The sequence below is a fragment of the Robertmurraya siralis genome, assembly GCF_005502275.1.
Classification (GTDB): Bacteria; Bacillota; Bacilli; order Bacillales; family Cytobacillaceae; genus Robertmurraya; species Robertmurraya siralis.
In genome coordinates this window covers 1-57,671 of the sequence record NZ_SWLZ01000007.1, presented here as the reverse complement: position 1 = coordinate 57,671, position 57,671 = coordinate 1, and the positions used below count along the sequence as shown (strand labels likewise).

Below are 57,671 nucleotides of genomic sequence, written 5' to 3'. Positions count from 1 at the left end.
TAAAGGGATATTATAATGCACGAAGGTAGGGACACAAGTATCCCAAATATGATTATGCCCACCATCTACATTTAGTCCTGCTGTTGGTCCTAATGTGCTATCCGAAGCTGGGGAACCGGCATCACCCAATGCAGCTGCTGTCCCAACTAGAGCAATCGTGGCCATTGGACTAAACCCTAATTCCATCGCAAGCGGAACAAAAATAGTAGCAATGATCGGGATCGTTGAAAAGGATGAACCGATCCCCATCGTTACAAGTAATCCAACGACTAGCATTAAAAGTGCCGCTAGTGCCTGGCTCCCACCAATTAATTGGGCGGCTTGATGCACTAAAGCAGCAACATGACCCGTTTCCTTCAGCACGTCGGCAAACCCAAATGCTGAAAGCATTACAAAGCCGATAAATGCCATCATTTTCATTCCTTCTGTTAAAAGGTGATCTGCTTCTTTCCACTTCATGGCACCACTTATATATAAAATGAGAATCCCTGCTAATGCACCAAAGATCATTGAATCGAGGAATAACTGCACGACTAATGCTCCCACGATGGAAATGAGCGCAAACACAATACCGCTTTTTGAATAAGAACCTTCTGCAGTTACTTCCACCTCCTTTGTTTCATAAACTCTTTCCTTACGATATGAAACAAATATAGCGAAAAGCAAGCCAGCAACAAGCCCTGTTGTCGGTATTAGCATAGCAACAGGAATATCACTTAAATTGACCGCCATACCACTATCGGCCATATTCACGGCAATGATATCCTGAAATATTTTTCCGAAACCAATTGGAAGTAAAATATATGGAGCAGTTAAACCAAAAGTTAAAACCGAAGCAATTAATCTTCTATCTATTTTTAATTCATTCATTATTTTTAAGAGAGACGGTATAAGGATTGGAATAAAAGCGATATGAATTGGAACTAGGTTTTGTGATAAACATGCCAGCACTAAAATCAAAATAACAATCAACACTTTAGAATATTTTTTTCCAGAGTCTCCGCCTTTTTTGATGATTCCTAGCACCCGATCCACCAATAAGTTTGGAAGTCCAGTGCTCGATAGGGCCACCGCAAAACCGCCTAATAACGCATAGCTAAGTGCTACCTCTGCACTTCCCCCAAGCCCACCGGAGAACACTTCTATCGTTTCATTTAAAGTCAGCCCTCCCGCTAGCCCTCCAACGAGTGCGCCAATAGTGAGCGCTAAAACGACGTTGACCCTTACTAAACTTAAAATTAACATAATGGAAACTGCCAACACTACCGCATTCATTACATGTTCTCCCCTCGATGCTTTAGTACGATAAATTGGTAGAGAATTAAAATACATGTAATAAAATAGCATAGTAGATTATAGGTGTCAAATTTTTTTACAATACTTTTTTGCAAAAAAGTGTCAAGCCTTTTCGCACACTTCAGTTCGAATTGCTCCTGCGTAGGTGAAATCAATATATGTCCATCGATTTTGACTTAGCGGAGAAATGGGAATTTTGACTGCTTAAAGCTAGGCATTAGTGAAAACTTCCTAAACGACAAAAAGACCGTAGACAATCACACGACTTTTTCGAGTTTGTCTACAGCCTGAATACGAGAGAAAATTTCCTGCCGAAATTTGTTTAATTTTTTTCAAATCTTTCAACAAGAAGTGCCAGCGTACGTACCATCACACCTGTAGCGCCTGCTGGTCCTACATCAGACGGATTTCTTGTTGTCGCCGTTCCAGCAATATCTAGATGGACCCAAGGTGTTCCTTCTGCAAATTCACCAACAAAAGCACCGCCCATGATTGCATGTCCTTCACGTCCGGGTGAATTATTCAAATCGGCAATTTTACTATCGCGAACTCTCTCAATATCTTTTGCAAATAACGGTAAGCGCCAGATCGGTTCACCTGCTTCGTATGACGCTTCAAGCACTTGTTCAAACCAAGCTTCATCATTTGTCAATGCACCTGTTGTGTTCACTCCCAGAGCGACAATAACGCCACCTGTTAATGTGGCCACATCGACTAAATATTCGGCTCCATGATGCTTCGCGTAAGTGATAGCGTCAGCAAGAACAAGTCGGCCTTCAGCATCTGTGTTTAATACCTCAATCGTTTTCCCGCTCATTGAGGTAATCACATCATCCGGCTTAAAAGCTTTGCCGCTGATCATATTGTCAGTGGATGGAATGACAGCAACGACGTTTTGTTCTGGACGCAATTCTCCGATAATTTCCATCGCACCTAAAACAGCGGCCGCTCCACCCATATCTGATTTCATTCCGACAATACCATCCTTCGGTTTAATGGAGTAGCCGCCAGTATCAAATGTTATCCCTTTTCCTACAAGGCCGATCACATCTGACCACTCATCCTTGCCTTGATACTTTAAAACAATCATTTTAGGCGGTTCATCAGAGCCTTGATTAACGGCTAAAAGGGCTCCCATTCCAAGCTTTAGCATATCCTCTTTTTCTAATATCTCTACTTCGAAATGATATTTTTCACCAAGCTCTTTAGCGTAATTGGCCATATCGGTTGCCGTCAATAAATTACCCGGTGTATTTACTAATGTGCGAGCTGAATTGGTGCCTTTCCCGTACACATAACCAACGGTTGCAGCCGCCTGAATTTCATCAGCATCGTCCTCACTCAAGATGATGACCTTCTCTATTTCTTTCTTTGGTTCATTCGACTTTTGTTTATATCCTTCGAATTCATAAATTGCTAACGGCAATGCTTCACTTAAAACATGGACAGCATCTACAGATTCGATCGCTTCTGTAACAAATGTATCGAGATAAATCGCCGCCTCAGCCAATTTCGAAGCTTGGATTTCCTTAAATGCTTTTCCGAACGACTCTCGCAGCAATTCCAATGTTAGCTCTTTCTCTTTACCTAGCCCGACGAAGATTAATCTTTTTGCACCAATTTTTCCAAATGTATGTATCTTTGAAATGCTTTTCTTTTTCGCTGATATGTCGCCACTCTTCACTAGCTCTGTTAATTGTCCTGCGAATAACTCATCTAACTTAGACAACGAGCCTGAAAATTTTTCAGGTTTATCTATAACTCCAATAACTATACACTCAAACGAATCTTGAAATTGTAATTCATTTTTTACCTCAAACATGTGGTCACCTCCAAGAATATGTATTCATTATAATCGATATCACTTTTTCTTTCGACTTATTGGTATTCATCTTCCTCCAGGTACAACAGAAGCTCAGGCAACGCAGGTAAGGAATCCACATTAGAAAATGAAACTCGATCGATATGTTGTGGTATAATAATGAGACACTCCTCTATAAACTGATATACTTTTTCAAGGTCAAGGCCCCAATATTTTGGACGGTAACGCTGTAAATATTCATGAGCAGCCATCATCATTAAACGAGCACCTTTGACGTTTCCATACTCATAATGATAAATGGCGACACTCATTTGTAATAACCCTTTTAAGAATAAATTTGATTTCTCTGTCATCCACATTTCTTCGAGTAAATCATGACAGGTATAGTAATCACCTTCGTTAAAGTGTACAAAAAACTGATAATACTCAAGTGGATACTCTTTCAACATACATACTCCTCTCATTTTATAGCTTACAAAAAAATTGTATGGAGCAGACTTATAATAGTAAACAATAGACCTTATTATGATCAACAAAGGTGGTTACAGCATGGAGCTATTTGTCAATTTCTCATTTTGGGCTGCATTAGCAGCAATCCTATTCGCACAATTTGTCAAAGTGCCAATTCATTTTGCTGTCACAAAAAAATTAGACTGGTCTTTGCTGACAAGCACTGGTGGTATGCCTAGCTCCCACTCTGCAGCCGTTACTGCATTATCTACTGGAGTGGCACTTGAAGCGGGAATGCAATCTTCCGTATTTGCTGTTTCAGCCATTTTTGCCATTATCACAATGTTCGATGCAACAGGTGTACGCAGACAAGCTGGAGAACAAGCAATCGTGCTAAACCAGCTTGTTGCTGATTTCAACAGATTTATTGAGGAAGCCAAGGATTGGCCCCATAAGCCCGATCAAGAGAAACGTAAAGAACTGAAGGAATTACTTGGGCATAAACCAATTGAAGTCTTTTTTGGAGGATTGACAGGGATCATCCTTACATTAATTTTACACTACTTAATCCATCTTTGATGACGAAATAACTCAAAAAAGAACCCCCAGGAATCACCACCATTTAAAGTGGTGATTCCTGGGGGTTCAATACATTTCGATTCTTTTTCGGCCTCGTGCGCTGCCCTCATTTATTGACTTTTTGATTGGTTAAATTGTTGACGGAATACTTGCATCGACTCATTTTCATTTAGTGCTCTTAATTCTTCCTCTGTCAGCTTTCCATTTCCTTTTTCGATCACGTAAACTTCAACTTTCTTTTTCCCCCACTCGCGGTAAACATCTTCTACCGTTTCGTAGTACAAATCAACCTTGTTTCCCTTTATGGCACCACCTTTATCTGCCACGACCCCATAGCCGTATCCGGGAATAAAAAGAATTGTACCAATTGGAAACACATTTAAATCAGCAGCGACTGTTGAATATAAATCACGAGTTACTTTTACACCAGAATACGTAATTCCAAACTGGGGATGATCGGGTCCTTTTCCTGTCGATTCATATCCGGCAGTGTATCCAGTAGCTACTACTTCTTTACTTGGATATTGAGTCCAATCGATTGCTTCCTCTAACGTGGGCACTGTCCCTGATACCTTTTCACTCGATGAAATCTTTAAATCCAGATTGGTTACTCTTTTAAGAAATTTAAAAGCAACCTCCATTGGCTTTAATTTATGTTCTGTATGAGAGCTTGTTTCTTCATAATGCTCGTCTTCACCATTGAAATATGTTGGTAAAGCTCTAGCTTCAACTCCAGAAATTCCCTGATATGTTGTCATTATTGCTGCACAAAATAATATTGTCATCAAACTTCTTCTTGTCCATTTTTTAAAATGTAACATTCTATTTTTTCACTCCTCCCAAATCTATTCATTTCCCAAGTTGGAATGAATTATTCATGAGAAAGAGTGGTTCTTGTTAAAATATTAGAATATTCAATCTAAATATCCACTTATTTTCCAATAACTCAGCAACAACGTAATCTTAGGCTAAATTGCTGTTACATTTCATTTCTTCCTTTATTCCCGAGTGAATGAGAGGTGTATTCGGACTGAAAGGGCTAAGCGTAATTGGCTCCTAATTGGAATGAGAAACCTATTCGGTCTGAACGGGCTAAGCAAGATAGGTCCTTAAAAAAACAACACAAAAAAAGACCTCCCTTTAAAAAGAGAAGGTCCTTTTCTCGACTTTTCAGTAAAGCATCAAGTTATTATCTTCCATAAGAGCTGTCAGCATTATTTACCGAACCTTTTATACATTTCAATCATTTCTTTAACTAATTCAGAAATGGTTTCAGTACTCATTAATTGGTCTTCAGCATGCATAAAAAGCATAGAAAACTCAACCTTGTTTCCTGCAGCTTCTCTTTGAATTAAGGAAGTGTGAATTTTATGTCCTTCAACTAAATATTTTTTTGATTCCACTAATTTTTCTTCAGCTAGAACAAAATCCCCTTCCTTCGCTGCATAAAGAGCTTCCATGGCAATACTTTTTGCTGAACCGACATTACTAATAATCTGGAAAGCAATCATTTCTAACGTTTCATCGACCATTTTCTTGACACACCCTTCAAGTTGCAATGTAAAAGCGATAGATTAATCTAATATCTTAAAGTCAGGTACAAACCATAGGGTCATGTTCACTCGACGGATTTTCAAAATTTTAGCTTGTAAACGAATATCAATAGCTCCTTATTTTTTTGAAAACGGATAAATTTCTCCATAAAAAATCGTCTCATTTATTTTTTATTAAATTCAGTGCTTCCTCTAGAACCTTTTCACCGTTCATCATCCCATAATATTGCATATTAATTGAATCAACCGGGATATTTTTATCCTGAAGCTTTTTTTCAAATTGAGCTTTCATATAACGGACTTGTGGTCCTAATAATAAAACATCCACGTTTTTCTTAGCTAAATTCTCATCAACTTCGGAAGCTGAAACAGCAAAGATATCTGCTTCAATATTTTGAGACTCTGCCGCCTTTTGCATTTTTGTTACTAACAGACTTGTACTCATCCCCGCTGAACAAACCAACATAATCGTTTTCATCGTTTCTCTCCTCCTATCGGTCTTAGCTTAAATTCCCGCCATTCTCCCTTTAACTAGAAGCATTGATAATCTTGTTGCACAAACGTTTTTTGGCTTTCTCGTGTGAAGACTTTGTTTCAGACATCGATTAATTATTCAATGGGCCAAAAAACAACAGCCTAACTAAAAAAGCTATAAAAATAACCTCTTCACGCCCCAGTGCTCTCTTTTACATGGGTAGCTTCTATTTGGTTGAGCATTTCTTTAAATCTTCTTTTTTTTAACGGAGACCAGATGAGGCCGATAAGGACATCATTTAATTTCTGTAGATAGCCGAAAGACTCCATTTTTTCGATATAGTGTAATTCACAACTACCATTTTCTAAAGGTCGAAGCTTATAGGTGACTAAAAAATCTTGTTTATTACTGGTTGTACGATACTGATAAAATTCATTTTTTATGATTTCTTCGATCCGAATGGTAGCCTTTGCATGTTTTGAAAATGTCTTTTCGTATTCGAATCCTTGTAATTGTTTTTCCGATAATTTTTTTCCCGTTTGAGAATGGATATCTGATAAAACCGATTTTAAAATCGTCTCGTAAAGAAACTCAACTGGTACATTCATTTTTTTTACTAATTCCATCAGATTCACCTAATCTTTTTGAGTATTATTTCTCTTCTTTCCCTGTACAGCCATAATTGCACCGACTATTACTAAAACGAGTGCAGTAGTCAAATTAAGAATTTCGTACTCCCCCGTTTTAGCATTTGCGCTAAATAAAAATAGGAGGCAACCAACACTGAGAAGAAATAGCCCTCTTTTCACCACGTCAATCATCCTTTTTATAAAATCGTAGTTTTCATAGCAAAACTCCTCCGGCATTTTCCTCTGCAACCTTACATTTTTTCATTTGTGAATACTGACATTGCTTTGTTCCATTATAATATAAAATGAACATTTTTTTATGAAAGAGGAGAAGAACGGAAATAAAGCACTGAGCCCCACGGTTGCTTTTTAATAACCGACTTCGCTACACTTGCTGCCTTTTCCAAATCTTCTATGTTTGTGGAGAAATATAAGTTGATCCCCTTTTTTTCATTAAAGGTAAATTGAATTCCATCCTCATTATAATTGTTTAGTAGTTCGATAATTTTATCTTGATGTACACCTGCACTAATCTCAATCATTTTTTTTATTCCTTTCCTTATGATGAAAAGAGGGATGAGCCACTTCACTATGGAAGCAGCCCCTCATAATTTTTTCACTTTTATACAGATTTGTTATCATGCTCTAAATCTGCAATAATTTTATCATCCTGTCCTGCATCAGGAGCCATCTTATTTGCTGCAATGACAAACGGGATCCAAATGAGAAATGATACGAGCATCGCAACCAATGTAACAATTGGAGCGCGCCAGTCCGCCCCTGTTGCCAAGAAGGACAGTAAGAATGGCGGAGTAACCCATACCACTTGTTGAGATACCGGATTAACCAGTCCCCACAATGTTGCAAAGTACCCAATCGAAACCGACACAACTGGTGTAAGTAAGAATGGAATGAACATTAACGGATTCAATACAATTGGCAATCCAAACATGATTGGCTCATTAATGTTGAAAATTCCTGGTCCGACAGATAAATTGGCAACGGTCCGATAATCCTTCCGTTTCGAGAAAAGAAGAAGTGCGATAATTAAAACAATCGTTCCTCCTGAACCGCCATACCATGCATAGGCGTCAAAGGAGCCGCGAACCCACATATATCCTTCCTCGAGTACCAAATCAACTCCACCTTGTTGGAATAAGTTGACGTTTTCCAATTGAGCTACACCGAAAACACCCTCTAGAATTGGCGCAAGCACGTTCGGTCCATGGATCCCGAAGAACCAGAACAATTGCACGAAAAGGGCAACGAGGACAACGGCCCCGAATCCTTGAGACAGACCAAGTAGTGGCAGCGCAACTGTTTTTTGCAGCCATTGTAAAAACGTCATATCCGGTACGAACTTGGAGAATACAAAATAGAAAATAGCAACAACATATAAAGCTACAGTTGCCGGAATGATCGAGGCAAAGGCTTTCGAAATGGCTGGTGGAACAGAATCTGGCAACTTAATGGTAATATCCTTTAACATCAATTTCACATAGATCATTGTAGCGATAAAGCCAATAATCATCGCCGTAAAGAAAAAATTGGCATCCAAATTATTCAATGGGAGCCAGCCCCAGCCTGCCGCGGTAATCCCTTCAGTAGTCGCGGACCAGCCTGCTGCATTTATTGCCTCCACAGTGGCCGCGTCTAAATTCAATCCGGTAATTCCACCGGAGAAGGAAAAGGTAATCCCAGCAATGGAAGCGGCTGTGGAAACAATTCCTCCGGATAACTCGTTGACCCCATATGCTTTGGCAATGTTGTAACCCCATGAGAACACAAAGATCAAACCGGCAATCGCAAGTGTTCCATTCCAGACATAACCGTTAACCGCAATAATTTCTCTAATGACAGGTATACTGTTCCCATCATATCCTTCGAAAGCTAGCGGAGGCAAATCTCTTAAAAGAGCGTTAAGCATAACTGCGACAGAACCAGCCATCGTTGCCGGAAGTGTTCCAATAAAAGCATCCCTCAAAGCAATAAGATGCTTCTGACCCCCTATTTTGCCGGCAAGTGGTAGAAAATATTTTTCTAACCATGCTATCAAAAATTGCATTAAAATACCTCCCTATAAGGAATTTTTAAAAATCGGGTTCACTCCATATACGGTGTAAAAGCAGAGATGTTCATTTACGTCTTGCTTATTTTATGATTCATCGCATCTCCCCCTTCAAGCTGCCAAAAGGCCCTTAATCAGTTCAAATGTACGAAACTCAATAATTAAACCGCTTACAAAAGTTTCATAAAGGAGATCCTTCATTTAGGAAGGATTTAATTAGAAATCTATAAAACTTGGATTTACATAATTTTATTTTCTATTGAAATTGTGGTAAAAAAGCTTTGTGGGCATCCAATAGTTCATCAAGGAGCACTTTTGCCATTTTTTCGTCTGAAACTAACGGATTCATCACTAATGCAATATACGCTTCATGATAATCGCCTGACAAAGCAGCTCGAATCACCTGTTCTTCAAAAGCTTTCATATAATGAATGATCCCTTTAATCGCAGGAGGTAAAACTCCGATCGCAAGAGGTTTCGGTCCTTCTCTAGTAATGACACTATTTACTTCAATTACTGCATCAGGGGGTAGATCTGGTATGGCACCCTGATTGAACGTATTCACAGTCTGAATGTCACCTCGATTGTTGTAAATGGATTCCATTAAGCTACATGCCACATCACTGTAAAAAGCACCGCCTCTTTTTTCAAGCTCCTTCGGCTTGTCACGTAAATGGGGATCACTATATAAATTCAACAGCGATTCTTCTAGCCTTTGAACTGTTTCTGCTCTTGTTCCATGTTCTTTAAATGCGTTGATATCCTTTTCTAAAACCTCTTTTGTTTGAAAATAATATTGATGATAGGGATTTGGAAGCATCTTTAATGATTCGATAAATGTTTTAGTCCAACCAAGATTGACAATATTCGCTGGAGAATAACCAAAATCATCATGACAAATTATCTTCAGTATCTCTTCTGTCCGATCAATTCCCTCTACAAGAACTTTTTTTCCAAACACAAAATGATTCATGCCAACAAATTCGATTTGAACTTCTTGTGGTGAGGAGTTCAAAATTTCCGCTGTTGAATGCCGCATATTATACGGAATATTACAAACTCCAATAACTTTCTTATGAGGGGAATGCTTTAATAAAGCTTCTGTTACAATGCCGGCCGGGTTTGTAAAATTAATGATCCACGCTTCTGGACAGATGGTATGGACATTTTGCGCAAGCTCCATTAAGACCGGAATTGTACGAAATGCTTTAAATATGCCTCCTGCTCCATTTGTTTCTTGTCCGATAAAGCCATGACTTAAAGGAATCCGTTCATCCTTCGCTCTCGCTTCCAATCCGCCTACACGGATTTGAGTTGAGACAAAATCAGCATTTTCAAGCGCCTCTTTTTGATTTAATGTCCATGACAATTGAATAGGTTTAGCCGACTTCTCAATCATTCTCAATGCCAAATTCCCGACAACCTCAAGCTTTTTCTTTCCCATTTCTATATCAACTAGAACAATTTCGCTAACAGGGAATGTTTCATGACGACGGATAATCCCTTCTATTATTTCCGGTGTATAGCTCGAACCTCCACCAACAACAACTAACTTTAGAGACATAACGACGAGCTCCTTATCTGTATTTGACTTTAATTTAATGTTGAGTGAATTTTTAAAAATAGGATCTTTTACAAAAATATATCATACAATTTAGAATTTGTATATAACCTTTTTATTTAAATAAAAATTTGTTATATCTTATCATATATTGTCGGTACATATAAAATTGAGAATACTGCGCTTTCATGTATTAATAAGCGAAGCTCACCATCATACAATTAATATAAGTTCAAAATTTGTATTAACAATTGCGAATGATTGTATTATCTTGTAAACTCAAACCATAGAATACTTGAAGGGGTTTACCATATGGATAAAAATCAGTCATTACACGCCTACATAAAAGATGAACTGCTTGATCGAATCAAGTCGGAAAAATACAAGAAGGGAGAACAAATCCCTACGGAACTTGAATTATGCGAAGAATTTAATGTCAGTAGAACCACTGTACGAACTGCCCTTAATCAACTGACATTAGAAGGCTATCTAGAACGACATCAAGGAAAAGGTACCTATGTTGCTGATCAAAAAGTTAGTCAAACATTGTCACATACCTTTAAAAAATACAAAGATCAAGTCGCTGTACAAGGAAAGAAAGCTGAAATCACACTCGTTACTATCAATGTAATACCGGCAAATGAGTTACTTTTGAACAAGCTGGAGGTAGAACTAAATGATCCGATTCAACGAATTGAAAGAGTGAGGAAGGTCGATGGAGAACCAACACAATTTGAAATTGCCTATATTCCATGGACGGTAGCACCGGGCATCACGAAAGAGCATGCTGAAACTTCATTATATGGAGCTTTTAAAGATGTATTCGGCGTTCATATTGCAAAAACGACAGAACAAATGGAAATCACACTTGCCGATGAACGTACTTGTGCTCATTTAAAATGCCAGCCTGATTCTCCGTGTTTTTACATTGAAACCATTGCAGAGAATGAAAAAGGCGAAAAAGTTGAATATTCACGATCCTATTTTCGAGGAGATAAAACAAACTTTGTGATTGAGCGTTTCTACCCTCAAAATTAAATGATTATATTTTGAACCTTGTTCTATGTTGGAATTAATTTTTGGTTCATTTCCTCGCTGACCTTTCAGTTATACGTAAAGGGCGTGTGAAACCAAAGCCAGATACGAAATGAGCCAAAAATCGTTTGTTCAAATTCTGTTCCACAAAAATGGGGGGATCCAAATGAAAGTATTATTTAATGCAGACGATTTTGGTTTAACAAAAGGAATCAATGACGGAATCATCAAAAGCCATATAGATGGTCTTGTCGATTCTACGACTTTAATGATGAATGGATTGGCAGTAGAGCATGCCGTTCTTGCTGCGAAAAAAACTCCTTCTTTGAAGGTAGGAATCCACCTTGTACTCACTTGGGGAAAGCCATTAAGTACAGAGGTTCCTGACTTAATAAACAAGGATGGTTTTTTCAAATATCGTAATACGTATGCACAATCTGAGGCACCGAATGTAGATCAAGTTGAGCTTGAATGGAAAACGCAGATTGAAGCATTTTTAAACACAGGACTTGAGCTTCATCACATCGATAGTCACCATCATATCCACAGCTGGGAGCCACTTAAGGATGTTGTCGTTAAACTGGCAAATGAGTTCCAGGTACCAGTTAGAAAAGTTGACACTTTATCTGTCCATAAGGATATCCTTTTAACAAATGAACTGTACTTAGATTTTTATGGTCCTGGAGTCTCTAAAGATATTTTTGAACGACTCAAAGAAAGTAAGAGTGATTCAATTGAAGTCATGTGTCATCCAGGGTATGTCGATAACGACTTACATACGGTTAGTTCGTATTGTAATATACGAGAAAAAGAGCTGGAGGTTCTTTGCAGCCTACAGCGGCCGGAGTGGGCAAAAAAGGAATAGAAAGCCTCTCATAATGCAATTGCTTGTTTCATAACTCTTGTATAAATTCCATTTCAACAAAGTAAAAAAGCACTCCCAATAACTTTCAAAATATGGTTGTGGGCAGTGCTTTCTTATGAAATTTAATATCTCAATGAGATCTTAACTATCTCATCTCCGAATCTTACTTCAATTTTCTGTTTAGAATTGTTCAAATCTTTATAGCTTATGTTGTGAACAAGTATATTTTCTTTAATTAGTTCCTCAAAACGTTGAATTTTTTCTTTAACATCATCCATTGTTGAAATTTCGATTGATATATATTTTTCGACAGGTAAATCTAATTTTTTTCGAGTATCCTGAATGGCTCTAATTAATTCTCTAACTTGCCCTTCTTCTACTAGTTGAGGTGTAAGTGTAACATCTAATATCACTTTTAATTGCTCATCTCCAGCCATTTCAAAACCAGAAGCAACTTGATATTCGACATTTATATGTTCCTTCTCAACTGTTACCGTTTGTCCTTTTAACTTTATTTGTAATTTACCATTATCTAATAATGACTTTTTGTCGGTATCGGGGATATGTTCAACATATTCCTTTACTACATTAACCAGTTTGCCAAATGCAGTACCTGCAGTTTTAAAATTTAATTTAAATATAGTTGATTCAAATTTTGATAAATCCTCTGTATAAACAATATCCTTAACATTTAGCTCATCCTTAATGATGCCTGAATATGAGGTTAAAAACCGTCTCCCTTCCTTACGCCATACAATTATTTGTTGCAAAGGTTGCTTAATCTTTAAATTTTTTGCATTACGAATACTACGACCAAGTTCGACGATTTTCAAGATCATTTTCATGTCTGCTTCTAAATCTAGATTAATCATTGAATCATTAGCCTTTGGATAGTCCTGCAAGTGAACACTATATTGATTCAATTTCAAATAGATATCCTCAGCCACATATGGTACAAAAGGCGCTAACAAGCGAGATATAGTTGTAAGTGTTTCAAATAGAGTTGAATAAGCTGCTCGTTTATCTTTTGAAAGCCCAGAAGCCCAAAAACGATTTCTTGAACGGCGCACATACCAATTGCTTAATTCATCTACTAAAGATGCAATTTCTCGTGTTGCTTGAGTAAATTGATATCGATCCATGTAGCCATTAACAAGTTTAACTGTACTGTGCAGACGAGAAAGTATCCATTTATCTAATATTGTTTTCTTACCCGTTTGTTGTCCATTATACACAAAGCCATCTATTTTAGCGTACATAGCATAAAATTTATAGGTATTATCCAACGTGTCAATTAATTTTGATTTTGCATCTTGCACAATCTTTTTTGAAAAACGTTTCGGATTCCAAGGTGAACTATCGACTAAAAATGCCCAGCGAAGTGCATCTGCACCAAATTCCTCTATTAGTTCAACTGGATCTAAAGCATTTCCTTTGCTCTTCGACATTTTTTGACCGTTTTCATCGAGTACATGGCCAAGCGACAAGACATTTTTATAAGGAGCTTTTCCTGTAAGTAGGGTAGAAACAGCGAGTAGGCTATAGAAAAATCCTCTCGTCTGGTCAATTCCTTCAATCACGATATCTGCAGGAAATTGTGATTCGAATGTTTCTTTATTTCTGAATGGATAGTGATACTGAGCAAATGGCATCGATCCACTATCAAACCAAACATCAATAACTTCAGAAGTTCGATGCATAACACCCTTACATTTCGGACAGGTACACTGTACCTCATCAATGTATGGTTTATGCAACTCGATATCATTAGATATTTGAGTCGTCGCTAATCTTTGTAATTCCTTGACACTACTAAGAGCTTCTTCATGTTTACAGGTAGAACATATCCAAACATTTAGTGGTGTACCCCAGTATCGGTTTCTACTTATATTCCAATCCATAAGATTTTCAAGAAAATTACCAAAGCGTCCATCTTTAATATGCTCAGGATACCAATTAACAGTTGCATTGTTCACAAGCATCTTATTCTTTAAAGAGGACATCTTAATAAACCAGCTATCCGTTGCGTAGTAAAGCAAAGGGGAGTCACATCTCCAGCAATACGGGTAGCTATGTTCATATTTCTCCTTGTGAAACAGTGTATCCTGTTCAGAAAGCAATTTAATAATGTCCACATCGCAATTTTTAACAAACCTTCCAGTAAGTTCTGTTACATCCGTAGTATATCGGCCTTCTAGATCGACTAGATTGATAAAGGATAAACCATTCTGCTGAACAGTTTTATAGTCATCTTCACCGTAAGCTGGGGCAATATGGACAATACCTGTTCCACTATCCTCTGTAACATAATCTGCTAATACGATATAATATCCCTTTTCAACAGTCACATAATCGAACGGTGGGGTATACTTAATTCCTTCAAGTTCACGACCCTTATGTTCACTTAAAATAGTTACCTGATCACCAAGAATTTTTCTCACTAAAGATTTTGCAACAATATACACCTCATTTTCTTTTTGAACTCGAACATACGTTATTGTTGGATTTACAGCAAGTGCAACATTGGCGGGTAAAGTCCAAGGTGTTGTTGTCCAACCTAAGAAATATTCATTGTCCGCATCAAAACGCTTAAATTTTACGGTAGCTGATAAATCTTTTACATCTTTGTAGCCCTGTGCCACTTCGTGGGAACTTAAAGTGGTTTGGCAGCTAGGGCAATATGGAGATACACGATGTCCTTTATACAATAAGCCATCTTTGTGAATCTTACTTAAAATATTCCAAACACTCTCGATATAATCATTACTTAAGGTCAAATATGGACTGTCCATATCTACCCAATAACCTAATCTTTCGGTAAATGAACGCCATTTCTTCTCGTAGGTAAATACACTCTCCTTACATTTATTAATAAAAGGCTCCACGCCATAACGTTCGATGTCTTTTTTCCCTGAAATACCTAGTTGTTTCTCAACGCCAAGCTCGACAGGAAGACCATGTGTATCCCATCCAGCCTTTCTCTCTACTTGAAAACCTTGCATCGTCTTGTAACGTGCTACAACATCTTTAATTGTTCGTCCAAAGGCATGGCCAACATGGGGAAGACCATTTGCAGTTGGTGGTCCTTCATAAAAAACAAAAGGGATCTTTCCTTCTCTTAATTGAACAGATTGTTTAAATGTGTTTTCTTTTGTCCAATAATTGCGTATATGTTCTTCACGCTCTACAACCGTTTCCTTAGTCTCATTAGCCTTCATAGATATCGCTCCTTTACAAAAATGAAATTAAAAACATACAAAAAACCCGTCCCAAGTAAGGGACGGGGTTAGCCGCGATACCACCCTAATTCTATTGATCCAATCAATAGCACTTAGCAACGTACAATCATACGTGTTCCTTTTAACGGTAGACCCCCGGCTAGACTTACTTTAAAATTCGGTCTAGCTTCTCAGAGAGGATATTCACGTATCGCTCGAACACTGACTTGCACCAAAATGTCAGCTCTCTTTGGATCTAGACGAAACGCTACTCTTTCTCATCAACGAATTTGTATGCTTTTATTGGAATGAATTGTAACAGGTATTGAATAAACTGTCAAATTAGTTCCAAAAATATTAGGAGCGATTATGCAATAAACATCCCTTTTTATTTTGAACTAATGGCCCCTTTGTTCAAGATAAAATGATCAAGCTTTACGATAAAAATTTCTAATTTATCGAAACAAAAAACCGTCATTTTGATCAATCACTTTTCAAAATCACGGTTTTTAATTGCAGTTGCATGTGGAGAGAATCATTTTTTTGTTTTAAGCTACAGTAACTGTTCTTCTCTCTAACGTCATTTACGAAAGATGCTCCCCATAAGAGGACAGATTTTTAAACCTGTCTACTTTAAGGGGAGCATGTTACTACTTAAATACTATTTCGAACTTATTGGCATTTCACTTGACACTCGAAAGACTTTAAAACATCTGATAGCCTTTTTTACGTAAAATCCGGATGACGATACCAGCTACAATGGCACCTGCTAGTCCACTACCCAAAATTAATAAATCAGATAAAGCAAGGTTAGCAAATCCAGTCATTAATTCACTGAAAGCTGTTTTACTATTAGTAAAATATTCGATAAATCGCACATCATCAACGATAAATATCGTAATGACGGGATAAACTACAGCCATAATCCAAGTCATTCGTAAAAGCATATTCAAAATAAAACCGATTCCAAAAAATAAAACAAAAAATAACAGCATGGAAATCGGCAAAGTAACAATCGTAATTTGCATTGAATACAAGCCTCCTTAATATCAACATAAGTGTACTGAATGTCCTTTTGCCCGTCAATGAAAAAGATGATTATGAGCAAAAAGTGCTTTAGCGGAAGTTCCAAAACGATACAACCATGCTCCAACAATTAAAAAGTGCTCAAACAAAAACAGCTGTAGACATGAACTCTTTTCATAGAGCTTGTCTGCAGCTGTCTCATTGCTTTTTTATGATTTTTTCATTTATTAAAGAATATTAAATTTTCCTTTTTTCAACACTAAAGAAGGTCCGCCAATCATGTAGAGAGAACGATTATCGATCACTTTTTTCATAAATGAAGCAGTGCCGCCAGTCATTTTCTTACCAAAGGCTACACCAATTGCATCATCTTCCCCTAATGAACAAACCGTTCCTTTAATGTCTGGTGTAAATGTCTCAAGTTCTTCCTTGCCACGAATGAGTGCGACAAGGTTCTTCGCACATGTCACACCTTGCTGCATCGCAATTTGCGCTGTCGGAGGATATGGGCGATTGATTTCTTCATTAATAACTAAAGATGAATCGCCAATGATAAAGACATCATCATGACCTGGTGCCCGTAAATCTGGCTGCACCTTTACACGGCCACGCATCGCTTCGAAGCCGGATTTTTCAATAAGTGAGTTTCCTCTAACTCCAGCAGCCCATACAACCGTTCCAGCTTTAATTTCTTCGACCTCATCTTCGCCTTTCCCAACAATAATTCCATTCTCAGTAGCTTCCTTAACAGCAGTACCGATCATGAAGGTAACACCTTTTTTCTCCAACTGTGCAACTGCATAATTTACAAGCTCTGGGTCAAAGCCTGGTAAAACAGTTGGAGCAGCCTCTACACAAATAATTTTTACTTTATGAGGATCGATATCGTATTCACGGCATAATTCCGGCACACGATTAGCTAGTTCTCCAAGAAACTCAATGCCTGTGAATCCAGCTCCGCCAACTACAATCGTTAAACGCTCGTCTTTTTTCTCTTTTTCATTATTATATGTCGCAAATTGGTATTCAATATGCTCTCGAATTTGACGTGCTGCGTTCACATTGACGATCGAAAATGCATGTTCCTTCAAACCTTTAATTCCAAAAGTTTCTGCCTCAGAACCAACCGCGATGACCAAATAATCGTACGGCAGCTCTCCTTCTTGTAAAATAACCTTTTTCTCAGCAGTATTTATTTGTTCAACTGTACCTTTAATAAATTCTACTTTATTGCGATCAATGACATCTTTAATATCATAACGAACTCGGTCATGGTGCAATGTTCCAGCAGATGCTTCATGCAACCAAGTCGTTTCATAATGATAATCATGCTTGTTCACAAGTTGAATATCGACTTCATTCACTCCAACCGCCTTTTGTAATTTCGTTGCGGTCATTAATCCGCCATATCCGGCGCCTAAAATAACGATTTTTTGCTTTTTCAAAGTGATCACTTCCACCTTTTTGTTAGAATTTTTTTCTCTCTTCTCTGCATACTCTTATATATCTTCACCACATTCGCTAATTATAATAGTATATATCAAGAAAAAAGATTGTGATATTCTTCACGAATGTAGACAAAAAAATGTTAAAAAATTGTCACAGAATGTTAACATATTATCTAAATTACATGATATTCTTTTTTATTTTGTTTTTCAAGTTAAATATGCTTAAAAAGAAGATATATTTATAGTCCTTATGTTATAAATCTTCGGAAAAATCATAAAAAAAACCTTCTCATCCGAGACTTTTTTCGTATACACCACGTTAATTTTCCCATGAAACTGCGAGAATGACAGAGACAGATGTAAGTTTCAATTTATTTATGGTAATATATAAGTTGGTAATCGTACTATTCAACCTGGGGGGATTTGGAATGAAAGAGGATCAAAAAATTTATGATATAACGATCATCGGTGGTGGACCCATTGGATTATTCACAGCTTTCTACGGGGGTATGAGACAAGCAACTGTTAAAATAATCGAAAGCCTACCTCAACTTGGTGGACAGCTTTCTGCTTTATATCCTGAAAAATACATATATGATGTTGCTGGTTTTCCAAAAGTTCGCGCACAAGAGTTAGTTGATAACTTAAAAGAACAAATGTCTAAATTTGATCAAACCATCATCCTAGAGCAGTCTGTTGAAAAAATCGAAAAACAAGATGACGATGTTTTTAAGCTTACAACAAACAAAGAAATTCATTATACGAAAACGGTTATTATCACAGCTGGTAATGGTGCTTTCCAACCTCGTCGACTCGAGCTTGAAAACGCTACCGAGTATGAAGGGAAAAATCTTCATTATTTTATTGATGATCTCAACCAATTTGCAGGAAAAAAAGTCGTTGTTTTCGGAGGCGGCGATTCTGCAGTCGACTGGGCTTTAATGTTAGAACCAATAGCAGAAAAAGTATCAATTGTACACAGACGTGATAAATTTCGAGCCCATGAGCATAGCGTTGAAAATCTACATAATTCGAAGGTTGATATTAAAACTCCTTATGTACCTGCCGAGTTAATCGGGGATGTAAGCGGCATTAAACAAGTAGTTCTTCAAGAAGCAAATGGAGACGAAAAAGTAACTTTAGATGTCGATGCAGTCATCTGTAATTACGGCTTTGTTTCTTCCTTAGGCCCAATTAAAGAATGGGGGCTTGAAATCGAAAAGAACTCAATTGTTGTCAATTCAAAAATGGAAACAAACATACCTGGAATATATGCCGCAGGGGACATCTGCACATATGACGGAAAAGTTAAGTTAATTGCAAGCGGCTTTGGCGAAGCACCTACTGCCATTAACAATGCAAAAACCTATATCGACCCTAAAGCAAAAACACAACCACTTCATAGTTCATCTATGTTTAAATAATTTAAAAAGAGCAAGGTCTTCCTTTGAGAGACTTTGCTTTTTTATTGAGTTTTCCCATTGTTTAATAAAACAACCATTCCATGCAAGTTTTAATACATGCCACTCACTTTTACTCAGCTTTGCAGCTAATCGTAAAAAATATTGTGAATCCAACAATTTTTAGTTCATTTCATGTGAAACCAAGGTAATATAATGAGAAAATGAGCCAAAAATCAAAACGGACATTTAACAAAGCCTTAAAATAAAAAAACCTTCTCATTAACGAAATCTTGATTGAGAAGGTCAATTGTGGACAGTCTTTATTCAATAAAGCTTAACAATTCTCCGGAGTACCTGTATTCGTAGCTGTTCTGAACGATGAGCCACATCCACAAGAAGCAATCGCGTTTGGATTGTCAATCGTGAAGCCTCCACCCATTAACGATTGCTTATAATCAATTTTCGTCCCTTTTAAAGCTGGAGCACTCTCTTTGTCAACTAAAATCTGAATTCCATGCTGTTCAAATTGAGTGTCCCCCTCTTCAACTTCATGGGCAAAACCCATGCCATACGACAAACCACTGCAACCGCCACCTTGGATAGCAACGCGGAGATAAGCTCCTTCTTCCTCATTTTCTTTCATCATATCCTTTATTTGCAAAGCAGCAGCTTCTGTAATAGTTACTACATCCATCAATTTCCCTCCTATTCTTTTGGATAAAAAAGTTAGCAAGTAATACTTTCATTCTTGCCCTTCTTACTACTTAGTATATACAGCATTTCACCGTTCCTCAACTAGCCTGCTTGCTTAATCACTGTTTTTTTATGGAAGCTGATGGCGAAATTGAGTAGAAAGTAGTATAGATTTCAGTGCATTCATCAATAAAAAATACGATATAATGTAGACATGTTAGAATTTTCACATGTAGAAAGGGTGAAGGGCTTTGACAGCAGAATTACTTCCATTATATGATAAAAATTACGAATGCCTTATGTGTAACAATAGTTTTACCTCAAAGAAAGCTCGCTCCCGTTTTGTTAGGATGGTAAAATACGACACTGACTTTCGGCCGATCTATTCAACTGATGGCGTCAATCCGTTGTATTACTATGTAAAGGTTTGCCCACATTGCGGATTTTCATTCTCCGATGACTTTCTTCCGTTTTTTGCACCTGGAAGCAAAGAAGTAATAACGGAAAAAGTGTGCAATGAATGGGTTTCGCAGGATTTTGGCGGTGAACGTAATGTACAACAAGCGATCCACACACTTAAGCTTGCATCATACTGTGGCACGTTAAAAAAAGAAAAGCATATTAATCTTGCTGGGTTATATATGAGACTTGCGTGGCTCTATCGTGAATTAGAAAATAATGAACAAGAATTGCGATTTACGAACTTGGCTTTAAACGAATATGTGGAATCCTACACAACAGATGATTATAAAGGAACACAGGTAACAGAAGTGCGCATGTTCTATTTAATAGGAGAATTATCAAGACGTACTAATAATATTGACCAAGCCACCAAGTATTTTTCAAAAGTGATTGAGAACCAGAAAAATACAACTGAAGCAACCACTGTCGAAATGGCGAAAGAACGCTGGCACGAAATACGCGAAATGCAAAAAGCAGACAATGTTTAAAAATTTACGATAAAAATAGAGCCTCAGGCATTCTCTGGGTTAGTTTTTCAACAAGTGTTCAATGAGGATCATACCATCCCTGCTAAAGCTCCCCTTCATTCATCTTTTGGAGAACATAGAGTGTAGTCCTCATTAAACGCTGTAAACATCATTAATTTCGCGATATCCCAGTTCTTCTCTTCAATTAACAAGGGCCTTGCTCCCTTATATATGATTATTTAGATCAGCATCTGTTCTTCTAAATATTGATAAATATTCTCCACCAGTTGTTCCGGTGTTTCCCCTGTGACGACTGTACCCTCAACTAACGCATAGTGGAAAGCTGCACATTTTCCACAATAATTTAGACAACCATATTCGATAATATCTAAATTAGAGTCCTTTTCCAGGAGCTCTCTTGCTTTTTGAGAACCACTCGCGAGATTGCTAATACAAAATTCAATCATTGGTCTAATCAATCATTTCACCTCAAAATTCCTGCCAACACATGGAATTCCTCTCATTTTGACTTTTTTGTGTCATACTAATTCGATCTATTAGATAACCTTATTACTATTTCTATCATTATTTTAGTAAAATATTCGAAATTTTGCCATGAATATGTTGTGATTTTGTCACAATTTCGTTATACTTTGAATGAACTTTATAGTGTTTACCAGAGTATAGACAAAGTCAATAAATAAAATCAGTCACCTTCAGGCTGATTGAAAACGTTTGTTTTTCGAGGAGCGAAGCCTTGAGAGGAGCGGAAATGAGCACCGGACAAGGCGAGCAACAAAGAAAGCGAGCGTTTGTCAACAGCCTGAGTGTTTCCTTATTATTAACATCGAAACTTCGATTTTAATAGACAAATAGGTTTGACATCAAATGGATCATTCAATTAGCACTTATTTTGGCTTCAACAAGAATTCAACAATAGAGTTGCATAAAGGGGATATTCAAAATGAAAAATCTAATGATTTTAGGTGGAGGTTACGGGGGTATGAGAATCCTTTCTCGTCTCTTGCCAAATGAACTGCCAGAAAACATATCCATCACCTTAATCGATCGCACACCGTATCACTGCCTTAAAACAGAGTATTATGCTCTTGCAGCAGGGACCATCTCAGATCAACACATTCGCGTTCCTTTCCCTGAACACCCAAGATTAAACATTCAATATGGAGAGGTTACTGAAATCAATCTTCAGGAAAATAAGGTTCTTCTAAAAGACGGCGAAGCGATTTCTTATGATGATTTAGTTATTGGGTTAGGCTGTGAGGATAAATATCACAATGTACCTGGAGCACAAGAGTACACCTACAGCATTCAAACAATTGAAAAATCTCGCCAAACATATCAGGCTCTTAACAATCTAGCACCAGGTTCAGTCGTTAGCATTGTCGGTGCAGGTTTAAGCGGAGTTGAATTAGCTAGTGAACTCAATGAAAGTCGGCCAGATTTAAAGATTAAACTTTTTGATCGAGGAAATCATATTCTTTCCGCATTTCCTGTTCGTTTAAGCACATACGTTGAAAATTGGTTTGATAACCATAATGTTGAAATCGTCAATAATTCCAACATCACAAGAGTTGAAGAAGGGATTCTGTATAATCATCACGAGCCGATTCAAAGTGACATTATCGTGTGGACTGCGGGCATTCAGCCAAACAAAATTGTCCAGAATATAAACGTCGAAAAAGATCGTCAAGGTCGCATTATCCTAACTCCTCATCATAATATTCCTGGAAATGAGCATGTCTATGTCGTTGGTGATTGCGCCAGCCTCCCACACGCACCAAGCGCACAGCTTGCAGAAGGTCAAGCAGAACAAATCGTCGACATTTTATTAAAACGTTGGAATAACCAAGAACTCCCTGACGAACTGCCAACTATCAAGCTAAAAGGTGTCCTTGGTTCTCTCGGTAAAAAACACGGATTTGGTTTGGTTGCTGATCGCCCTATTACAGGGAGAGTAGCACGACTATTAAAATCAGGAATTCTATGGATGTATAAATACCATAAAGGATAAGTCTTTAAAGGCACTGTTCTCGAAAAGAACAGTGCCTTTTATCTATGCTTAAGAACTTGCTTCTTCCCGATATCCATATTTCTCCATTGTTGCAAATATCGTTTTTAAACGTGGATTCCCTTCACCCACAACCTCATCTTCAATCAAAACAACTGGGTAAAACATGTCCTCGTTTACTACCCTTTGTGCGAATTCCTTTCTCACTTCATCCTCTGGTGGATTATAAATATCAACATATGAGATTTGAAATTCCTGATTAGGAAATTTTCTGCTTACGGCCGCTTCCAACCATTCAAACGTTTCCCTTGATGATGGCAGATTCACACAGCTTGGGCAAAGCTGTTCCGCTCCGTATACGACGATGTCAACATTTTTTTTAACCATGTCAGTTCCCCCCTTGTTACTTAAGAATATTCTACAATAAGGAGTTCTGTTAGTAAATTTCCACTACTCAACGGCTGATCCGTCATGTTCAAAGAAGACTGGCTACTATTGAGAATGTTGCCGCTCTAACAGAGAATACAATGAGAATGAGCTTTTTTTAGAAATGCTGAATATTGGATTTCATCCTTTTTCAATAGATTTTTTATGAAAGAGAGATTATAATAAGTATTAAGAAAGGAGCGATTAAGATGGCAGAGCAAATGTTTGAACAAGTTCAAGATGTATTAGATAAATTACGTCCATTCCTTCTTCGTGACGGTGGGGACTGTGAATTAGTAGATGTAGAAGATGGCATTGTGAAATTACGTTTATTAGGTGCGTGTGGTTCTTGCCCAAGTTCTACAATCACTTTAAAAGCTGGTATTGAACGTGCACTTTTAGAGGAAGTGCCTGGTGTATTAGAAGTTGAACAAGTATTCTAAAATCACATGCAAAAAAAGCGATCTCTAGTCCGAGATCGCTTTTTTACATTACACGCATTTTTGAACCTTTACTCTGCTGCCTTCCTGATCGATTTTCAGCCTGCGGTAGTTCATATTTGAATCCCACTTCTGAAAAACATCAAGAAGTTTCTCACTTTTGCCTTTTTCAGAAAAACAAATAACAGTCGGACCAGCTCCACTCAAAGCTACCCCAAATGCACCGGAAGCAAGCGCGATTTCCTCAATCTCACTCAAATGAGGAACAAGCTTTCTCCGATAAGGCTGGTGATACAGATCCCTTTGCATCATCTTTCCTGCTAACGCGAAGTCTTTTTTTAGAAGTGCCGCTACCAGAACGTTACCAATCGCTCCAGCCCGTACTGCCTCAGAATAGGACAGTTGTGCTGGAAGAACGTTACGTGAATCTTTCGTTAGAAGCTCTATTTTGGGAATGACAGCAATCATCTCTAGTTCAATCGCGTGTTCAACGATGGCGACAACTTCATCATCCATTTGACTTCCAATCACGAGGCCTCCGAAAAGAGAAGCTCCAACATTATCAGGGTGACCCTCAATTTCAGTTGCCAGTCTAAATTTTTCATCCTCGGTCAAACCTAACTTACCCATGGCATTAGCCAGCTCAATCCCTGCAATAATGGCTGCAGCACTTGAACCTAACCCCCGCGCTAATGGAATTTCACTAGCCATTCTCACCTTACAGCTGGGTAAACTTTTTTGAAAAAGCTCGGCTGTCTGTAGGGCGATTTGAATAATATAATTGCTTTCATCAGTTGGAAAAATGTTTAAATCCTCTGATTCCATTATGATTTCCCAACTCTCTGATCGTTCAACCTCTAATGACAAATATAAATTTAATGCCACTCCTAGCGAATCAAAGCCTGGCCCAAGATTAGCCGTGCTTCCAGGCACTCGGATCTGGACCATGTCATATTCATTCATGAATGGACCACTCCCCGAATGTGGCGTGCCACAGCCTCCTCATCATTTGGAAGTAGAACAGGCTTAATCGTGCTGTATTCAATCGCTGTATTTGGGTCCTTTAATCCATTCCCTGTCAAAATGGCCACGATCTTGCTTCCTTTAGCAATTTTGCCGTTTTCAATATGCTTATACACTCCTGCTAATGATGCACATGAGCCAGGTTCAACAAAAACACCTTCCGTACTGGCAATTTTCTTATATGCTGCAATAATTTCCTCGTCACTAACCTCATCGATCACTCCAGCTGATTCTTCCGCCGCAGCAGTGGCAAGGTGCCAGCTTGCTGGATTTCCAATGCGAATGGCGGTTGCAATCGTTTCAGGGTTTTCAAAGATTCGATTGTGAACGATCGCCGCAGCCCCTGCTGCTTCAAAACCATGCATTTTTGGCAATCCTGTCTTTTTAACTGCATGATATTCTTTAAAACCCTTCCAGTACGCGCTAATATTGCCTGCATTACCTACTGGGATTGCTAGAATATCAGGGGCTGTGCCACCAAGCTGATCACATATTTCAAACGCACCTGTTTTTTGTCCTTCTAAACGGTATGGATTGACTGAATTAACAAGGGTGACTGGTTCCTTTTCGCTAATATTGCGCACCATTTTCAATGCTTCATCAAAGTTGCCCTCAATAGAAATTATTTCTGCCCCATACATGACTGCTTGCGCAAGTTTCCCCATCGCAATCTTTCCCTCTGGAATGACAACGATGCATCTCATTCCTGCTCTTGCAGCATAAGCAGCCGCAGCTGCTGATGTATTCCCCGTGGAGGCACAAATCACCGTGTCACTTCCCTCTTCTTTTGCTTTTGCAACTGCCATCACCATTCCTCGATCCTTAAAAGAACCGGTTGGATTCGTTCCCTCCGTTTTTACATATAATTCGACTCCCCACTCGGCTGAAAGTCTATCAAGCTTGATAAGAGGTGTATTTCCTTCGTTCAAGGTCAATTTTGGTGTTTGTTCGTTAACTGGTAAAAACTCTTGATATTCTTCTATTAAACCTCTCCACCTCATGAATGGCCATTCCCTTCTACTCGATATGAACTCTTGATTTCGTGAACTGATGGTAACATTTCTAATTGAGCCAAGATGCCTTCAAAATCCTCAAGGGAGGTTGAATGCGTCACGATGACGATTTCTGACAAGCCTTTTTCCTTCACCGGCAGTTGCAAAATTTTCTCAAAGCTTACGCCGCGTTCTGAAAAGATTGCCGTAATATTCGCAAGCACCCCGACTTTATCAGTAACATGGAATCGTAAAAAATACTTTGATAGAATTTCATGCGGAGCTTTTAATTTCTTTTCATATTGCGGTGAGATAATACTTTTCCCATTCACACCCAGCACCATGTTCTTCAAGACGACAACTAAATCGGAAACAATCGATGTCGCCGTTGGAAGACTTCCGGCACCAGGTCCATAAAACATCGTTTCACCGACCGCTTCACCATAAACATAAACGGCATTATACTCATCATTCACAGATGATAAAGGATGGGTATCTGCCAGCAAAGTCGGTTGCACACTAACCTCAACCTTATCATCTTCTATTTGAGCAATCCCAATCAATTTCATTGTGTAACCAAGCTGTTTGGCATATTGAAGATCTCTTTCCGTAATCGTCGTAATCCCTTGAACTTTAACATCATCTAAATCAATTTTCATAGAAAAGCCAAGCGTTGCCAAAATGGCCATTTTTCTAGCGGCATCTAATCCTTCCACATCCGAGGTCGGATCTGCTTCAGCATAGCCTAATTGCTGAGCCTCTTTTAATACATCTTCATATGCACTGCCCTGCTTGCTCATTTTCGTCAAAATAAAGTTTGTTGTTCCGTTGACAATTCCCATCATCTTCGTAATATGGTCAGAGGATAATCCATCTACCAAACTTCGCAAAATAGGAATTCCACCCGCTACGCTTGCTTCATAGAAAAGATCACAACCGTTCTCCATAGCAATCGATAGCAGTTCCGAACCGTGAAGAGCCATTAAATCTTTATTTGCAGTCACAACATGTTTCTTGTTTTTAAGAGCTTGAATAAGAGAGTTTTTTGTTTCTTCGATGCCTCCCATCACTTCAATTACGACATCAATTTCGGGGCTGTTAATAATATCCTCAATATTTGTTGTCAAAAGTGTAGGCTCAATGGTTATTGCCCTTTCCTTTTTCAAATCCTTTACAAGGACTTTTTTAATTTGAATCGGCCGACCAATTTGATGCATTAGCTTTTCCTGATGATTTTCAATAATTTGCACCACACCAGAGCCGACTGTTCCAAGACCTAATAATCCAATCGCTATTGGTTCCATTTCGATCCCCTTCCCGCTGTGTTCATTCCAAGAAAACAATTGTATTTATATAGTAGACATTATAGAGGGAGTTGAGCTATTTTACAATATAATTTTTAATCAATTATTAAACAAGAAAAATAACGATGATAAAATCTTAAAACCTAGTATACTCCAAATTTTCTTGATTTACATAATTTTCTCAATCTTTTTAAGAAAAATTTAACACACACTCTCCTGTTTCAACCACATATCCATCATCAAGCAACGCTTCGGCTTCCGTGCGAATTAATTTTGTAGTTTACGAACGGATCTATCCAAAAAAAAGACTGCATGCAAACTCGATTTCATCGGGTGCATGCAGTCTGAACTCAAATCCATTGACGTACTACAGTTATTTATTTGTTCCACTCTTTATTAACAAGTGTTTTTGGCTCTTTACCTGAAAGAATTGCATCAATATTATCAAGGCAAAGTTGAATCATATTCAATCTTGTCTCTACCGTTGCACTGCCAATATGGGGAATTGCGACTACATTTGACAAAGTTAATAATGGATGCGTTTGATCAATTGGTTCTTTTGCAAATACATCCAATCCTGCTGCTGCAATGTCTCCGTCCATTAGCGCAGCATAGAGATCCTCTTCATTTACCACAGGTCCGCGCGATGCATTAATAAAAATAGCCGTTTTTTTCATGCGGCGAAAAACGTCACGGGTAAACAAATTTTTCGTTTCTTCTGTCAGTGGCGTTAAGCAGACGACAAAATCCGAACGTTCGATCAGTTGTTCAAACGAACAATATGTAGCACCTAACTCCATTTCAACATCATTTTTTCTTGAGCGATTATGGTATAAAATCTCCATTTCAAAACCAGTTGCTCTTTTCGCCACAGCTGAGCCAATGCCCCCCATTCCTACAATTCCTATCGTTTTATGATGAATATCATGTCCAGCAAGAAGAAGCGGACTCCAGCTTTTCCATTGACCGGCTTTAATAAACTCTGCCCCTTCAACGATTCTCCGTGCAGTTGCCATCAATAATGCAAACGTTAAATCAGCAGTTGCAGCCGTTAAAACATCAGGAGTATTACAAATTGCGATACCATGCTTAGTTGCCGCCTCGACATCCACATTATCATAGCCTACTGCCAAGTTTGTGACTACCTTTAAGCGGGTTCCTGCGCTCAGCAACTCTTCATCAATTTGATCTGACAACATTGTTAATAAAGCATCTGCTCTCCCAGCTTCTTCTAATAAGAGGGAGCGCGGAACTCCCACATCCTCTTTCTCCCACATTTTCACATCATATTTTGCCCGTAATTTTTCTACTGCTTCATCTGGTAATTTTCTTGTTATAAAAACATATGGTTTCATCTGCTGCTCCTTTTCCCTCTTGTTTATCTTCTAAAAGTTTTTTTCACCCTCTAGAAAAAAATCTCTAGCCTTATTATACTTTTTTAACCAGAACTACTCCAAGTATTCCTATAAAAAAGTTCTGATAAGAATTTACGAAAAGAGAACGAATTATTTCGCTAACCACTCCACTATTGGGATCTGGTAACGTCGAATGGGCGCTCCTGCAAGTGGATAAAAATCCCGTAGGAACTCTTCATAATCTTGTGATTGTGCTAAAATTTTCCTTAATCTTTCCTCTTGTACAAGCTTTACTTGCTCGGATGGAGTAATATAATATTCCTCGACACAATCCATATAATGAAGGGGGAATAAAAGTCTGGAAAAAAGCAGTCTCCAGGAAAATGAAGAAAGGGTTGATACGCTGGCATAATCTTGATAGAACTGACGTACATCGGGTTCATATGTTTTAATATTTTGGAAATACCGTTCCCTCGTCCATTCGGCTAAATCTCTAGCACAATGATCAAATACCCAATCAAAAGGATTTCTCAGCGCCCCATTTTCTCCCCATGTTCTTGGAGAAAAATGAAGATGACAAACAGTGCCGCTATCAACTGCAAGCGGCTCATCATCTTGCTCAGTATCACTTAAATATTGAATCGCATTTTCCGCAAGTCCCATATAATAGGGGAAAGATTCAATAAACATTCTCACAAATTCATTTTCAGGAGATTGAAACAACTGCTCATTCCAGACTCGTTCCATCTGATCCAATCTCTGCTCCCAAAAGGATTTCCACATTCCGATCCGGCTAATGCCCTTTACTTCAAATGGGACTGCCCTGCCGCGATAATGAAATTTAGCTAATTTTCTTCCGGCACGTCTCATTCTTTTATCCATTGCACCTGCTCGTAATATACAATAGCGCTGATTTTCTAAATCAACAAATGATTGGCCGTCATTCGTTTTAAGAAATTGACAAACTGAGGAATCACCATAATTCACAAGATGTAGGGCTAATTGTTCAAGTTCCACCAAGCTTGCTTCTTCCATATTTGTAACTGGTACAAGGAAATACAGATTTTGTTGATCCCTACAGGCATCATATGGACCCAGTTTGAATTGTTCTTGTATACTAATTCCATAATACTGTTGAATAATCCGTTGAAGCATCTTTTTCACCTACCGCCTCTTATGTCCTTATAAAATGTATATGACTACACTCTGGGAATATTGTTTTTTTGTTTGCTTTAACTTGATTTATGCAAAACAGATGATGAAATGCTATCATTAGTATATGTCGCTGTATTTCGTCCTTCATTACAGAAGGCCCGATGATAAATCCTAAAATAGTGCATATCCTAATTTAATAAGGATCACGTAAATAACTTGAAAAGCAACTGCACGCGCCTTCCACATCGAACATTCGAGTACTAAACCACATAATATTTTTAAAAAGGGTGAATCAAATGTCTGAAGAGAAAAATGTTGATATTGTTGAAAAAACGGCAAGAAGGTGGTTACTAGAAAGAGGAGTAAAAATTCAGGACATCGCGGATCTCGTTTTTTACCTCCAAGAAAAATATCACCCTAATTTGCAAATGGAGGATTGCATTGAAAATGTAGAAAGGGTACTCTCAAAAAGAGAGGTCCAAAATGCAATCATAACTGGAATCCAGCTAGATATGTTAGCAGATAAAGGTTTATTAGAAGAACCTCTTCAGTCCATACTTGCAACAGATGAAAGCCTTTATGGTGTCGATGAAATTTTGGCTTTTTCGATTGTGAATGTATACGGTTCAATTGGTTTTACTAATTACGGCTTCATTGACAAAATGAAACCTGGCATACTAGGTAAACTCAATGATAAATCTACAGGAAAATGCCATACTTTCCTCGATGATATCGTTGGAGCTATTGCAGCCGCTGCCTCAAGTCGTTTGGCCCATCGTGCTGCCAATACAGAATGAATGTACAGAAAAAGGCGGGGACTGCCCGCCTTTTTGGTTTTCGCTGATATATTTCGTTTTCTGCCGATATATTGGATTTTCCGCTGATATATTTCGATTTTCGCCGATAAATTTCGGTTTTCGCTGATATATTTCGGTTTTCGCTGATATATTTCGATTTTCGCCGATATATTTCGATTTTCGCCGATATATTGGATTTTCCGCCGATATATTTCAATTTTAGCTGATATATTTCGATTTTTCGCCGGGATATTTTAGTTATCCCGTTATTTCAAAATGAACTTCAAGATTGGATAACACTCTTCTTATTTAAAATCCCATTCTGCGAGAGAATCAACAATATAAGTAGGCTTTACTTTAATAGAAGGAAGATGTTCCTTTTTCGTTACCCCTGTATGAACTAATAATGTATCCATTTCAGCATTTATTCCAGCTAATATGTCGGTATCGTAGTTGTCTCCTACCATAATCGTCTCCTCATTAGTAGTACCAAGGACAGCAAGTGCCTGCTCCATTATGATCGATTCAGGCTTCCCAATGAAAATTGGTCGTGTTTGTGTCGATACAGCGATAACTGAGGTAAGCGAGCCATTACCAGGAAGCAGACCTCTTTCTGTCGGGATTGCAATATCACCGTTTGTCGATATGAATGTAGCACCATTTCGAACGGCCAAGCAAGCGACAGCCAACTTTTCATAGCTAATCTCACGATCAATTCCCACTACGACAACATCAGCATTTTCTTCAGCTAAACGAAACCCTTTTTCAGCAATCGCAGTCCGAATCCCTTCTTCACCAATCACATATATGGATGCATCCTTATTAAGATCATAAATATAATTAGCCGTAGCTTGACTGGTTGTAAAAACTTGCTCATCCTCCGTCGGAATGGAAAACGCCCTCAGCTTTTCAGCGACTTGGGCAGGCTTTCGAGAAGAATTATTCGTGACAAACAAGTATGGGATATTTAAATTTCTGAGCTGCTTCACAAACTCAGCAGCTTCATGAATTAGCTCCGTTCCTTTATACATCGTTCCGTCTAAATCGATTAAATAGCCGTTATATTTTCTCAACTTATTTCACCTCTAAGAAGTATTCTTTTCATTGTCCCATCCGATTCTAAAAAACGCAAAAACGCTCCTGCTAGAGCGCCTCTATCATCCGCCTTAATTTCGAAATGCCGAAACTGGCCCAAGTTCATTGAGCAAATACTGCTGTACATGTAAACTGAATTTTTTCAAAATCTCTAGCTCGTGCTGAAATTCCCTTTGAAGGTCTTCATGGACAATCTCTGTATAATTTTGTACGAGCATTTTACGATATGAAATAATCGCTTTTAACCCTTTGCTCATTTCAACTGAGATGACTTTTTCATCCTCTAATATATCAATAATATCGTCATAACTCCCTGGATCCCGCATAATAAAACCATCAATCATTGCATTTCCAACGTCCAATATCCCTTCAATAATTGTATGGCACAATCGTTCAAGGGCTGCTTTTTCAACGGCAGTCTTCCATTCTCTCTTTTCTTCAAAAAGCAATAATTGTTGATCAACAAATGCCAATATGCTTTCGATTTTTTCTCGGTCGACAAAATACATCTGTTTCAATCCTTTCATCAATAAGCAAAATTAACTCGATGCTAAGCTCTTTTGTAGGGATTCTGGCCTTGCAAAGAAATAGCCTTGAGCAAGGTCAACATTATTACGTGATAATACCGACGCCTCTTCTGCGTTTTCAATTCCTTCTGCCACAACAAGGGAACCTGTTTCTTTCGCTACTAATAACAATCCCTTTAGCATTGATTCCTTGACTGGATTCTTATCAATATCTTGAATAACAGAGCGATCAATTTTGATAATATCTGGCATGATCGCACTTATTGTATTCAAACTGGCATAGCCTGAACCCGTATCATCTACTGCGATTTGAAAACCGATGCACCGCAATGCCTTAATGTTGTCTAATAACAATTCAATTCCTTCAATTGAATCACGTTCGGTTATCTCTATCGTAAATTGACTCGGAGGTATATTTTTATAACGCTCCAGCAATTTATTCAAGTCGCGAATAAAAGTTTTATTGCCCAAGGAAAGTGGAGTGAAATTAACAAAAATAGCATGTTTACACGCTGTTTTTTGGATTTGTTCAAATGTTTTTTCGAGTACGATCATTTCTAAGTCATATAAATAGTCAGTCTGTCTAGCTACCGAAAACAAGGTCAGCGGGCTTTCATAAGCAGTATCCCTTGGTCCACGCGTTAACATTTCCCATGCTCTCACAACCTTTGACTCTACATCTATAATGGGCTGCGCCAAAAGCCTGATTTCTTTTTTAGAGACAATTTTTCGGATCATATATAACATTTCATTAAACTCGGAGTCGATTCGTTTCTCAGCCATTGCTAATGCCTGCTGATGAGCCTTGTAAATCGCTTCCTGAATCGAATAGTGTTTCTTTTCAATAAACATGTAACCAGATTCAAATTCTGGTTGTGCGCAAGGAAATGAAAGAGACAGCTTCTGCTTAACTTCCTTTATCACTTTACTCAATGCTGCGTCAATTTCAAAAACACAGCCCCAATTCTGGTCAACTTTTAAAAACAGTGTAAATCCATCACTATAGTGATCGTGGAGGACTAACACATCCTCATCACATAGCTCTAGTTGAACGACCGTACGAAAGGAGAGCTTCAACTCTTTTATAAAAGCTCGATAATAGTCTTCTCCTAACAGACCATGCAACTCCTTCAAATTGTTGATGTTGAACACTAATATAGCAACTTCGCATCCTTGCTTAAAAGCCAATTTGACCCCTTCAACAACAGGATTTCTAACGATAAACTGTGGGGGAAAATAACGCAGTCTCTTAAATGGCAAAACAATTCTTGTCCACTTCAGTACATTTGTACCAATATCTTTAAGTTGAGCCAATGGGATCAGTCCTCTCAAGTGTTCACATCGATGCTAACGATATTGTAGCACAATTTTAGTATTGCGTATATTTCCCTTCTTTGTGAAAGTCTACTATTTTTACAAAACAAAAGCATTTAAAAGTTGTGAATCATTTGTCAAGAATAGCAATGTTGAATGGCCTTTTTTTTGTTAAGATAGAGAAGTGAAATAAAATCACAATATACGATTGTGGATAAAATGTGAAGTGCTGACATATTACTGGAAAATAGTTGAATGGAGGAAAGGTTTTGGAACGTGAGCTAGCATTGGAAATTGTCCGAGTAACCGAAGCGGCAGCATTGGCATCTGCCGGCTGGATGGGGAGAGGAAAGAAAAACGAGGCCGACGAAGCAGCAACAAATGCCATGAGAAAAATGTTCGATTCTGTTAATATGGATGGAACCGTCGTCATTGGTGAAGGAGAATTGGACGAAGCTCCGATGCTCTATATTGGAGAACGACTAGGGACAATGACAGGGCCAAAGGTGGATATCGCGGTTGATCCGTTAGAAGGAACAAGTATTGTAGCAAAGGGTCATAATAACGCAATGGCTGTAATAGCGATTGCTGATAAAGGAACATTGCTCCATGCACCAGATATGTATATGGAAAAAATTGCAGTTGGCAAACAAGCGGCAGGGAAAATTAGCTTGCTTGATCCGATCGAAAAAACGATTGATATAGTAGCAAAAGCAAATAACAAACGTGTTCAAGATCTCACTGTTATCATTCAAGAACGAGAACGCCATGAGCAATTGATCGAACGAATAAGAGCGAAAGGCTCTCGGGTCAAGCTTTTTGGTGACGGTGACGTTGGAGCTGCAATCGCCACGGCATTGCCACAAACCGGAGTCGATTTATTCGTCGGAATTGGCGGAGCACCTGAAGGAGTAATTTCCGCCGCTGCCATAAAAGCACTCGGCGGAGATATGCAGGCACGATTAGTGCCTCATTCTCCTGAAGAAGAACTGAGATGCATAAAGATGGGTTTGCAAGAACCTCGACAATTATTATTATTACACGACTTAGTCTCAGGGGATGACGCAATCTTTGCAGCAACTGGAGTTTCTAATGGAGAGCTATTAAATGGAGTGCGTTTTCTTGGTGGCGATTTAGCTGAAACTGACTCTATTGTGATGCGCAGTAAAACAAAAACGGTTAGATACATTAAAACGCATCATCATCTTGAGAGTAAACCACACTTACTCATGTTTACTTAATAAGCGAAGCAAAGGAGGGGTATTATGTCAGAAAGATTTTACTTATATAACGATTTAGTCGATACAAAAACTCGGTTTGTAAGTTTTATGGGAGAAAACAATCGATTCGATTTAGCGATTATTCAATCTGATCGTCATTATGGAAAACAAATCGTCCTTGATATGCAGGGAAGCCGCTATGCTATCATCGGTCCAGATGACTTAAAAGAAGAAGGCTATTTAGAGTATGCATTCCAATTATCCGAGGAAGATGCGGAAGAATTAAGGCAGTTTTTATATGAAGTGATTTAACATTCATGGGGTTGTCAAAAAAGGCAGCCTCTTTTTTTCTTGGAACTCCCACATTACAACACTAAGAACAGCAAAAGTTACCTTTCCTTTTTACAAATAATTAGTTAATACTACGAGAAAGGAGAGTGATTTAAGGTGGCGCACAAGAGAAATGAACAATACCAGGATTTTTCCAATGTCGAGAAACAACGGGAAGTTATAAATGCGGAAGAGTTCCCTGAAGGGCCTTTCGGATCGCCGATTGCTCAGCAAAAACCAGTGCAAAATAAAGATGGTGACTGGCAAAAAGGGCAACGCTCTAACAGTGGTTTTACGTATGAAAATCGAACACTACATGAGGATACTCCACGACAAATGGAGGGTTCCCATCCTATCCACGATAAAAAGGATGAATAGAAAAAAGAGCGACCAGTGTGTCTTCACTGGTGCGCTCTTTACCCCTGTACTTTCCTTACAACAAAATAAGAACAGCCAAAGTTACAAAATTCATAAATATATTCCGTCAATGTGCTGATTTTTGTATCAAAAGTTGCTTTTTGATTTTTATCATCATAAAACCCTTTTAGGCGAAGTTGACCATAGCCCCAATCACCTACTATATAATCGTATTTACTTAAAATATCGCTATATCTGCCTTGAAAAGCCTCTTCGTTAAAACCTTCTCCTCTTTCCTCAATGATCTCGTAGCATATATTATTGATGCAGATCAAACCCATCACCTCTTTTTGACACACTATGTTCTCATTATATACTGTCTACCGCCTTTTTCACAATAAGGGCATAAATTTGAACTTGATTAATTTACTAAGTGAAAAATTTCTAAATTTGTTCATACTACAAATGTGGAGGTGTAGATGATGAATAAACGTTCTCTTATCGTTAGTATCGGTTTCCTGCTTTTATTAGCTGCATGCAATAACGACTCAGCAGTGGAAGGGCTTTATAATGAAAGTGGAAATACGATTAATGTTAATGACCAGCGTGCAGATATTTATAATAAAAATGGAAAAAATGAACCGGAAGATTTCGGCTATGTTCGCCATCAAAAAGCACCGGTAACCGGGACAAATGTCGCAAATGATCACTATGCAGCGATGGATCGAGAAAAGACTGCTGATATCATAAGCAAGCTATGTACGGATATTCCTAATGTAGATGATGTCTCTACCCTTGTAACAGGAGAAGAAGTGATCATTGTTTATGCAACCGATTCTGATAATCGCAAGGAAAAAGCCGATCAAGTTAAAAAAACAGCAATGTCTGTCGTTCCACGTTGGTTTGACATTTTTGTCACCGATAATACTGCTTTAAGAAAAAATGTTGAAAGCTTTGCTACGATGGACTCTGATAGTCGAAAAGCCGAGTATGCCATTGATCAACTAATTAAAGAAATAAAGAAATCACCTCAAGGACAGTAGCAACAACAAAAAGCGTATGAAATACTTTTCAAACTATCTTAGATGAAGCACGATAATAGCAAACAATGGTCACAGCACTTCTAGTGGCTCGTCAGAGTGATCACGACTTGCCCTAAAATAAAAATTACCATGCAAAACCAACGAAATTGCTCGTTTCTTAAAACAATAAAAAGAGTTCAGCTTCAAAGCCGAACTCTTTTTATTTATGCTTCATTTGCTTGTTGCTCTGCAAGCATTTGCTTATGCTTCGCTGCTTCATTTACTTGCTCATCTGCATGGTATGATGAACGAACAAGTGGACCTGCTTCACAATGGCTAAATCCTTTACTTAAGGCAATTTCTTTTAGCTCTTGGAACTCATCTGGGTGATAATATTTGATTACTGGCAAATGCTTCTTTGTTGGCTGTAAATATTGTCCAATCGTCATGATATCGACGTCATTTGCACGTAGATCATCCATTGTTTCAATAATTTCTTCCTTCGTTTCCCCTAAACCAATCATTAAGCTTGATTTTGTCGGGATGTCTGGATTCATTTCTTTTGCACGCTTTAAAAATTCTAAAGAACGCTCATACTTTGCTCTGGCACGAACTCTTGGGGTTAACCTTCTAACTGTTTCAATATTGTGGTTGAGGATATCTGGTTTTGCATTCATTAATGTTTCCAGATTTTCATACACTCCGCCCATATCCGATGGAAGGACTTCAATGCTGGTAAAAGGACTTTTTCTGCGTATCGCTCTGACAGTTTCAGCGAAAACAGCCGCTCCTCCATCCTTTAAATCATCACGTGCAACCGCAGTTACTACAACGTGCTTTAAATTCATAAGTGCAACAGAATCAGCGACTCTTTCTGGCTCTTGCCAATCGAGCTCTGTTGGCAGTCCCGTTTTTACAGCGCAGAACCGACAAGCTCTTGTACATGTATCACCTAAAATCATGAAAGTTGCTGTTCGTCTTACAGCCCAGCATTCATGAATATTAGGACATTTCGCTTCTTCACAAACTGTATGAAGGCTTTTTTCACGCATCATTTTTTTCAGACCTGTATAATTCTCGTTTGTGTTCAGCTTTATTTTTAACCACTCAGGTTTACGTAATTGCTCCTGCTTCTGACTCAATTTCTACACCATCCCTTTAATGATCAGTGTTTATATGTACCAAAATACTACTCATGTCACTTTATCATACTGAAAAGCATCAGACAAGAAAGTTGTTTTTATTGTCCTCTATTACCATTTATTGATATTTATTTATTCCAATCAATGTCACAAACTAAGTTATGTGAATCACTTAAAAGAAAGCGGCTTTGAAATTATTCCTAACTCCTTACTTATTTAGGATAGACCATTTTTAAAGGAGGATTCTTGTGCGCTATTTTCGATTAATTTTGCCCATATTCATATTTTTCCTGTTAATTAGCTTCAGCCCCGTTCAAGCAAAAGAGGAAGAGAATGTATATACTCAAAGAATGAATCTCTATAAAAGTGTAGAAGCAGTTACCAATATTCCGTGGTACTATATGGCTGCTGTCGATCAGTATGAGCGCAATATTCGCAACGCAAGGCGTGATCTCCCTGACACAGATGGAGTTATCGGTATTTATTTTAAACCTGAAGAGTGGGTCGGAATATTAAACCCAAACCTGGAGGATCAAAATCTTACCTCAATCAAATTTTTTAACGGAATGGGCTATGATGGAAACGGTGATGGGAAAGCTGATATGAACGATGATGAAGATGTCATCCATGCTTTTGCTCAATACCTTCTGACATACGGAGTTAATCATGACAATATAAAAATCGCATTATGGGATTACTATAAGCGGGATAAAACGGTCGGAATCATCATTGACAAGGCGAAAATTTATAAGCATTTTGGCAGAATTGATCTGGAAGGCCATGCCTTCCCCGTTCCTTTAAGAAGCAATCATAGCTATAAAAATACATGGGGAGATGCACGAGGCTGGGGCGGTCGAAGAATTCATGAAGGTACAGATATCTTTGCCGATTATGGGGTTCCAGTACGGGCGACATCCTACGGGATAATTGAAATGAAGGGATGGAACCGCTACGGAGGTTGGAGAGTAGGTATTCGTGACATTCATAATAACTATCATTATTTCGCTCACTTAAGCGGATTTACTAAAGACTTAAAGCTCGGACAAATTGTTGAACCTGGCATGCCAATTGGTGGTGTGGGCAGTTCTGGTTATGGCCCACCAGGAACATCAGGGAAATTTCCGCCTCACCTCCATTATGGAATGTATAAGGATAATGGCTATACAGAATGGTCGTTTGATCCATATCCACACTTAAGACTTTGGGAAAGACAAGAACGGCAAAAGGCTAGAAAATAACGATGATTTACATTTCGGTAGGAATGAACAGAAAAACCAAAAAACAGGCAAAAGGCTGCATAACCTTTTGCCCGTTCCTATTTAATCGATTTATTTAGCCTGTCTTGCTTTTTTCACGGCATGAAGTATACTTGCCCCTAAGCCTCCCCAAATAATGACCATACCGACAACCATCATGACAATTGAACTTACCGACATTATTTAGAGACCCCCTTTTGTTCAGGTACAGATTGCATATTTTTTTGCCACTTAAATGTTGAAAATACAATCCCTAATATCACTGCTGCAACTGCGACTCCCCATCCAGAATAGAGAAGGAAGCTAGTTGGATAACCTTCATAATTTTCTTTAATATTCGTAATAATATTTTGAACCATCATAAATCCTAGTACAATTGGTGTGATAATGCCTAAACTTATATTCCACCATGTACTAATGCGAATATCGGAAATGTTGTTTGCATGATCCCGGATATTCTTAAGTTCTTTTAAGAACCAAGCAACTACAATAACTTCAACAAGACCTGCAAGTGCAACACCAAACTGGTTAATAAAGTAATCAGCCGCATCTAAGAAGTTTAGTCCGCCTCTTGTCGCATAAAGTATGGAAATGAGCGCTGCTAATCCACCACCAATAGCCACCGACTTTATTCGAGATACTTTAAACTTATCTTCTACTCCCGCAACAAAAGTTTCAACGATTGAAATTAATGATGTTAATCCTGCAAGAGATAAACAAATAAAGAATAGAGAGCCAAAGAATCCATTTAATGCTGGGAATTCATTAATAATCTGCGGGAATACGACAAACGCCAATCCCACACCACCGGCGACCACTTCATCGATACTAACGCCTGCTTGAGTAGCCATAAATCCAAGAGCAGCAAATACCCCAATACCTGCTAGCAATTCAACACTTGAGTTGGCAAAACCGGTAATAAATGCGTTATTAGTTATATCTGTTTTCTTCGGAAGATAGCTAGAATACGTAATCATAATAGCAAAAGCAATAGATAAACTAAAGAAGATTTGTCCATATGCCGCTACCCATACCTGAGGATTGGCAATTTGACTCCAATTTGGCTTGAAAAAAGCTTCTAGCCCTACGGCAGCTCCTTCTAATGTAACCGAACGAATTACTACGATTAAAAATAATATAACAAGTGCTGGAATCATTACTTTGTTTGCTACTTCAATTCCTTTTTTGACTCCCTTAAATAAAATACCTAATGTAATGATCCAAACAAGTATTAATGGAATAAATACGCCTGGAACAATCCCTCCAACTGTCCCTGGATCACTATACTGTAAATATTCTCCAAACAAAAATCCTTCGGTGTCACTTCCCCACTTTAAATCAAAAGAAAATACAGTGAAAGAAAGCGCCCATGCAATAATAACCGAATAATATGTGGCAATCACAAATGAGATAGCGACCTGCCACCAGCCCAACCATTCAAACTTTTTATTCAAACGTGCAAATGTTAATGGGGCCGAACCGCGATATTTATGGCCCAGAGTAAATTCCATGATGAGTAGAGGAATCCCAGCTGTCAGTAAGGCAAACAAATACGGCAGGAAAAATGCCCCTCCTCCATTTTCATATGCAACTGCCGGGAATCGCCAAATATTCCCTAAGCCAACAGCAGAGCCAATTGCGGCTAAAACGAAACCTGCTCTTGTCCCCCATTGCGGACGATTTTCCATAGTCCTTTCTCCCTCCCATGACGAATCCATCCTTTTTCCTTAATTCAATGAAGAATGGAAACTTTTTATATTTTCAGACTATTCACTTTAACTAAAATTAGTATAGCTAGTTTTTTTCTATCTGTCAAAACATTATTTTAGAAAAAGTAATAATTCTTCTAATAAAGTATTTCTTTCTTTTGATTATTATCGTAAACAAACTGATTTCTCCAATAAATCTCTATTCTTCCATTCGTAAAGTTATGTTACGGAGCACGCAATTTTAAGCAGCCTTTCGAATCCAGCAAAAAGGAAGACGAATCCACTCATCTTCCCTTTCACTTCTTTCTATCTATTTCAACACTTCCTTGTTTTGATTGCCAAATAGAAAATAAAATACCCCTAAAAGAATCGCGACGACTACAAGTGCAACAAGTGTACTTCCTGTAAAGCCGATGAAAAGATATCCACATGCAGCTATAACTGCTGATATGATTGCATACGGCAACTGAGTTAACACATGATCCATATGATTTGAACCAGCTCCCGTAGATGACAGAATAGTCGTATCAGAAATAGGAGAACAATGATCTCCAAATACTGCACCAGCCAAAACGGCTGCCATTGCCGGCAATAAAAGTGTTACATCAGTAGAAACTGCAATTTCACCAGCTATTGGCAACAGAATCCCGAAGGAGCCCCATGATGTTCCAGTAGCAAATGCCATGATACCAGCAATAACATAAAGAATAACTGGTAGAAAGGCAGTGTTCATTTGCGAATTTTCAACAATTCCAGCTAAATATTTACCTGTTTCCATTTGGCCGACAAGATCAATAATCAACCACGCAAATAGAAGAATATAGACTGCTGGCAGCATTGACTTTATTCCTTCTACAACACCAATTGAAAAGGTACTTCCCGAGATTCCTTTTTTCACAGTCACTTGACGGATATACAAAAGCATCGTAACGGATAATCCAATTAGACCACCATATAATAGGGACGCAGCCACATCTGTGTTTTCAAATATGGCGAGAAGAGCTGCTTTTCCCTCCACTGCATTTGCTCCTGTCCAGAGCATAGCTCCTACTGTTCCAACAATTAATGCAATAATTGGCCATACAAGATCGCCAACCGTACCGTTAGTGCTAACTGGTAAATCTTCTTTCAACTCTCCAGGAATGGTTTTTTCCGGATCATATAATTGTCCTGCTGTAATTGCTCTCTCTTCGTGAAGCTTCATCTGTCCCAAATTGATATTTCGAAACATCACAAGGAAAACTATTGCAAATGTAGCCCAAACGTATAAATTCATTGGAATCATTTGAATAAAAGCGGAGAATGCAGTGTATTCCGTAATCTGATGTGTAGCAAAAATAGATCCGATAATCGCAATAATATAAGCTCCCCAGCTTGAAATAGGCGAAACAACACAAACCGGTGCAGATGTCGAATCAATTAAATAAGCAAGTTTTGCCCTAGAGACCTTCTGACCATCTGTAATTGGTCTCGAGATTTGCCCTACAGCCAGAGCATTAAAATAATCATCAATGAAAATAATAATTCCTAAAACAACTCCAACTAGCTGAGCTCCAGTTCTTGTACGTACGCGCTTCATTGCCCATTCTCCAAAAGCACGGCTTCCACCAGAAATAGATATGAATGCCGTAATCATTCCAAGAATAAGCAGGAAAAAAATAATATAGACGTTCCAAGTATTAAGAGCCCCATTATCAATAAATATTCCCTTTATGGCCTCAAGAATAATCAGCAAAGTTTCACCAATCTTAAATTCCGCCAGCAAAAATGCGGCAGCAACAATCCCTACCCCTAACGAGAGCAGTACCTTTCTTGTTAAAATAACCATTATTATTGCTACAATTGGGGGTAATAATGAAAAAAATGTGTTTGACATGTTTGTTCCTCCTCTGTTAAATGGAGGGAGCCTAAGATAATGTCATTTAGTACTTAATTCCAGCTCCGTGGAATTGACCCAGATGGTTCATCCTATAACAAAAAAAGAGTAATGATAGAAAAACTCTATCATTACTCTTTGCTGTAGTAATTCGTTTCTCCATCCGACCTGTAGCTCCCCATTATGGATATCCCATAATGACAGTGTTACCCTTATTCAAAGTAACCCCAGTAATAAAACGGTGACACGTCATATTACTTCGGCACAATCTCCTTTCACCTATGCTCAATGTTGTCATCCTCACATAGCCTACTCTTAAATTATGCACCTCTACCCCACCGAAATGATAAGGTCTATGAAATTATGTTTCTAATATAACATTCCATCCCTTACTCGTCTACTGGTAATTCTATGGAAGGAAGAGCACCTTGCCCACCATTATTATAATACAGCGGTACGTCTCCTTCTAAAATTCCTAACGCAATCGGAATCCGTTGTTCTAATGTTGCCACTTCGGTAGCAAACGGGATGATGACTTGAACATTAACCTTCAACCTTATAATCACTTCAATATAAACATTATTGATTCCGACTTCCTTAAATTCTGTTTCAATATTGGATTCCATATCACCAATTGCCGTAAATTGGATAGGGATTCGTGGACCCAAATTCCCTAACAGAGCATTATTTGTCGCTTGCCCTAATGGTACGTAGTAAACAATACCTTTGCCATTACTCGTTTCAACTTGTTCAAATTCAAATTCTGAAATCCTCTGCAGCTCTTCTAAATCTCCTTCCTCCGCTTTTTTAATATTATTCAAAATTAAGCGAGTCGTATCTCGTAACATCGAATAAATTTTCGCCGTATCAAAATTCGTAAGAGACGTCTCCGTGTCTTTTGTAATAACATCATTAATATCGACAACGGATCTTTCCAACAACGCTTCATTAATAATCAGTGAAGCAATCTGCCTTGTTTGCGATTCTGCATAAGACATAAGCGTTGGCTTCAATCCTTTATTAATGATCCACAGCCCCGCTACTGTTGAAATAGTAAAAAAAACAACCGTTAGAAGGAGCACATATTTGAACGGCAACGGACCTCTTCGGGGTAGCCGACCGCGAAACTTAGCCAAAAAAAATCCCCCCTTTACAAGCTATATGTATGCTGTAAAAAGAAGGACTATCTCAATTTGCTGAATCTTTTACATGAAATGTTGTATCACAGCCTGTAATGACTAACGAGAGCTCATCTTCCAGATTGATTTCATAAGGTGAAACGCTTCTTCCCTGTTCTTCAATGATTCTTATAATTGGACGATCACTAACATGGGCGTTCTGTTTCGCTACAACCCCTATGCAACCATCACTTAGTGTTACCGTTAGTCCGACTGGATAAATGGCAATAGAACGGCGAAATGCCTTCACGATTTCTTCATCAAAAAGGGTGCCAGCTCCAGCAAATAGAATCTCCAATCCATTATGTGGAAGCATCGCCCCTCGATAAATACGATCGGATGTAACGGCATCAAACACATCTGCCACTGCAATAATCTTAGCATAAAGATGAATTTCATCGGCTTTTATTCCACGGGGATAGCCGGAGCCATTTAGTCTTTCGTGGTGCTGATAAGCACAGTGGGCGACTAATAATGAGACGGTTTTAACATTGCGCAACATATCAAAGCCATCTTCGGCGTGCTTCTTAATTTGTTTAAATTCCTCCGCTGTTAACTTTCCTGGCTTAAACAAAACCTCTGTTGGTATTTTCATTTTTCCAACATCGTGTAAAATTGCTCCCAACCCAAGAACTTCAAGGTCTTTCGTTGATAAACCGAGCTCCTTCCCAATAGCTAAGGAATATAATGTTACATTAAAGGAGTGGGTAAAAATATAATCATCATAAGTGTAGACATCAGATAACAGTGACAATAGGTTTTCATCATTCTCAATTTGGGCATATAATTCACGAATAATACCTGTCAAGATTTGTGAAGCTTTTTCAATCACAACTGAACCAGGTAAAGTTTTTACTGCTCTTATTTGCTGAAATGTTTCTTGAATGGACGAAATTGCTTTTGTTTTTAACTCTCTTGGAATAACGTCTTTATAATCAATATCACCTGTCTGTGCATCTTTTACATAAATATATGGAATCCCGATATCTAATAACCGCTGGATCAGGCTTTCTTGCAACTGAACACCTTCGCTTAATAGAATTTGCCCTTTGTCATTATATATGGATCGCGCAAGGATGGCCCCAGGTTCCACAGACGTTGTTGCTACATATCTCATGTCAAACTCCATTTCTGGTACTTTTTTTGTTTGCCTTTATTCTACCATATCCTTTCATTTATAGTCGCTCATCAGACTATAGCACTGTTTTTTCACGTAATTTGTCAAAATGTGTGAGAAATGGTAAAAACCATCCTGCTCATGAACGGATGGTTTTTATCTGTTGACAATCGGATGCTAGTACTCTCTGCCAACCGCTGACATTTTGATATGGCGTCCTTAATCATGGGTTTTAAAAAAATCATTACACCATTTTTAATAATGCATCTTTTCCGCTCATACCTTTGCGAATGCCTAGTGCTTCCGCTTCATAAGTAACCGATTCAAGCGGCGCTTCTAGTAGCTGCTCGATCGTTTTCACTCCGACCGCACGACCAGCGATTACTTTCCTATCCTTAAGCTTTTCATTTAATAACGCAACGTCCAATGCACCGCACATAATATAGCCTTTATCACTCGTTACAACAAGCAAATTGGTTTTAGGTAGAACAACAGACACGCTTAAAAATGTATGATCTCCAATTTTAATCGGTGATAAATCAATCATTTTCAACGCTCCCTTCCTCTCTTTCATAATCTATGCAAGGAGTAGGAAAAGCGTGTAAAATATTAGGCTCCCGTTTTCTGTAAATCCTTGATAGATTAACGGGAAGCCGATTAAATTTAAGATGAATCTAAGAATATGTACAACCGTTTTGCTGGCCATTCAAATTCATAATGGTCCGAACCAACTATCAGGAATTAAAGAAGCGCATATTGCCAATTGATATGCCCACATATAATTAAAGAGAAATAGTCTGTATATGTACTAAAAAAACTAACAATGCTGGGACGATGCTCACTCCCCCGCCGCCTAACCCGCCAAAAGAGCCGATCGTACCTGGTACTTGCCCTATTGATAATAAATCAATCGATAACTCCCAGAGTAATGTTAAAATAAATCTAACTGTCTTGGTGCAAGATTTTCATATTCAATTTTCATTAACTCAATCAACTCTTTGCCATTATCTGCAGCATCTCCCCCAGAGTTATTATTGAAAACAACATATACGTTTCGACATTCATTTTGCAGCATCTTTAAGCGATTAACCCATTCCCGCAATTCCTCTTCATTATAACGATACAAATAGCGAACCTCTCTCCAATTGACATCTGTTCGCTTCTGCCAGCCATGTATATTTCTACCATGAAATCTGACAAGTACCTTATCTTTTCTTGTCGTTTTTAAAACGATCGGTATTGAGCCCTCACCAGCTTGTGGTTCATCACAAATGCTATGGATCCATTGCTCTTGTTCCATGAATTGAAGTGTGCGCTCATAATAAGCCGGCCAAAACCAAGATTGATGTCTGAATTCTAACGCAGACGGAATATCACCCATTTCTTGCCTGCACCATCTCAAGTATTGCACGTTCTCTTTTTTACAGTCAAACCAAGGAGGAAATTGAAACAATACCATAGCAAGCTTGCCGGCCTCTATATAAGGAGTAAGAGAATCTTTAAAAGATTGAAACATCTCCTTTTTACTGTCGAAAGGAATTTCCCCCCGCTGGTGCCCCGTCATTCCTTGATACGCCTTGACGATAAATTGAAAACTCGCCGGAGTCTCCTCCACCCATTTTTGAGCATTTTTTAGTGGCTGAACCGCATAAAAACTTGAATCTACTTCCACTGTTGGAAAATATGAAGCATAGATGGCCAATTTATTTTTCTTCGATGCTTCAAGCTCATAAAGGCTATCATGGTCTCCCCAGCCAGTTAGTCCAACATAGATCATTTTTCCACCTCCCTCCAAAAAATCGTATTATCAAAACTTTTATAAGAAATAGGTTATAAATGACCTAGTTAGAGGGCTTTGTAAACAAAAAAAATTGCCATCTTCTGAATTCTAAGGTTTGATGAGGTTACCACACGACACCAAAATCCCTAAAATAGGAAGTGACAAGTTGTACCCTCAAATTATAACCTATCTATTAACTTTTATAAACTATCAAGAACAAAGCATTCGAACATTGCTTACCCTTCTTGTGGGGAAGAGTATGTTCGATAAATCTGTAGAAACTCCCGTAAATAAACCTTTTCGAAAGCTTCAGGTAGACGAACTTCCCGTCATTGTCGTCCCCGAAAAACTTGACTTCTCGCGGAGCAAACCATTGAAACCAGTTCGAAGACATAGAAATACAGAAATAAGGGTCTCAAAATCCATGGTCTGCCCCAGTGTGGTGCTCCATCGGACTTTCTTTATGCCAATAATGGAGCCAAAGGACAATTTCAATGTAAGGTGTGCCTGTCTTTTCAGGGATAAGAACTGTTTTTCTAAAGTGGCTATTTTAACTGTGCCAAAAGGCTTGATAAGATCAAGGAACGAGAAGATTTTCACATATTTAAAATAATGCCTGTTCTTACTATTCAAAGGAAGTTAAATGCCCTGTCCTCAAAGGAGAAAAAACAGTTTTAAAAAGACCCTCAAGCTTTTAACTGGAATATTCCCATTTTGACCATAGCTTCTCTCATCAAATGCTAAATCACAATTACTTTGGCGCCGTCAGGGGTAAAAATAAATTCCCTTCTAATATTTTGATCACCGAATGAGGACAAGGTTTGCTTTTTTTCAGCGTTCTTTGTCCCCATGAACCTCTATGAGGACACGCTTTGCTTTTTTTCAGCTTTCCTTGTCCCCATGAACCCTTTATGAGGAAACACTTTGTTTATTTTTGGCTTTCTTTGTCCTCATGCATCCCTAGAAGGGAAAGTACCTGTTGTTCATCCAGAGTTATCAGCCTTGCCAACCATACCCAGCCCGATGGACAAAACTCATTGAGTTCGCTCAACAATGGATTATCCAACAGAGGTTTGCCTCACTTTTTGTTTAGCAGAGCCCTTGAGTTTTTGAGCTGTTCAGCAATCGGCGGAGCGAACTCTTGACAAACTGAGCTTGCCAATGGTTTAAAATGGAAATAACCAAGAGCTATTTGGTATGCCTTCTTTTTGCCCCCTTTGCCCTTGTTACCCCACACACAAACCATTGGCGTGTTTGTCAAGAGCGATTGCGTGGCCATTCCACCTATAAGAAACCTAAACATCTAAGTAGTTCACTACCCACAAAATAATAAGCACTTTTTTAGAGTGAATCGATTTTAGTAAAATGAATTAAAAAAACGAAGCATGATATGGCAGCCCTTTATAGGGAGCTTTATGAAATGGATTCAATACACTCATTTTATTTCAAAATAATAAGCTCCTGTCAACCTAAAGCGCTCCATAAGATTGCAAAATGATCCTGAGTTCCGTTTCGGTCCCCGACCAGATTAGCGCTCGCTTTCAAATTTATCCGACTTCCTCACTGAATTATAAGGCTGTTGAGGACGATGGAACTCAAATGAACACAGAAGCAGAAAAGCCCAGAGAGAGATTCTCCACAATTTAAACTGTCCCTTTGCGTGCGCTTTTTGGCATGCACATTGCCGTACAAACGGGATTAAATATTTAATCTACTTCTGCGCCGGACGTAAATATGCGAAGGCAGCGGTTTTGCGACAGCAACGAGATCGACCATTTCTAAACGCAACAAAAAAGAGCAGCCTAATGGATGCTCTTGCATTTATTCTACAGTGGGCGTCTCTCGTAACATTCAACTTCTGCTTTCTAAATACTCGATCGTATTTCGCAACCTCTTTAATCCTTCGATTACTTTTGAACGGGGACAGCCAACATTCATGCGCAAATAGCCCTTTCCACCTTCCCCATAAGTTTCACCAGACATAATAGCAACTTTACCATGATGCACAAGAGCTTCTTGCAGTTCTTCATTTGTATATGAGAAATTCGTCATGTCAATCCATGCTAAGTAGGTTGCTTCAGGAATATGGAAAGATGCCTGCGGTAAATATTCCTCTAAATACTCTTTGATCACGATCATGTTTCCTTCAATATATCCATTTAACTCATCCACCCATGAGGCGCATTCATTGTATCCAGTCATGATTCCAAGAGCACCTAAAGTACTTGCTGAAGAGAGACCATCTTTATTTTTTAAAGTTAGCAAAAATTTCTCCCTCAGCCTTAAATTAGGAATTAATGCATATGAACCACCTAATCCTGGAGTATTAAAAGTTTTGCTTGCCGATGTACAAATACAGATGTTTTCTAAGTCCTGTCCTCCATTCAGGATCGGGATATGGTGATAAGGCTTGCGCACAATATCCATATGAATTTCATCGGAAATTATAAATACTTTATGCTTTTTGCACAATGCCATTACTAGTTCTAATTCTTGTTTTGTCCACACACGACCTGTTGGATTATGGGGGCTGCATAAAAGCAATACTTTCGCTTTTGCATGCGATAGTTTCTCTTCCAAGTCCTCAAAATCAATCTCATACTTGCCGTTATGCTGTTTTAATTTATTCGCAGACAAAATTCGCTTATTATCTTTAACTACTTTGAAAAAGGCATCGTATGCAGGTGTTTGCGTGATAACGTAATCTCCTTCATCTGTTAGCAATTCAATCATTTTAGAAATGGTATAAATGACTGTCGGACTGTAAACAATCCATTTTTTTTCGATTTCAGTTAAAAATCTTTCGCTATACCATGCCGCAATTGCCCCTTTAAAATCATCATGATTCCATCTAGTATAGCCAAAAATCCCATGCTTCAAGCGCTTATGCAGCGCTTGAAGCATATTTTCCGGGCATTTAAAATCTGTATCCGAGATAGAAAATGGCAACAGATCTTTTTCTCCAAACCTATCCTCGATGTAATCCCATTGTGTACAGTAAGATCCTACTCTATTTATCACTTGATCAAAAGAAAATGTCATTGTTCTAACCTCGTTGTTCTAGCTCTAACGGTAAGCTTGCTATTATAAAGGAGGAATTATGACTTTTCATTTTTCCTTCTCTAACATGCAAAACAAACCGTTTCCGCTATTCTTTTAAATCATTTTTTCAAGCTCCGTTTTCACTGCTGCTACTTGCGTTCCAATAATGACCTGTACATTGTGTTCATCAAGAACCACTACTCCAAGTGCGCCGCAGCTTTTTAACTCTTCTTGATTGACTTTGTTCATATCATCAACCACTATACGTAAACGTGTCACACAATTATCAAGTGAATCGAGGTTCTCTTTTCCTCCTAAGGCTGCTAAAATACGCTCGACGTCATATTTTCCATTTTTCTTATAAGCTACCTCTTTCGTGCTCACATCTTCAGCAATTTCCTCACGACCTGGTGTTTTTAAATTGAATTTCAAAATAGCATAGCGGAAAACGATATAATAGATTGCAAACCAAATCACACCAACAACTAGAACAAGATACCATTTCGTATCCATTCCTTGTAACACTCCAAAAATAAGGAAATCTAAAATACCGCCATCTGTATTGCCAATCACAACACCAAGCAGAGCCATGACCATAAAGCCTAGTCCTGTCAAGATGACATGAATTCCATATAATACTGGAGCAATAAATAAGAATAAAAACTCAATTGGCTCCGTAATCCCTGTCACAAATGTAGCAATAAAACCAGAGATTAATAAACCTTTAATTTTTTTGCGGTTTTCAGGACGTGCAGTATGATAGATTGCTAGAGCAACTGCTGGCAGTCCGAACATAAAGGTTGGCATTTTTCCTTGAGAGAGAAATGCTGTTGCTGATGGACTAATAGGAGCACCACTTTGCAGTTGTGCATAAAAAATATTTAATGCTCCAGAAATCGTTTGACCATCAACAATTTGTGTACCCCCTGCCTCTGTAAAGCGAATCATGGCAACAAGTATATGATGGAGCCCAAATGGAAGTAGTAAACGTTCCCCTGCACCAAACAAAAATGGCCCGAATACGCCCGCCTTTTGAATCGTATTTCCAATTCCAGTGATAGCCATGGCGAAAATTGGCCAAATCATCGGTAATACGATTCCGACTATCGCTAATGTGAATGCTGTAATAATGGGGACAAAACGAGCCCCGCCAAAGAAAGCAAATGAGTTAGGCAATTGAATATCATAAAAACGATTGTGCAATAAATAAACAATAATTCCGACAATAATGCCGCCAAGAACACCCATTTCTAATGTTTGAATGCCCATTACCATTCCTTGACCGGCTTCTCGTAATTTATCTGCCTCTGCTAATTGATTTGTTTCGGTTAAATAAAAATTAATCGATAAATGCATAATAACGAATCCGACAAATCCAGAAAAAGCAGCAACTCCTTTTTCATAACGAACAAGCCCTAACGGGATAGCCATAGCAAATAAAACGGGTAAATACGTAAATGCAAATCCGCCGATTGTCGACAAAAAGCTAAAAATCGTTTGTAAAACAGAATTTCCTAAAAACGGTATTGTTTCAATGGTTGAAGAACTCGTAAACGAACTGCCAATCCCTAGCATTAACCCCATGAAAGCTAGCAATGCTACAGGCAGCATGAACGTTTTGCCTAGTCCCTGAAAAAACTCCCAAAACTTTGACCTTACACTTCTGTCCTTTCCCATATCTGCATCTCCTTTATCTCCATACTCTATCGCTAGAATAACTCCCGCTACAGGCTACAGCAAGCGTTTTCAAGATGATTGTACGGCGATACATTTTTTGTACAGCGCTTACATTAAGTCTTTTTCTTAAGTGAAAAGGAGTGCATATCACAAAGTAAAAAATGTTAGCTTGATCAAAGCTTGTTTAAATAGGTAAGGATAATGAAATCTAAAAGGACGGCCAATGGAAATCTTGAACTCATATCGAGCTCTCCATCATAACAGCTCGTAATATAAGCATGGAAAGTTAGGTCCACTTCCTCCTTTAAGCGACTATTTTTTCTACCTACTAATGCAATTGTTTTGACCTTTCTTTCTTTTAAAATATTGGAAAACTCTAAAATATGTAACGTCTCTCCGCTATACGAAACCAAAATCGCTAAATCATTCTCTCCCATACTATTAGCAACACTTCGAAGTTCATCCCAATCCTCACGTGCATTGCATATTTTCCCTGAAAATGTAAGCTTCCTTGCTGCATCAACACAAACTGGCAGAGACGCACCCACCCCAAAAAATTCTACATAATTACTTTCTTTTATATACTGGGCTGCTTTCATCATCTGTTTTTCATCAATTTGCTGTAATGTTAATTCCAATTCCTTTTTTACTCGGTGAATATGAGAGGATAAACCATTAGGAGAAGTAGTCATTTCTTCTTCCCTCTCCCGAGTCATATATTTACTTAATGTATATTTAAGATCTTGAAATCCATCATATCCGAGCTGCTTGCATGTTCTGCTAATCGTTGCAGTAGAGACAAATAATTCCCTGGATAAGTCCTTTAAATTGGAATGAGCAATACGTTCAGGATTCTCCAAAATATATTCCATCACCTGTTTTTCTAATTGACTTAATTTATCTCTATGTTGGGATAATCTTTTTAAAAAAACTTCCATATTCCTCACCAACTCTCACATTTTTACAAAATACACTCTACTAACAGTACTCTTAAATTACTTATTACCTCTTTTCCCACTGCTCTTTCAATCTGTATAAAATGAAGAGTAAGAAAAATTAAAGTATTCGTTTTGGACATGATCAAATTTAAAAATATAAGCATAATAATTACTGGAGATAAGCATGTACATTCTATCTCTTCATTATACATGCTTATCTATTTAGAGGTAAGAACACCGAAAAAATACTGCCATTTTTACAAGATTGTACTTTTATATAACCACCTTGTTCGGTAATAATTTTCCGAGAAATATAAAGACCAATTCCTATCCCTTCCACATCAACTGTATTTTGCCCGCGATAAAACCGCTTGAAAATTTTTGCTAGTTCTTGCTCCCTAATGCCTATGCCATTATCAGAAATGTCTATGCGAACAAAAAATTCATAGCTCATCACCGAAATAGCGACCTTGCCTCCCGCATGAGTATATTTCACAGCGTTATCCAATACATTAAAAATGGCCTCAATGGTCCACTTTTTATCCAAAATAATCATCGTTTCTTTATTCTCTTCAAATAAAAGATCAATATTTTTTTTCTTTGCTTTCTCATATACTTGTTTTACCGCCTGAAGAATAACATCATTTACACTTTCCATCTGCATCTTTAATTCAATAATTCCACCTTCAAGGCGGGACATTTTTATCAAGTTATCTACTAAAAAGGCAAGTCTTTCAAGTGATTGACTATACATTTGATAATACTCTCGATGCTGCTCTGCTGTTAAATTCGGCTCCTGCAACAAATCACTAAACATTTTTAAAGAGGCAACGGGTGTTTTTATTTGATGCGAAATATCCGAAATCAGGGATTTGATTTCGTTTTTTTCCTGATTCATTGCCTTATTTTGCGCTCTTAAGATACCGCTTAGTTTGATCACCTGATATTGTAGCTTTGAAAGCAAGGTATCTTCTACATCTGAAAAAACTTGCCGCTCTTCTAAGTCAATCATTCTATCAATAAGATTTGAAAGGTCAATGAGCATCCTGTCTATATGAGATTTATAGAGGTTATCCATAAATATTAATGCCAAAAACAATGTAAAGGTTCCTACCCCACATAAAAAAATGATTGATGCTCTTTCATTGATTAACCATGCAATAATCGGAATCGCCAACGCAATGACAATGGAAATTAGATAGATCCCTTTTCGTAATTGTTCTGTTTTTTTCATCATTACGCTCCGAAGGTATAACCAATACCAAATACAGTAATAATATATCGAGGATTTTTCACATCGTCCTCCAGTTTTTGTCGCAAACGACGAATATGAACACTTAACGTATTCTCATCAATATAATCCCCATCAACGTCCCAAACTCGTTCTAAAAGCATAGAACGAGTTAGAACCTTACCTCTATTTATAATCATGTATTCAAGTAATTTATACTCTTTTGCTGTTAATTTACACTCTACCTTATTTTTTTTGACAAGCATACGCTCAAAGTTAACCTCTAAATCCTTGTATTGGAATCGTTTCTGTTCCTCGTTATTGTTTTGAAAGCACCGGAGAATAGCCTTTACTTTATGCCTGAGCACCTCAATGGAAAATGGTTTAGCCATATAATCATCACACCCAGCATGAAACCCCTCTAACATATCTCGCTCCGTATCATTGGCTGTTAAGAAAATAATAGGACAGCTACTGTTTTCACGGATTTTTTTACAGAACATTAAACCATTGCCATCAGGTAAACATATATCTAATAAAAATAGGTCAAAATGTTGTTTTGAGTAATTTTCAACCCCTTCAAAAAAATTATAAGCGACAACTACTTCATGCTTGTCCTTTTCTAATGCAAGTTGAATTCCTCTGTTTAAGAGCCTGTCATCTTCTAATAGAAGAATCGTTGCCATGATTTTCACCTACCTTAAATCGTATAGTGAGAAAGACTTCTCTATCATATTAGGACGATTTATATATATCCTAAGTTTCTCGCTAGTTAGTTTCCGTTTCACGAAGTCTTTCGGTGACGCTATCTTTTACAATTAGCCTGTAAATAATATTCGGTACTAGCAGACAAATCATAAAAATGATTACAATCAATGTACTCATCAGAATGAAAGGATAGTCAAAAGTAGCATAATCAGCAATTTTTGGAGTGACAACAGACATTGCATAAATCACTGCATTCCCAAGTGTCATCATTATTATCAATGTAATGAACGCATAATAGAAGCCTTCGTAAGTAAGCATTCGATGAACTTGTTTCTTGGTCATTCCAATACTCTCCAATACAGCCAATTCCTTAAGTCGACTATGCACACCTGTTACCATAACATTAACAAAGTTTAACAATCCAATGAAAATAAGAAGTATCGAGATACTATCTGCTAATATATTCATGCTCGTTATCGTTGAATCAAAAGCGGCTGTCACGTCGGATTTAGCTTCAAATACATATTCTCCAGACGAAACTTGTGTATTTATATTTTTTAACCTGTTTTTCACAGCTGGTTCTCTTGAATCATCAACATTCATTTTTATAAAAAATGCTGTGGCATTATTGGTAAATTTATTCATAAACGTCTCACTAACATAGATAGCTGGTATTTCACCAAACCTATAAGAATAGAGCTCGTATTCACTTTCTTTCGAATTAAAAACTCCACCAATCATAACCGAAGTTTCTTTGTTCGTATCCTTTTCTTTTAAAACAACTTTTTTTCCAATCATATTTTCCATATTTTCATAGTTCATGGAATTGCTAATGATGACCGTTTCTCCTTTTTTGAATGCCCTTAAATCTATTTGCTGATGATGGGTCTTGTTATAAGATTCGACATAATCGTCACCAACGGCAATCAGTCTCGTTCCATAATCCTCAAGACTTTCTACATGTGAGAGAAATTCTTTATATGATGTAAATTGTTCCTGTCCCTTAAAATACGGATCATGATAATATACTCCTTTTAAAATGGGCGTTAACAGCACATCATCATACACAACACCTGAACGTACAGATGTAATGATCTCCATCTCTGAAATCTCGTCCATTTTGGATAGCTTTGCTAAAAAATGATCATCAAATACCTCTTTATCCACTGCTGTACTTTGATAGACAAAGTCATCAGGGTAGTAAGTATCAAGATAGTTTTCCACTTTCAAACTATCCAGAAAGCCGTTTACGCTAAGCAAAGTGAGAATTCCCAGTGTTAAAGAGGCAAATACAAGAAATGCCCTTTTCTTCACTCGAAAAACATTATGAAGTGCCATGCGATGAAGTTTGCTACCTTTTGTAGAACTTCTATTTTTTTTCTTGCTCACAACACCTGTATACCGCAACGCCTCTATTGGTGAAACACTTCCAGCCATTTTTGCAGGTTTACGACAACTAAGAAAGATTGTGAAAAAAGCAAACAAGGCTGTTCCAACAAAAATAATCGGATGAAAAGAAAGATCATTTGGCATCGCACTGTACATGCTGTCATCCTGAAATATTTTCATCGCCATTGGCACAACACCAAAAGAAGTTATAAAGCTTAAAGCTAACCCTAACGGAATGGCGACAAATGATAGACGGTATACTTGATTACGTACAACCTTTCTAATTTGTTTTGGCGAAGCACCAATAACTTTTAACATTCCATAAAAGCGAATATCCTTTGCAACAGATATGTAGACCACATTGTAAATAAGCAAATAGCCACTTAATACAATAAAAAGGGAGATTGAACATATTACTGCTATTGCGGTCATTGTAATATTTGAGCTTTCTTCACTTGTATCAAAAGCTCTATAAAGCTCTTGTCCAGGTTTTAACGCTATATCTTTTTCTATTTTTGAATAAGCCTCTTCCTTCTGTGCTCCTATTTTTGTTGAAATCGATAAGATCCCATTCTCCTCCAACGTAAAGCCGCTGTTTTTTATATATTGTTGAGAGACAAGAGCTATCCCTACTCCACCATTTCCATAGTCTTTGTAATTTGTAAACCAGCCAGAAAGTCGAAAACTCTCTGACATTTCACCATTTTGGGTAACATAGGAAAGAGGAATTGTCATATCCAATTTAGGATTCTCTATTCCGAGCAGGCTCAATGCTTCTACAGATAACATCATTTCATTTTTCCGAACAGGATAGTCTCCGTTTATATGACTAATGGCAGGAGTATACATACTTTCCCACTGACTTTCATCATAGAAAATCATAGGAATCGCAACATTTGCGTTATCTTCTTTATACTGCTCAATTGTCCCAGCTTTCACTTGAATTCCAGCCGCTTCTATATAGTCAAGCTGTTTAATTTTATAATATTGTTCCTCTGTAGGATGATCGAGAAAGATAGAAGCCGTTGTTCCAGCCGCTCTTATTGTCATGGTGGAATAATTCTTCGCAAAGCTTATGCCAATACTAAATACAGTAGCAATCATATAAGTAGTTAAAATGATTGCCATAACAGCAAACATGTTTCTTGTTCGGTTTTTTTGAATGGAGCGTTTGGAAAGACGTTTAATTGCTGTTTGATTATTATTTTTATGCATGCTCCTTCGTCTCCTTGGCAACTTTTCCGTCTTCAATTCGAATCATTCGCTCTGCCATTTGGGCAATTTCTTCATCATGCGTGATCATCACTGTCGTTTGGTGATAGCGCCGACTTATCGTTTGCATCAGCAATAATACATCAAGACTCGTTTTACTATCCAAATTACCAGTAGGCTCATCGGCAAGAATAATTGCCGGTTTAGCTGCTAAAGCTCTTGCAATCGCCACCCTTTGTTGCTGTCCTCCAGAAAGATTATTTGGCATTGCGGTCAACTTATTTTCAAGACCTAGAGTCTCGATAATTTCATTAATAAAGCGTTTATCTGGGTTCGCACCATCAAGCTCGATAGGCAAAACAATATTTTCATATACATTGAGAATTGGAACCAAATTATAATTTTGAAAGACAAATCCAATGTTACGTCGGCGAAAAATGGTTAGTTCCTCATCTTTCATTGTATAAATGTCCCTGTTCCTGAACATAACATGACCAGAAGTAGGACGATCAAGACCGCCCAACATATTTAATAATGTCGACTTCCCACTTCCAGACGTTCCGATGATTGCCACAAATTCCCCTTCGTCTATGCTGATAGAAACTCCATCAAGGGCCCGAACTTCGCTATCTCCTTCTCCGTAAATCTTTCTGAGCTTATTGGTTGCTAAAATACTCATTTCTACTCTCCTCCAATTTCTATCACCACTTGTTAAAAGTAAGTATAGCAATCACTTCTTACGATTTCGTGACGAAAATTCTTACATTATCGTGAAGTTGAGGAACATAACTTATTAGTGAAAAAGGAGAGAAATACTTTACTGATCATCGCCATACAAACGATAAAAAAACCTAAGGGGTTGGTGGTGACCCCACAAAGTTAGAGTTTTTATTAAGCAGCTGATTGGCTGGTTTGAGTTCGGTATTGTATTGGACTTAAACCAGCCAATTTTACTTTTATACGCTTATTATTGTAGTAAT

Annotated in this window: 55 protein-coding genes, 1 riboswitch and 1 other annotated feature (1 of these 57 running past the window's edge); of the genes, 13 read left to right on the top strand and 42 right to left on the bottom strand. The window is 38.0% G+C overall.

Annotated features, from left to right (window positions below; all coding sequences use genetic code 11):
• The 3 genes from FCJ93_RS10970 to FCJ93_RS10960 all read right to left on the bottom strand — a co-directional run.
• A protein-coding gene (locus tag FCJ93_RS10970) for a Na+/H+ antiporter family protein (RefSeq protein ID WP_095311299.1) crosses the window boundary here: on the bottom strand, positions 1–1,275 show its 5' portion. Its footprint begins 36 nt before the window's first position; 1,275 of the gene's 1,311 nt are visible here — the first part of the coding sequence; the start codon lies at positions 1,273–1,275; its stop codon lies off the left edge, out of view.
• Positions 1,276–1,618: 343 nt separating this feature from the next.
• Positions 1,619–3,118 carry a leucyl aminopeptidase gene (locus tag FCJ93_RS10965; RefSeq protein WP_137743683.1) on the bottom strand — a complete coding sequence of 500 codons (1,500 nt, stop codon included), beginning with the start codon at positions 3,116–3,118 and terminating at the stop codon, positions 1,619–1,621.
• 56 nt (positions 3,119–3,174) lie between these two features.
• The gene (locus tag FCJ93_RS10960; protein ID WP_095311302.1) at positions 3,175–3,564 is read right to left on the bottom strand and encodes a DUF309 domain-containing protein; all 390 of its coding nucleotides are present in this window, start codon (positions 3,562–3,564) and stop codon (positions 3,175–3,177) included.
• 103 nt (positions 3,565–3,667) lie between these two features.
• On the opposite strand from FCJ93_RS10960, the gene FCJ93_RS10955 reads away from it, so the two are divergent.
• Entirely contained in the window at positions 3,668–4,147 is a 480-nt protein-coding gene (locus FCJ93_RS10955; protein ID WP_095311304.1) for a divergent PAP2 family protein, read from the top strand.
• Between the two features lie 110 nt (positions 4,148–4,257).
• On the opposite strand, the gene FCJ93_RS10950 is transcribed toward FCJ93_RS10955, so the two are convergent.
• The 8 genes from FCJ93_RS10950 to FCJ93_RS10915 all read right to left on the bottom strand — a co-directional run bounded on the left by FCJ93_RS10950 (position 4,258) and on the right by FCJ93_RS10915 (position 10,436).
• Positions 4,258–4,968, bottom strand: coding sequence for a 3D domain-containing protein (locus tag FCJ93_RS10950; RefSeq protein WP_095311306.1), 711 nt, complete (start codon positions 4,966–4,968; stop codon positions 4,258–4,260).
• Positions 4,969–5,361: 393 nt separating this feature from the next.
• Entirely contained in the window at positions 5,362–5,679 is a 318-nt protein-coding gene (locus tag FCJ93_RS10945) for a PTS lactose/cellobiose transporter subunit IIA (RefSeq protein ID WP_095311308.1), read from the bottom strand.
• 181 nt (positions 5,680–5,860) lie between these two features.
• Complete coding sequence (locus FCJ93_RS10940) at positions 5,861–6,178, bottom strand: PTS sugar transporter subunit IIB (RefSeq protein WP_095311310.1); 318 nt, start codon at positions 6,176–6,178, stop codon at positions 5,861–5,863.
• Between the two features lie 188 nt (positions 6,179–6,366).
• On the bottom strand, positions 6,367–6,801 hold the full coding sequence (locus FCJ93_RS10935) for a DUF3284 domain-containing protein (protein ID WP_095311312.1): 435 nt from the start codon (positions 6,799–6,801) through the stop codon (positions 6,367–6,369).
• Positions 6,802–6,810: 9 nt separating this feature from the next.
• On the bottom strand, positions 6,811–7,041 hold the full coding sequence (locus tag FCJ93_RS10930; RefSeq protein WP_137743682.1) for a hypothetical protein: 231 nt from the start codon (positions 7,039–7,041) through the stop codon (positions 6,811–6,813).
• Between the two features lie 80 nt (positions 7,042–7,121).
• Entirely contained in the window at positions 7,122–7,346 is a 225-nt protein-coding gene (locus FCJ93_RS10925; RefSeq protein WP_137743681.1) for a hypothetical protein, read from the bottom strand.
• 80 nt (positions 7,347–7,426) lie between these two features.
• Positions 7,427–8,869, bottom strand: coding sequence for a PTS sugar transporter subunit IIC (locus FCJ93_RS10920; RefSeq protein WP_137743680.1), 1,443 nt, complete (start codon positions 8,867–8,869; stop codon positions 7,427–7,429).
• A 259-nt stretch (positions 8,870–9,128) separates the two neighbouring features.
• Complete coding sequence (locus FCJ93_RS10915) at positions 9,129–10,436, bottom strand: 6-phospho-beta-glucosidase (RefSeq protein WP_095311316.1); 1,308 nt, start codon at positions 10,434–10,436, stop codon at positions 9,129–9,131.
• A 309-nt stretch (positions 10,437–10,745) separates the two neighbouring features.
• On the opposite strand from FCJ93_RS10915, the gene FCJ93_RS10910 reads away from it, so the two are divergent.
• Entirely contained in the window at positions 10,746–11,471 is a 726-nt protein-coding gene (locus FCJ93_RS10910; RefSeq protein WP_095311317.1) for a GntR family transcriptional regulator, read from the top strand.
• 163 nt (positions 11,472–11,634) lie between these two features.
• Positions 11,635–12,333, top strand: a complete 699-nt coding sequence (gene chbG / locus FCJ93_RS10905; protein ID WP_137743679.1) for a chitin disaccharide deacetylase — start codon at positions 11,635–11,637, stop codon at positions 12,331–12,333.
• A gap of 122 nt (positions 12,334–12,455) precedes the next feature.
• On the opposite strand, the gene ileS is transcribed toward chbG, so the two are convergent.
• The 3 genes from ileS to FCJ93_RS10890 form a co-directional block, all read right to left on the bottom strand.
• Complete coding sequence (gene ileS, locus FCJ93_RS10900) at positions 12,456–15,551, bottom strand: isoleucine--tRNA ligase (RefSeq protein ID WP_095311321.1); 3,096 nt, start codon at positions 15,549–15,551, stop codon at positions 12,456–12,458.
• Between the two features lie 55 nt (positions 15,552–15,606).
• Positions 15,607–15,845 (bottom strand) — a binding site (T-box leader).
• A 410-nt stretch (positions 15,846–16,255) separates the two neighbouring features.
• Positions 16,256–16,579 carry a YuiB family protein gene (locus FCJ93_RS10895; RefSeq protein ID WP_095311324.1) on the bottom strand — a complete coding sequence of 108 codons (324 nt, stop codon included), beginning with the start codon at positions 16,577–16,579 and terminating at the stop codon, positions 16,256–16,258.
• A 225-nt stretch (positions 16,580–16,804) separates the two neighbouring features.
• Entirely contained in the window at positions 16,805–18,022 is a 1,218-nt protein-coding gene (locus tag FCJ93_RS10890) for an NAD(P)/FAD-dependent oxidoreductase (protein ID WP_373315063.1), read from the bottom strand.
• Positions 18,023–18,453: 431 nt separating this feature from the next.
• Between FCJ93_RS10890 and FCJ93_RS10885 the strand changes: the two genes are divergently transcribed.
• On the top strand, positions 18,454–19,449 hold the full coding sequence (locus FCJ93_RS10885) for an NAD(P)/FAD-dependent oxidoreductase (protein WP_095311328.1): 996 nt from the start codon (positions 18,454–18,456) through the stop codon (positions 19,447–19,449).
• A gap of 313 nt (positions 19,450–19,762) precedes the next feature.
• Here the strand turns inward: FCJ93_RS10885 and FCJ93_RS10880 are convergent, their stop codons facing one another.
• A complete protein-coding gene (locus FCJ93_RS10880) occupies positions 19,763–20,125 on the bottom strand; it encodes a HesB/IscA family protein (protein WP_137743678.1) in 363 nt (120 codons plus the stop codon).
• 247 nt (positions 20,126–20,372) lie between these two features.
• Between FCJ93_RS10880 and FCJ93_RS10875 the strand changes: the two genes are divergently transcribed.
• The gene (locus FCJ93_RS10875; RefSeq protein WP_268951582.1) at positions 20,373–21,071 is read left to right on the top strand and encodes a DUF2225 domain-containing protein; all 699 of its coding nucleotides are present in this window, start codon (positions 20,373–20,375) and stop codon (positions 21,069–21,071) included.
• Positions 21,072–21,289: 218 nt separating this feature from the next.
• Here FCJ93_RS10875 and FCJ93_RS10870 read toward each other — a convergent pair whose 3' ends face one another.
• Positions 21,290–21,529, bottom strand: a complete 240-nt coding sequence (locus tag FCJ93_RS10870; RefSeq protein ID WP_095311332.1) for a YuzB family protein — start codon at positions 21,527–21,529, stop codon at positions 21,290–21,292.
• A 485-nt stretch (positions 21,530–22,014) separates the two neighbouring features.
• On the opposite strand from FCJ93_RS10870, the gene FCJ93_RS10865 reads away from it, so the two are divergent.
• Positions 22,015–23,082 (top strand): NAD(P)/FAD-dependent oxidoreductase, encoded by a 1,068-nt coding sequence (locus tag FCJ93_RS10865; RefSeq protein WP_095311334.1) that lies wholly within the window; start codon positions 22,015–22,017, stop codon positions 23,080–23,082.
• A gap of 48 nt (positions 23,083–23,130) precedes the next feature.
• Here FCJ93_RS10865 and FCJ93_RS10860 read toward each other — a convergent pair whose 3' ends face one another.
• Entirely contained in the window at positions 23,131–23,466 is a 336-nt protein-coding gene (locus FCJ93_RS10860; protein ID WP_095311336.1) for a YuzD family protein, read from the bottom strand.
• A 248-nt stretch (positions 23,467–23,714) separates the two neighbouring features.
• On the opposite strand from FCJ93_RS10860, the gene FCJ93_RS10855 reads away from it, so the two are divergent.
• Positions 23,715–23,948 carry a NifU family protein gene (locus tag FCJ93_RS10855; RefSeq protein WP_095311338.1) on the top strand — a complete coding sequence of 78 codons (234 nt, stop codon included), beginning with the start codon at positions 23,715–23,717 and terminating at the stop codon, positions 23,946–23,948.
• Between the two features lie 48 nt (positions 23,949–23,996).
• Here the strand turns inward: FCJ93_RS10855 and thrB are convergent, their stop codons facing one another.
• The 5 genes from thrB to yutH all read right to left on the bottom strand — a co-directional run bounded on the left by thrB (position 23,997) and on the right by yutH (position 29,774).
• Positions 23,997–24,908 carry a homoserine kinase gene (gene thrB, locus FCJ93_RS10850; RefSeq protein ID WP_095311341.1) on the bottom strand — a complete coding sequence of 304 codons (912 nt, stop codon included), beginning with the start codon at positions 24,906–24,908 and terminating at the stop codon, positions 23,997–23,999.
• Positions 24,905–25,969 carry a threonine synthase gene (gene thrC / locus FCJ93_RS10845; protein WP_095311343.1) on the bottom strand — a complete coding sequence of 355 codons (1,065 nt, stop codon included), beginning with the start codon at positions 25,967–25,969 and terminating at the stop codon, positions 24,905–24,907. Before thrC ends, thrB begins: the two co-directional genes overlap by 4 nt.
• A complete protein-coding gene (locus tag FCJ93_RS10840) occupies positions 25,966–27,264 on the bottom strand; it encodes a homoserine dehydrogenase (protein ID WP_095311344.1) in 1,299 nt (432 codons plus the stop codon). Before FCJ93_RS10840 ends, thrC begins: the two co-directional genes overlap by 4 nt.
• A 377-nt stretch (positions 27,265–27,641) precedes the next feature.
• Positions 27,642–28,619 (bottom strand): 2-hydroxyacid dehydrogenase, encoded by a 978-nt coding sequence (locus FCJ93_RS10835; protein ID WP_095311346.1) that lies wholly within the window; start codon positions 28,617–28,619, stop codon positions 27,642–27,644.
• 150 nt (positions 28,620–28,769) lie between these two features.
• Positions 28,770–29,774 carry a spore coat putative kinase YutH gene (gene yutH, locus FCJ93_RS10830; protein WP_095311393.1) on the bottom strand — a complete coding sequence of 335 codons (1,005 nt, stop codon included), beginning with the start codon at positions 29,772–29,774 and terminating at the stop codon, positions 28,770–28,772.
• A 296-nt stretch (positions 29,775–30,070) separates the two neighbouring features.
• Here yutH and FCJ93_RS10825 point away from each other — a divergent pair, with 296 nt between their 5' ends.
• Positions 30,071–30,571: a phosphatidylglycerophosphatase A family protein gene (locus FCJ93_RS10825; protein WP_095311348.1), complete on the top strand. Its 501-nt coding sequence runs from the start codon at positions 30,071–30,073 to the stop codon at positions 30,569–30,571.
• Between the two features lie 305 nt (positions 30,572–30,876).
• Here FCJ93_RS10825 and FCJ93_RS10820 read toward each other — a convergent pair whose 3' ends face one another.
• The 3 genes from FCJ93_RS10820 to FCJ93_RS10810 form a co-directional block, all read right to left on the bottom strand.
• The gene (locus FCJ93_RS10820) at positions 30,877–31,644 is read right to left on the bottom strand and encodes a TIGR01457 family HAD-type hydrolase (RefSeq protein ID WP_095311350.1); all 768 of its coding nucleotides are present in this window, start codon (positions 31,642–31,644) and stop codon (positions 30,877–30,879) included.
• A 93-nt stretch (positions 31,645–31,737) separates the two neighbouring features.
• Positions 31,738–32,175, bottom strand: a complete 438-nt coding sequence (locus FCJ93_RS10815; protein WP_137743677.1) for a DUF86 domain-containing protein — start codon at positions 32,173–32,175, stop codon at positions 31,738–31,740.
• A 30-nt stretch (positions 32,176–32,205) separates the two neighbouring features.
• Positions 32,206–33,507, bottom strand: coding sequence for an EAL domain-containing protein (locus FCJ93_RS10810; protein WP_137743676.1), 1,302 nt, complete (start codon positions 33,505–33,507; stop codon positions 32,206–32,208).
• Positions 33,508–33,776: 269 nt separating this feature from the next.
• Between FCJ93_RS10810 and glpX the strand changes: the two genes are divergently transcribed.
• The 3 genes from glpX (at position 33,777) to FCJ93_RS10795 (ending at position 35,435) form a co-directional block, all read left to right on the top strand.
• Complete coding sequence (gene glpX, locus FCJ93_RS10805; RefSeq protein WP_137743675.1) at positions 33,777–34,748, top strand: class II fructose-bisphosphatase; 972 nt, start codon at positions 33,777–33,779, stop codon at positions 34,746–34,748.
• Positions 34,749–34,772: 24 nt separating this feature from the next.
• Positions 34,773–35,039: a DUF3055 domain-containing protein gene (locus FCJ93_RS10800; protein WP_137743674.1), complete on the top strand. Its 267-nt coding sequence runs from the start codon at positions 34,773–34,775 to the stop codon at positions 35,037–35,039.
• Between the two features lie 135 nt (positions 35,040–35,174).
• Complete coding sequence (locus tag FCJ93_RS10795; protein WP_137743673.1) at positions 35,175–35,435, top strand: hypothetical protein; 261 nt, start codon at positions 35,175–35,177, stop codon at positions 35,433–35,435.
• 38 nt (positions 35,436–35,473) lie between these two features.
• On the opposite strand, the gene FCJ93_RS10790 is transcribed toward FCJ93_RS10795, so the two are convergent.
• Positions 35,474–35,749 carry a YutD family protein gene (locus tag FCJ93_RS10790; RefSeq protein ID WP_137743672.1) on the bottom strand — a complete coding sequence of 92 codons (276 nt, stop codon included), beginning with the start codon at positions 35,747–35,749 and terminating at the stop codon, positions 35,474–35,476.
• A 147-nt stretch (positions 35,750–35,896) separates the two neighbouring features.
• Between FCJ93_RS10790 and FCJ93_RS10785 the strand changes: the two genes are divergently transcribed.
• Positions 35,897–36,457: a YhcN/YlaJ family sporulation lipoprotein gene (locus tag FCJ93_RS10785; protein WP_137743671.1), complete on the top strand. Its 561-nt coding sequence runs from the start codon at positions 35,897–35,899 to the stop codon at positions 36,455–36,457.
• Between the two features lie 203 nt (positions 36,458–36,660).
• Here FCJ93_RS10785 and lipA read toward each other — a convergent pair whose 3' ends face one another.
• Complete coding sequence (gene lipA, locus FCJ93_RS10780; RefSeq protein WP_095311365.1) at positions 36,661–37,578, bottom strand: lipoyl synthase; 918 nt, start codon at positions 37,576–37,578, stop codon at positions 36,661–36,663.
• 248 nt (positions 37,579–37,826) lie between these two features.
• Here lipA and FCJ93_RS10775 point away from each other — a divergent pair, with 248 nt between their 5' ends.
• Positions 37,827–38,816: a M23 family metallopeptidase gene (locus FCJ93_RS10775; RefSeq protein ID WP_095311367.1), complete on the top strand. Its 990-nt coding sequence runs from the start codon at positions 37,827–37,829 to the stop codon at positions 38,814–38,816.
• Between the two features lie 90 nt (positions 38,817–38,906).
• Here FCJ93_RS10775 and FCJ93_RS10770 read toward each other — a convergent pair whose 3' ends face one another.
• The 15 genes from FCJ93_RS10770 to FCJ93_RS25880 form a co-directional block, all read right to left on the bottom strand.
• A complete protein-coding gene (locus FCJ93_RS10770; protein WP_095311369.1) occupies positions 38,907–39,014 on the bottom strand; it encodes a methionine/alanine import family NSS transporter small subunit in 108 nt (35 codons plus the stop codon).
• Positions 39,014–40,522 carry a sodium-dependent transporter gene (locus FCJ93_RS10765; protein WP_095311370.1) on the bottom strand — a complete coding sequence of 503 codons (1,509 nt, stop codon included), beginning with the start codon at positions 40,520–40,522 and terminating at the stop codon, positions 39,014–39,016. The genes FCJ93_RS10770 and FCJ93_RS10765 overlap by 1 nt, the downstream gene beginning before the upstream one ends.
• 331 nt (positions 40,523–40,853) lie before the next feature.
• Positions 40,854–42,419: a Na+/H+ antiporter NhaC family protein gene (locus tag FCJ93_RS10760; RefSeq protein ID WP_095311372.1), complete on the bottom strand. Its 1,566-nt coding sequence runs from the start codon at positions 42,417–42,419 to the stop codon at positions 40,854–40,856.
• Between the two features lie 163 nt (positions 42,420–42,582).
• A riboswitch (Lysine riboswitch) is annotated at positions 42,583–42,760 on the bottom strand.
• A 48-nt stretch (positions 42,761–42,808) separates the two neighbouring features.
• Positions 42,809–43,555, bottom strand: a complete 747-nt coding sequence (gene yunB, locus FCJ93_RS10755) for a sporulation protein YunB (RefSeq protein ID WP_095311374.1) — start codon at positions 43,553–43,555, stop codon at positions 42,809–42,811.
• A gap of 52 nt (positions 43,556–43,607) precedes the next feature.
• On the bottom strand, positions 43,608–44,714 hold the full coding sequence (locus FCJ93_RS10750) for an HD-GYP domain-containing protein (protein ID WP_095311376.1): 1,107 nt from the start codon (positions 44,712–44,714) through the stop codon (positions 43,608–43,610).
• Between the two features lie 244 nt (positions 44,715–44,958).
• Positions 44,959–45,261, bottom strand: coding sequence for a YunC family protein (locus FCJ93_RS10745; protein ID WP_095311379.1), 303 nt, complete (start codon positions 45,259–45,261; stop codon positions 44,959–44,961).
• A gap of 384 nt (positions 45,262–45,645) precedes the next feature.
• A complete protein-coding gene (locus tag FCJ93_RS10740; protein WP_137743670.1) occupies positions 45,646–46,491 on the bottom strand; it encodes a DUF72 domain-containing protein in 846 nt (281 codons plus the stop codon).
• A 1,854-nt stretch (positions 46,492–48,345) separates the two neighbouring features.
• Positions 48,346–49,536: a MalY/PatB family protein gene (locus FCJ93_RS10725; RefSeq protein WP_095311397.1), complete on the bottom strand. Its 1,191-nt coding sequence runs from the start codon at positions 49,534–49,536 to the stop codon at positions 48,346–48,348.
• A gap of 114 nt (positions 49,537–49,650) precedes the next feature.
• Complete coding sequence (malX, locus tag FCJ93_RS10720; RefSeq protein ID WP_095311399.1) at positions 49,651–51,213, bottom strand: maltose/glucose-specific PTS transporter subunit IIBC; 1,563 nt, start codon at positions 51,211–51,213, stop codon at positions 49,651–49,653.
• A gap of 173 nt (positions 51,214–51,386) precedes the next feature.
• Positions 51,387–52,151, bottom strand: coding sequence for a MurR/RpiR family transcriptional regulator (locus FCJ93_RS10715; RefSeq protein WP_095311401.1), 765 nt, complete (start codon positions 52,149–52,151; stop codon positions 51,387–51,389).
• A 214-nt stretch (positions 52,152–52,365) separates the two neighbouring features.
• Positions 52,366–53,385, bottom strand: a complete 1,020-nt coding sequence (locus FCJ93_RS10710; RefSeq protein WP_095311404.1) for a sensor histidine kinase — start codon at positions 53,383–53,385, stop codon at positions 52,366–52,368.
• A gap of 2 nt (positions 53,386–53,387) precedes the next feature.
• Positions 53,388–54,068, bottom strand: a complete 681-nt coding sequence (locus FCJ93_RS10705; protein ID WP_095311406.1) for a response regulator transcription factor — start codon at positions 54,066–54,068, stop codon at positions 53,388–53,390.
• An 82-nt stretch (positions 54,069–54,150) separates the two neighbouring features.
• Entirely contained in the window at positions 54,151–56,694 is a 2,544-nt protein-coding gene (locus FCJ93_RS10700; protein ID WP_095311408.1) for an ABC transporter permease, read from the bottom strand.
• Positions 56,687–57,370, bottom strand: coding sequence for an ABC transporter ATP-binding protein (locus FCJ93_RS10695; protein ID WP_095311410.1), 684 nt, complete (start codon positions 57,368–57,370; stop codon positions 56,687–56,689). Before FCJ93_RS10695 ends, FCJ93_RS10700 begins: the two co-directional genes overlap by 8 nt.
• 212 nt (positions 57,371–57,582) lie before the next feature.
• A partial coding sequence (locus FCJ93_RS25880) for an IS3 family transposase (RefSeq protein ID WP_170211189.1) occupies positions 57,583–57,671 on the bottom strand: 89 nt, incomplete at its 5' end.

What these genes read in the sequence shown, in the direction of transcription:
- FCJ93_RS10965 (WP_137743683.1), bottom strand. Translation starts at nt 3,118, where the DNA reads ATGTTTGAGGTAAAAAATGAATTACAATTTCAAGATTCGTTTGAGTGT.
- FCJ93_RS10955 (WP_095311304.1), top strand. Translation starts at nt 3,668, where the DNA reads ATGGAGCTATTTGTCAATTTCTCATTTTGGGCTGCATTAGCAGCAATC.
- FCJ93_RS10950 (WP_095311306.1), bottom strand. Translation starts at nt 4,968, where the DNA reads ATGTTACATTTTAAAAAATGGACAAGAAGAAGTTTGATGACAATATTA.
- FCJ93_RS10945 (WP_095311308.1), bottom strand. Translation starts at nt 5,679, where the DNA reads ATGGTCGATGAAACGTTAGAAATGATTGCTTTCCAGATTATTAGTAAT.
- FCJ93_RS10940 (WP_095311310.1), bottom strand. Translation starts at nt 6,178, where the DNA reads ATGAAAACGATTATGTTGGTTTGTTCAGCGGGGATGAGTACAAGTCTG.
- FCJ93_RS10935 (WP_095311312.1), bottom strand. Translation starts at nt 6,801, where the DNA reads ATGGAATTAGTAAAAAAAATGAATGTACCAGTTGAGTTTCTTTACGAG.
- FCJ93_RS10930 (WP_137743682.1), bottom strand. Translation starts at nt 7,041, where the DNA reads ATGCCGGAGGAGTTTTGCTATGAAAACTACGATTTTATAAAAAGGATG.
- FCJ93_RS10925 (WP_137743681.1), bottom strand. Translation starts at nt 7,346, where the DNA reads ATGATTGAGATTAGTGCAGGTGTACATCAAGATAAAATTATCGAACTA.
- FCJ93_RS10920 (WP_137743680.1), bottom strand. Translation starts at nt 8,869, where the DNA reads ATGCAATTTTTGATAGCATGGTTAGAAAAATATTTTCTACCACTTGCC.
- FCJ93_RS10915 (WP_095311316.1), bottom strand. Translation starts at nt 10,436, where the DNA reads ATGTCTCTAAAGTTAGTTGTTGTTGGTGGAGGTTCGAGCTATACACCG.
- FCJ93_RS10910 (WP_095311317.1), top strand. Translation starts at nt 10,746, where the DNA reads ATGGATAAAAATCAGTCATTACACGCCTACATAAAAGATGAACTGCTT.
- chbG (WP_137743679.1), top strand. Translation starts at nt 11,635, where the DNA reads ATGAAAGTATTATTTAATGCAGACGATTTTGGTTTAACAAAAGGAATC.
- ileS (WP_095311321.1), bottom strand. Translation starts at nt 15,551, where the DNA reads ATGAAGGCTAATGAGACTAAGGAAACGGTTGTAGAGCGTGAAGAACAT.
- FCJ93_RS10895 (WP_095311324.1), bottom strand. Translation starts at nt 16,579, where the DNA reads ATGCAAATTACGATTGTTACTTTGCCGATTTCCATGCTGTTATTTTTT.
- FCJ93_RS10885 (WP_095311328.1), top strand. Translation starts at nt 18,454, where the DNA reads ATGAAAGAGGATCAAAAAATTTATGATATAACGATCATCGGTGGTGGA.
- FCJ93_RS10865 (WP_095311334.1), top strand. Translation starts at nt 22,015, where the DNA reads ATGAAAAATCTAATGATTTTAGGTGGAGGTTACGGGGGTATGAGAATC.
- FCJ93_RS10860 (WP_095311336.1), bottom strand. Translation starts at nt 23,466, where the DNA reads ATGGTTAAAAAAAATGTTGACATCGTCGTATACGGAGCGGAACAGCTT.
- FCJ93_RS10855 (WP_095311338.1), top strand. Translation starts at nt 23,715, where the DNA reads ATGGCAGAGCAAATGTTTGAACAAGTTCAAGATGTATTAGATAAATTA.
- thrB (WP_095311341.1), bottom strand. Translation starts at nt 24,908, where the DNA reads ATGAATGAATATGACATGGTCCAGATCCGAGTGCCTGGAAGCACGGCT.
- thrC (WP_095311343.1), bottom strand. Translation starts at nt 25,969, where the DNA reads ATGAGGTGGAGAGGTTTAATAGAAGAATATCAAGAGTTTTTACCAGTT.
- FCJ93_RS10840 (WP_095311344.1), bottom strand. Translation starts at nt 27,264, where the DNA reads ATGGAACCAATAGCGATTGGATTATTAGGTCTTGGAACAGTCGGCTCT.
- FCJ93_RS10835 (WP_095311346.1), bottom strand. Translation starts at nt 28,619, where the DNA reads ATGAAACCATATGTTTTTATAACAAGAAAATTACCAGATGAAGCAGTA.
- yutH (WP_095311393.1), bottom strand. Translation starts at nt 29,774, where the DNA reads ATGCTTCAACGGATTATTCAACAGTATTATGGAATTAGTATACAAGAA.
- FCJ93_RS10825 (WP_095311348.1), top strand. Translation starts at nt 30,071, where the DNA reads ATGTCTGAAGAGAAAAATGTTGATATTGTTGAAAAAACGGCAAGAAGG.
- FCJ93_RS10815 (WP_137743677.1), bottom strand. Translation starts at nt 32,175, where the DNA reads ATGTATTTTGTCGACCGAGAAAAAATCGAAAGCATATTGGCATTTGTT.
- FCJ93_RS10800 (WP_137743674.1), top strand. Translation starts at nt 34,773, where the DNA reads ATGTCAGAAAGATTTTACTTATATAACGATTTAGTCGATACAAAAACT.
- FCJ93_RS10785 (WP_137743671.1), top strand. Translation starts at nt 35,897, where the DNA reads ATGAATAAACGTTCTCTTATCGTTAGTATCGGTTTCCTGCTTTTATTA.
- FCJ93_RS10770 (WP_095311369.1), bottom strand. Translation starts at nt 39,014, where the DNA reads ATGTCGGTAAGTTCAATTGTCATGATGGTTGTCGGTATGGTCATTATT.
- FCJ93_RS10765 (WP_095311370.1), bottom strand. Translation starts at nt 40,522, where the DNA reads ATGGAAAATCGTCCGCAATGGGGGACAAGAGCAGGTTTCGTTTTAGCC.
- FCJ93_RS10760 (WP_095311372.1), bottom strand. Translation starts at nt 42,419, where the DNA reads ATGTCAAACACATTTTTTTCATTATTACCCCCAATTGTAGCAATAATA.
- FCJ93_RS10750 (WP_095311376.1), bottom strand. Translation starts at nt 44,714, where the DNA reads ATGAGATATGTAGCAACAACGTCTGTGGAACCTGGGGCCATCCTTGCG.
- FCJ93_RS10745 (WP_095311379.1), bottom strand. Translation starts at nt 45,261, where the DNA reads ATGATTGATTTATCACCGATTAAAATTGGAGATCATACATTTTTAAGC.
- FCJ93_RS10740 (WP_137743670.1), bottom strand. Translation starts at nt 46,491, where the DNA reads ATGATCTATGTTGGACTAACTGGCTGGGGAGACCATGATAGCCTTTAT.
- FCJ93_RS10725 (WP_095311397.1), bottom strand. Translation starts at nt 49,536, where the DNA reads ATGACATTTTCTTTTGATCAAGTGATAAATAGAGTAGGATCTTACTGT.
- malX (WP_095311399.1), bottom strand. Translation starts at nt 51,213, where the DNA reads ATGGGAAAGGACAGAAGTGTAAGGTCAAAGTTTTGGGAGTTTTTTCAG.
- FCJ93_RS10715 (WP_095311401.1), bottom strand. Translation starts at nt 52,151, where the DNA reads ATGGAAGTTTTTTTAAAAAGATTATCCCAACATAGAGATAAATTAAGT.
- FCJ93_RS10710 (WP_095311404.1), bottom strand. Translation starts at nt 53,385, where the DNA reads ATGAAAAAAACAGAACAATTACGAAAAGGGATCTATCTAATTTCCATT.
- FCJ93_RS10705 (WP_095311406.1), bottom strand. Translation starts at nt 54,068, where the DNA reads ATGGCAACGATTCTTCTATTAGAAGATGACAGGCTCTTAAACAGAGGA.
- FCJ93_RS10700 (WP_095311408.1), bottom strand. Translation starts at nt 56,694, where the DNA reads ATGCATAAAAATAATAATCAAACAGCAATTAAACGTCTTTCCAAACGC.
- FCJ93_RS10695 (WP_095311410.1), bottom strand. Translation starts at nt 57,370, where the DNA reads ATGAGTATTTTAGCAACCAATAAGCTCAGAAAGATTTACGGAGAAGGA.